We start from the raw sequence: 57,671 nt of genomic DNA, 5'->3' as shown, positions 1-57,671 counted from the left end.
TCACAGATCCCCATACCCTTTTAAAGTATTATATTTGGGAAACGACAACATTTGAAGATCCGGGTATTTACCCCATGTTTGCTCCGGCCGACTGGTATATAGCCTTAAAATAAATTTTTATGATACTGCAATCGTTTATTTTTCTTTTAGGTTCCATATTGGGATCAGTACTGTTATTGTTTGTTTCCTATAAATTCTTTAAAAAAATTTATCTGAACATACTAGGTATTAGCGATCAGTTGAATCTCGCAAGTTCTATCCTGATCTCAACCTTACTTATGAGTATTGGCTTACATGCAAGTTTTGCAATGGGATCTGTACGCAATCTTATTGCTTTACAAAAAAGTTCGGAAGAACCAGGATTCCTGGCAATTGCAGGATATTTTACCATTTTTATTATGATCACTATAGCTATTTCCTTCTTGATCAATTATCTGTGTTTTAAATTCTACCATATTCTTACACCTGAGATTAACGAAGCGGAAGAAATCAGATCCAACAATGTGCCGGTTGCCTTGTTGGTCTCCTCAATCATCATCGTCAGTGTTTGTATTTGCAGGGAAGCATTTGTAATGTTGCTTGAAACTTTAATTCCCTATCCAAAGTTGATTTACAAATAAACAATGAAAAAAGCAAGCCCGTGAAAATCAAAAGACAATATACCCAGTGAGAAGTTTAATCCAAGGCTCCTTAGAGGCAAGAAAGTTCTTTGAAAGTTAATTTTTTGAACCAATATGGAGTTCCATTATTGAAGAAAATGCAATGGTATAGTAAAATTTAGCAAAATATGTCCAAAATAATAAAAAGCTGGGTCGAAACCTGCAGCTGCTGTGGATACAAAGCTAAGTTTTTTAGATATGGTTGCGGATGTATTACCCGGTATAATCCGGATAAATGGAAAGAGCCCTGTTCAAACTGTAAAACATTTACAAAAACATTTCATTGCGATCAATCAGGAAACAGGGAATATCATAAAGACAAGTATTTGTAGTCAAATTTAATTTGAAAAATAACTACTTTTAAAAAAAAAATTAAACACACTTCCAAATACCCATGAATAAAATTAAAATTACCGGTATAGATCACATCAAAATGGGAGTGATCAATATTGAAGAAACTTATAAATTTTACAAAAATTTATTTGATTTTAATTTGCTTGAAGGAGATCTGGATAGTTTTTGTATTATTGGAAATGATCAGGTTAAAATATGCCTGCATCACGAAGATCCACCCACTATCTATCACTTTGGATTTCACGTGGAAAATTATGAAGAGATCCCGGCAATTTGCGAGGCTGAAAAAACTTTTTGCTCTTCAGAAAGCAAATGGGAACATTCGAATTCCTATTACTTAAATGAACCGAATGGTTATGAAGTAGAACTTTCAAAATTCTGGGGTGGCGGCATTATCAATAGTCAAGAGTCAAGAGTTAAGAGTTAAAAACGAATAAATAACTTAAAAAATTTGTATTTTACTGAACTAATAATTGTTGGTTCGGGGTTTTCCTACAAGAAGAAGTTTCCAGTCTAAAAGCAATCGTTACCAGTTCATGCTTTGACCATCAGACTAGCAGACTATCAGACTAACAGACTAACAGACTTCCAGACTAGCAGACTAGCAGACTATCAGACCATCGGACAAGCCAGTCGCATCAGACTAACAGACTTCCTCCTAAATGCCTAAACCCCTACAAGCCTACAAGCCTACATGCCTACATGCCTCCCAAACAAAAAACCCCCACCGCGATCAACGGCAGGGGCACTGTAATATGATAGTTAAACCTGAAGCCTTAATTTCCAATCATCACGAGTTTCATACTTTTAGTGTATTCTCCAGCTTCCAACTTTAAGAAATATACTCCAGGTCCGGACAATTGATCTTTATGGATCGTCAAAGCATTTTGTCCTTCGCGGTAGTTCTCTCTCTTTGTATAAATCACGCTGCCATTCATGTCCATAATACTGTATGACACTTCCATGTGCGAGCTGATGAAAAACTGCAATTTGGTCTCGCGCGAAAAGGGATTCGGTATTGGATCCCCGCAATCAAAACTGAGTGATTTGCGTCCCTCGCTTTGTTCCAAATTCCATGACACGATTTCAGAATTTGCATTGTATGCTTCTGCCGAAATGATATCAGAATTGATTTCAAGCGATTCCAGATCTGCTGATGTTGGTGCTTGGTCGTATTCAAGATAAAACAAGACATCGCCTTTTGCAATTTGAATATCTTTTTCACCATGCCATGACAATAATAAATATCCATTGTCTGCATACTTCCATCCAAGATGTTCCGGATTTATTGGAATCACCGCTTTTGAAATTCCATTAAGCAAAGATCCTTTGAGATCGTAACGCAAACTGAATTGCATTCCTCTTAAATTGATATCACTCTCTGCAACGATGGCAATTTTATTTTCACCCGGAATCAGAGATTTGCTGCAATCCAAAATCAGATGCGATCTCGTATCAATGCGCTTGAGTCCGTTCCATGTTGTCTGACTCACATCTCCAACTTTTACGCCGCGAAAATCCATATACATCATATCGCCGGAAAGGCCTGATACGGTATACTCTTCAGAAAATGTTTCATACCACGGATCATCCGTAACCGGAAATTTGTAATTGGCTTCCAAAAATTTCCAACTCATATTATTTTTGAAACGTGCATCAATTCCCAATACCAGTTTTCGGATGGCGGCTATATCTGCTGATGTCACTTTTTTATCTCCGGTAACATCCGCAGCCAGGTAATGCCATGGTGAATCGAAGGATTCCAAGCCTAAAATATGCCGCTGTATTTTAACAATATCCAAAGTAGTTACCCCATCGAGATATTCGAGATCCATGACGGTCGAAATTTTATACCAATCGCCAATCGGAAGATTTTCAAATAAAAATTTTCCCTGGTTAAAATCTCGAATAATAGCACCTGCCGGTGATTCCAGTTTCATGCGCACATTACCAACCGGTTGATCGTAAGGGGTAATGAGCAGACCACCTACATCTGCCGTAAAATTGCCGGTATTGCAAACATTATTATTGTCCTGAATCGTAATCGTTGTAAAACAATGATCCTGCAATCCGGTCAACTGATCAGTGACCCACAGAGATACGCGATGCATACCCAAACTATCACAATTATATCTGATCGATCTAAAAGGTATCACTACTGAATGATAAGGTCACTGGGTTTCCACAAAATTGATAACTTCCTTTATCCACATCATTAGCCCATATATCAATAAAATTTTCAAGCCGGCCATCGCCATTCGTATCTACAGCCATGATGTTGACATTAATACCACTTAAACAATAGGCCGTTGGTGCTTTGCAATTTAGAATATCCACAAATTGCGTGCAAACAATCGGATTACCGCATTGATCTTCCCAGATCCATAAAAATCGATGATGCCCGATGGGTAGTTCTCCATAAAAACGGATCTGATGACCTAATTGATTATAAACACTATCAAAATAACCATCATTGTGCAAATCTATTTTAAATGAACTCCGCAATAAATCATCCGGAGTACAGTCATCCTTTGCTTCATGTCTGAGATCAACAAGTTCTTTCAAACACTCCTGATCGCTGATACACAGTCTGACCGTATCGCAATCATCCTGAATTTTAGGCGGCAGTTTATTGTGGACCTTGATCACCTGTTCATGATGCCATGAAGGACAAACCGTTTGTCCGGTGCTGTTATCGTAATAACATTGGCACCAGTCAATCACTTTCCATTTGCGAAGGATTTTATAACACAAAGCCGTATCCTGCACATAATTAAACTGATGATCTTCATAACTCACACCTATCAACGAACAGTCGTTATCTGCAAACCGCGGATATCCATATTCTTCCGGTAAATTTTTAGGATCCACTTCAGCGCCACATGAGTTGATCTCATAATCAAGCGGCCAGGTAATGTCAAGAGAATCGAATGGTTCTTCATCGTACACATAAATTCGTTGACGACATGAATCATAGCGATTCATATTATCGCGAACCACAAAAACGCGTTCTATATAACCCAATCCACACTGATTGAGAAAAGAGTCAACATAATCATGCATGTGCACGACGCAATTGTCGTAATAATCAGCTACTCCGAAACGGTGATTTAAGTCAATCGTATCGTTGTGTTTGGAACAAGTAACTCTATAGTCATGCGGGCAATTGATAACAGGGGGAGTTTTATCCTGAACTTCCACATTGACCATACAATCGTTTACATTGCCATGTTTATCAATAGCTCTGAAGATCACCATAACTTCGTTTCCGGCATCTGCACAACAAAACTCTACATAAGGTCTGAAGATGGTATCTTTTACATTACAAGCCTCGCCATCGTCCATTCTGCGAACTTTGAAACTATCTATATGGCAATCGTCATAAGAGCCATCATCGAAAACACTGGCCGGTATCTGGACCAAATCATCACGGGTCAGCGTAACCACTGTATTTTGCTGACAAATAGCGACAGGAGGTGTTTTATCGAAAACTTCTATCGTAACATGACAAGTATCTGAATTGTAACAATTGTCTTTAGCAATATACACTACATCATTGATACCTGGTTTTAATTTGATGTAACCGCCATTAGAATTTTGGAGGATTCCACCCGGGTAATCAATATCCACAAAAACACTATCCTGACAATCATCTTTGACTTCGATTTCTGGCATGCGCACATTCGCTTCACATTGGTATCCACCGGAAGTGGTCACAGTAAAATCATAAGGGCAATGTAAATGCGGTGCCTGTGTATCCAATATTTCTATCGTTTGCGGGTGTGTCCTAACGACTGCAGTATTACACCACCATTCGACTACTTTCCATAAACGAATTATTTTTTTCTTACAGGGCAAATCCACAACGACCATGTCCTCATAATTCGTAGATAAATTACAATAGAATAAATAAGATGGCCATAAGGATAAACTATCAATATTTGGGACGCCAGTTACATATGGATGCGGATTTCCATTCGCATCTAATAAAAATCCTGAATTACATTCAAGATGACAGTTATTTGCTTTGACAAAATTTTTGGCATATACTACTGAATCAATTGGAATCCTCCTCATCCAAAACATGGTTGTACATATCTTTCCGAGGTTACCCAGATTATCCCGACCTTGCCAGTATCGGTAAACTTTCTTAATAAATCTTGGATGGCAATCAAAATGTTCTATATGCTCACCTAAGAATGAAATTGTAGGATTGGGATCACAATTATCGTAAAATACAGGTGTGCTGAGCGCAAGTGTATCATTGCAATAAACGGTGTCTTCTCTGCAAACGATAACCGGACCAAATTTGTCTTCGATGAAAAGTTTACTCCAGCATGCATTTTTGCTAACCGAATCATAAACCATTCCTATGACTTCCTTTTGAATGTAATCTCCTGTTACGTAAGGGCTGCTTGGCAGTTTTTGCATGTAATGATCCAAAACATCCACTCTGAATTTAGCGCCTGGACAGTCGTTCGGACTACCCGTAAGCAACATTTCATGAAAAATTTGTGCGCGACAGGAGTCTCCCAAAGAGACATTTACTTTTCCCCGACAAGCTAATTGACATTGTGCCTGGGCTGTGCCCAAACTAACAATTGTTAGGAGTGTAAAAAGGACGAGGTCCTTTCCAAATAGGAAGGAGAAAGAGCACCCCGAAGGGCGTAGTTTTCTTACTCCGAAACCAGTTACTGTTTTCGGTTGCATTGCTTTTAGGTTTAAGTGTGAGCCAAGCGGGATCGCGAAGAACCCGTTTGACAAAATCAATTACAGTTTAATTTTTCCGGTATGCGAAAGCTTCAGAAATCCACATGCCGGATAGCTTCTTGGAAGGACTATTAAAAGGATACTTAAACCCACTCCGGGTACGGAGTTTCTTCAGGTAGGTGGTTAATATATATATAAGGAATACTTATATATGATGCAAATATATGTATAACTATTATAAGTATGCAAATTATATATATAAATATTTAATATATTTTTTTATAATATATATAACTTGCTGATTAACACAAATTACTGTGTTGTTGTAGTGTCTTCTGCGGGCGCCTCAGGTTCGACTTGTTCGTTCGTTTCGTCGAGGTTTTCATTCAAAACGTAATCCATTCCACAGGCCGGGCACACCCCGGGCTGGTCAGATCCGCTTCCCTTACAAAACATCGGACATATGTATTTACTCGTGTATTCAGGTCCGCTGGTATCTACTTTTTCAATTTTTGCCTGTTCGGGTTCTTCCGCCTTTGGCTTGCAATGTATGAGTGATACAGCCAGGCTTAAAACAGCTAAAATGAGGATCGAATGGAATGATTGTTGATTCATATACTTTTTTTGAATGCGTAAAGTTAAGCATTGGGATTCAAATTTCACACCTCACCCCTGGCCCCTCTCCACTGTGCGGGGCCAGGGGTGAGGTGTATGATCTGTTCCACATGTTTCCCCGAAACAACCGGATAAATGATCCCGTATATTTTCAAATCTTTATCCAAAACAAATGTCGTTCTGTGGACACCCTCGTAAACGATACCCATAAATTTCTTTTTGCCGAATACACCCAGTTTTTTAGCTAGTTTGTTGTCCTCATCTACGACTAAAGAATAAGGCAACTGATGCTTTTGAATGAAGCGTTGATGTTTGCGTTCGTTATCAGGACTCACCCCTAAGAGGAGAATTTGCTTCGATTGTAATTCTGTATAACCGTTTCGTAAATTACATGCTTGCTTGGTGCAGGTGGGCGAATCATCTTGCGGATAAAAAAATAATACAATCCATTGGGAAGATTGATTTTTCAAATCCAGATAAGTTCCATTTTCGATTCGCAATTCCTGTTCAGGAAAGGGATCGCCTATCTTAACTTTAAATACAGGGAGATAATCTTTAGATTTTTGGTCCTGGCCCATGTTACAGTACAAATGAACCTGTATAACTTCTTTCATTGCCAAGTGGGTCTTTCACCACTATTTTATACTGATGCTTCCCTTTACTTAACCATGGTTCAAAATGGTGCGTAAGTAATGCATATTTTTTGTCATATTCCATGATGACCCATTGATCGTCGATGTACGCATCGTAAGCCAAATCAGGCAACTCCTTACTGGTTGTAAAATTATCAGAAATGCGAAATTTGAGTGCGTTCCACTTTTGCTTTTTGCGTTTAGGTGCTAAAACACTCAATTTAGGTGCTGTAGTATCAACCATGATGCTAAATGGACCTAACGAACGTGCGTTAGCTTTAAGGACTCCATCTTCCCAAACACCACCAACATTCATAAACCCTTTTCCCATTTTCAATGCAACAAAACATTTCGATTTTAAGGCTTCCGGAATATCTTTAGCCGGTTTTAATCTCACCTCAAGTGGAAAATGTAATAAGCTGTTATAAGGAGTTACACCGGCAAATCCACTGAATGCATTTTTATGTGTATTCGCGGTTTCCTTTACCTGACAATGTAAATCTTCGTACACAGATCCGTTTTTAAAATAAAAACTTGAATATTGCCCCAGCATTATTTTTTCCCGGTCGTAAAATAAAGTATCCTTATAAATAGATCTTTTCGGTCTTGCAACATAAGCTGCTTTGCGCAATTTAAATTCGAGCAAACTTGAATTTCCGCTTCCATCTGCTACAGACAGTTTTACAACATGATCTGCACTATCCATCATAGAAATAAAACCTCTGCATTCTTTGGCATCATAAAGTCCAAGACAGTTGCCTCTCAACAAATAACAACGATGAAACTTACCTCTGTTATGCTTTCCACCTGCATGGTCAATATGTGCATTGATATATTTTGTATCCGAACGTTTCCATTTATCCGCCGAAAATTGATAATGCATTTCGCCATCCACATCCATTTGTATGGATTTAATCCCCGTCTTAAAATGAGACTGATCCGTATAATCCAAGGCATCCACACTTACGCTAAAAGATTCTCCGGGAACTACCAATACTTGGCTTGATTTTTCGATGATAGCGCGCGGATAAATCCGATGGTACACTTCATGTCCTTCATGATCATAACCTGTAACTTTTATACGTCTGATGCTGGGTGCTTTTTTATCTTCAACAGGAAAGCCAAATAATAAAGGATCCCAAACTTCTTCGCCCCGGGAATCGCGCAACTCAAAATGTAGATGTTTGCCCCTGCTTGCTCCGGTATTGCCCATGTAAGCTACAAATTCACCTTGTTTAACCGGGATTTCATCCGGATTAAAATTAATTTCTACTTGATACTGCTTACTGTCGATTTGCTTTTGCCGAATAAGGTATTCCAAATCCGGTCGAAATCTGTTTAAATGTGCATATACAGAAACCAGTCCATTTAAATGACTTATATAAAGTGTCTTACCTAAATCTTCTGCATCAATAACGATTTTTGAAATATATCCGTCAGCAGTAGAGAGTATATCATCGCCGCCTATTCCTCTACTGGAACGCACATCGATACCTGCATGGAAATGGTTATTTCGCAATTCTCCGAAACTGCCTGAAATGGAAACGTAATTTCGAACAGGCGCTGCTAATCGAATGGAGCCTGGAACCACCGGAGGCGTATTGTCGTCTATCGTAAATGCAAAACTGACCCCGAGGATGATCCACAAGATTTTTTTCATACCTGCTACTTCTTAAGTGTCGCAAAAATATAATCCTGTGTGAGAATAACTGCTTCTTCAGGTGTTAAATTGAGAGAATAAATATTTTTTTCTGTTTCTCCAATATGCTTGGCGATATCCTTGGTTTGAATGATCGCGTTCCAGATTTGTTGCTGTAAGATTTGGCGAAAGGCTTTGATCATCTGCTCATTTCTACCTTTTAACATATATCCATTTTCTATAATATGTTTTTGATAAACCAAAATACATTGCCAAAGTTCTTTGATCCCTGTTTTTTTTAAGGAGCTTACCGTCAACAGTTTGCGCTCCCAACCACTGGTTTTGGTTTCTAAAAAATGCATCGCCAATTTAAGGTCCCCTATGGCTTGTAATACTTTGGGATCCTTTGGGTCATCGGCTTTATGGATCGCCAAAATATCAGCCCATTCCATCACGCCTCGTTTAATACCTTGCAAATCGTCGCCGGCTCCGGGCAAATGCAAGAGTATCGTAAGGTCAACCATCGTTGACACTAAATATTCTGTTTGTCCAATACCAGCCGTCTCTACGATCACATAATCATAGCCTGCAGCTTCACACAATCGTATGGCCTCTCGCGTATTTTTTGAAATTCCTCCTAATTGATCACCTGTAGGGCTAGGCCTTATATAGGCCTGATCAGATTGCGACAAGACAGACATTCGCGTCTTATCGCCTAAAATACTTCCCAATGTAAGTCCAGAACTGGGGTCTATACTGAGAACTGCCAACTTATGTCCTTGTTCAATAATATGGAGTCCCAGATGCTCTATCAAACTGCTTTTTCCTACCCCTGGAGGTCCAGTTATACCAATTCGCAAAGAATGATGGCTTGTACTTAGGCCCTTCATTAGCTGAGTAGCAGTTAACCTGTCTTCAGATTTGTGACTTTCGACTAATGTGATGGCTTTGGAAAGCGCTAAACGGTCACCTGATTGTATACTCTTTAGCCAGTTTTCAATTTGCAATGGTAATAACAATATAATATTATTTAATATATAAACTGCTATATTTCAATACAAAATTATGAAATAATTATTGATTATTGCAATAATATCCATAAAAATTTGCCTATGCCCAATCAACAAAGTTACCTGAATCTTCCCCCACTGAGTTATTGACCTAATCCCTTAAATTGCCCAATAGCTGTCGATAGGACTTAAGTCTATTATTGGAAAAATGTTTAGCTGTATTGATGAAATGATTAAACAAAGCTCCGTGATTCGTGTTATTTTTGTGTTCTCTTAAACCACTATAAATCAAATCTTTAATGTCATTGCATAAAGTCTATTTGGATAACAACGCAACTACACCTTGTGACCCAAGGGTCGTTGAAGCCATGTTGCCCTATTTTTTTGAACACCACGGCAATGCAGCCAGCAGAAGCCATCCCTTTGGTTGGGAAGCTGAAGCTGCCGTCGATTTAGGTCGCCAACGGGTGGCTGATCTCATTGGTGCTGATGAAAAAGAAATCATCTTTACCAGTGGTGCTACAGAAGCAGATAATTTGGCCATTAAAGGAGTTTATGAAATGTATGGCCGTAAAGGAAAACATATCATCACTACCAAAACAGAGCATAAGGCCGTTTTAGATACTTGTCACGTTCTTGAGAAAAAAGGAGCTGAGATCACTTATTTGGATGTCGAACAGGATGGTTTGATAGATCTTGCAAAATTAGAAGCCGCCATCAGACCCGATACCGTTCTCGTATCCATCATGTGGGCTAATAATGAAACCGGTGTTATTCAACCGATGAAAGAAATAGGTGCACTCTGCGAAAAAAAGGGTGTTTTATTGATGAGTGATGCCACCCAAGCTGTAGGTAAAATACCTATAAACCCAAGAGAAAATGGGGTGCATTTGATGACTTTCACAGCTCATAAAATGTATGGGCCCAAAGGTGTCGGAGCTCTTTACGTAAGCCGTAAAAATCCTCGTGTAAAAGTCACTGCCCAAATGGATGGTGGTGGTCATGAAAGAGGCATGCGCTCAGGAACCTTGAATGTGCCCGGAATTGTTGGTTTTGGCAAAGCGGCCGAAATTGCCAAAAATGAAATGATCACTGAAGCAGATAGACTTCGAAAATTAAGAGATAGATTAGAATCCGGTCTTCAAAAAATGGAAGAAGTTTATATCAATGGAAATATTGAACATCGAATGCCGCATGTTACGAATATGTCGTTTAAACATGTGGAAGGTGAAGGTCTGATGATGACTTTCAACCAAAATATTGCAGTTTCATCGGGTTCAGCTTGTACTTCCGCTTCCCTGGAACCTAGTTATGTATTAGTTGCTTTGGGCTTAGGTGATGACCTCGCTCATTCTTCATTGCGACTCTCATTGGGTCGGTTCAATACAGAGGCCGACGTGGATTTCGCCATTGAAGCTATTGCTCAAGGTGTAAACCACATGCGAGAATTATCGCCCATCTGGGAAATGTATAAAGAAGGCGTAGATTTAACTAAAATCGTATGGTCAGAGCATTAAATGGAACTTAGCTCCTAAAGCAAGAGTTATAATATAATCAGTCTAAACACAATAATATGGCCTATTCAGAAAAAGTTCTCGATCACTTCAAGCATCCAAAAATGTTGGAACCCTTGATAAAAATGACCCTACAGTAGGTACCGGTTTGGTCGGCGCTCCTGAATGTGGGGATGTCATGCGCTTACAAATCAAAGTCAATCCGGAGTCCGGACTTATAGAAGAAGCAAAATTTAAAACTTTTGGTTGCGGTTCTGCAATAGCATCATCTTCACTCGCAACGGAATGGTTAAAGGGAAAAAGCCTGGAAGAAGCGATGACCATAGACAATATGGCTATCGTAGAAGAATTGGCTTTGCCACCTGTTAAAATCCATTGTAGCGTATTGGCTGAAGATGCCATCAAAAGCGCCATCAAAGATTATAAACAAAAAAATCTGGTTAGCATTTCATGATTTACGTAGGCCCAACAGCAAAACAAAAAATTGAAGAGATCCGGAAATCTTCAGGCCTGGATCCTAACTTTTTCATCCGCGTTTCTGTCACCAGTGGAGGATGCAGTGGCTTAAGTTATAAAATGGATTTCGACAACGAGACCCAAGCCAATGATCAGGTGTTTGAAGATAATGGTGAAAAAATTGTAACAGATCTGAAATCCTTTCTTTACTTATTCAACTCCACACTTGAATTTTCTGATGGTTTGCAGGGTAAAGGATTTTACTTCAATAATCCAAATGCCTCCCGAACCTGTGGTTGCGGTGAGAGTTTCGCAGTCTAAGTCTTCTGCATTTTCAACAGCCGGTAAAAATGGATTCGTAAGGTAATAGCGGCAACAAATCATCCACAGGGTATGATCAAGGAGTCATTACCTTTAATGAAAATTCATTTTTAAAAATGTCTGTCCTAACTGCAGCACATCAAAAATTATCAAATTACTTTCCTGACTTTTGGAGTATTTACCTTTTGTCATGTGGCTTTCAGCATATCTTCTTTTTTCCGATCGTAAATGATAAAATTCAATTACCTGAATTTGTTTTTATATCAGGGCTCGTTTATTACGCGCTTAAGTATCCAATAAAGGAGGTCTTCAATCATTTCTCTCCTTTGTTAAAATCATCTGCTGCTTTACTTGCTTTGTTTTGGCTACTTATCCATTTCATTTCCTTTATTATAAATCCCGGGATCGGAGGATTTTTGGAATGCCTCGGCATCGGCTACTTGATTTTAGTTTATTTAATCTTCTATGTTGGATTTAAAAATTTAGATACAAAAATATTGAAAGAAAAAATTACTGTTGCTTTCGCAAATCTGGCCTGGGCAATGAGTAGCATTGCATTGATCACTTTTTTATCCTCTGTTTTTTGGAAACCTAACGCGACCGCCCAAATTTTTTATAACTATCCTTATTTTGGAGATGCCTTTCGCCTGCAAGGATTTACTACAACCCCTGCGATGTATGTCTCGATCATCAGTTTAGCCATTGGTTTCAGTTTATACGATTTCCTTTGGCGAACTCAAAAAAAACAAGATTTAATTGCCTCTATCTTTTTTTCGCTGGTATCTGTCTTGACCCTATCCAAATCCGTTTTATTTATTGGCTTTATCTGGATCGCCTTATTCGGTTTCAAATACAAAATTCATAAAAGTATGATCCTCCTGATGGGAATCGCTACCTTTTTACTTCACGCTATCATGACTCATTTTTTAATTGTGGACAAACACCAAATAGATGCTCAAGAATTTCGTACCACCCCGTATACTTCTAACGAATGTATTTATGAAGGATCTGATTTTGCGATTTACGGTTCAGGCTATTACACTTTTAAAAAAACAGCCTGGCAAATTTTTAAAGAACACAAATGGTTTGGAACAGGTCCTGATAATTATAATTCTTCTGTGGATGCACTCAAAGAAAAGGGACAATATCCCTCCAACCTACCTGCTTATGATCCGCATTCGACCTGGCTGGGTAGCCTCGCAACAAGTGGTATATTTGCTTTCCTAATACTGCTTGGTTTCGCGATATACATTATCCTCAATTTAATTTACTTGTGGCCCTTACAGGATCATTTTTCCTTTTTGTTGGTTTTGCTCACCTTTATCATCTTTGCTGAATCCATTTCCATGGATATCATGAATTTCAGACATTATTGGGTTTTCATGGCAGTTTTGCTTGTATATCGCAAGACAGGAGGAGAAGGGGCTAAAGCTTAAAGTTATAGAGCTTAAGGGGAAAAGTTTTTTATGCCAGGTATGGTTTTGTAGGCTTTGAGGCTTAGTCTGTTAGTCTGTTAGTCTGTTAGTCTGTTAGTCTGTTAGTCTGTTAGTCTGTTAGTCTGTTAGTAAACAACATGTACTAACGTATGTTAGTTCAATAAAAATCGACTATTTTCAATTTATTTTTCTCACTTTACTTGTTAATAATATATTGCTTTGAGCTTTGAGCTCTTGACTTTTGACCATTAACTCTTGACCCTTGTTCATGTCCCGTAGGGCCATCATATTGGTAAAACTCCTAGAAAACTCCACAGCGTGCCGTAGGTACGCAACAACATCTTAGGGTGCAAAATGTTTAAAAGATTAAATGCATCAAAAGGATGCAGAAAATCAAAACTAAACTAACGAACGTTTGTTAGTTGCCATCATCTCCCGACATCATCATGTTGTTGTTAAAAAGTAACATCTTCAAGTTGGGACATCCATCATCTATCCCCTCCCATCGTTTCCCCAAGCCTTGTGAAATATTTTAACTTGTTGTAATAAACCTGCAATGCTTTTCTAATTTCAGGACTGCGATGACCTTGATCGAATAAGGCAAGGAATGGCGATACTTCTTCATGAGCCAGAGTATCAAAAGCTCCTAACCTTTCTCTTCCTTTAGAGATCAGTACTTCATCTTCACAAAGTATGGCCTCTTGTAAAAACTCATGTAGATTCATCATCTCCAATAAAAATGCAGCATCATCTTTTAAAGTTTCCTGATCTGTGGCTGAAAATTCAGTTTCAAGTATGTATTTTAATCGCGATAAAGGATGTAATAAAGTATGGTAAGCCTGATTGTTTAAAGCAGATAAAAAATCTGCATCAAATTCTCCGGCTTTATCGGCAGGAATTGAGTCGGGATGCGACGCTCTGCTTTTTTCATAATAGCGCTTCCTTAATTCTGAAATATTGATGTGGAAGGCAGGAGCGATCTTATAAAATTCGAAATAATTCATTACTTCCCAAGGCCACGCAAAACATCTAAACCATTTGCATAGAGCATCAAAGCCATTAATAGGATAAATCCTATGAAGGTTGCTTTCTCAACGACTTTATCCGGTACTTTTTTTCCGGTGACCACTTCAATCAACAGAAATACAACATAACCACCATCGAGTGCTGGAATTGGCAATAAATTCATAAAGCCGAGGATGATACTTAAAACAGCTGTCATTCTCCAGAATGCGTCCCAATCCCAACTGGCTGGAAACATATTGGTAATAGAACCAAATCCGCCCAGAGAATCTTTTGCTTTAATCTCTCCACTGAACATTTTCGAAAATGCCTTGAGCTGACTGGTCAATAAATCACATCCAGTTTGTATTCCTTTAGGTATCGCAGCAAAAAATCCAAAGGTTTCAGTTTCAAATTTCATAAAGGAATCGATGGGCTGCCAAAAAACGCCAACAATACCATTTTCATCTGTTGTTACCGGGATTTGTATCGTATCAGAATTCCGCAATAATTTCAATTCGAAAGTTTTATTAGCTTGTTTATTGATGATGCGATGGATCTCATGTAAGTAAAGTGCGGATTGGTCATTTAAACTTAAAAATCGGTCACCCTCTAAAATTCCTGCTTTCTCTGCGTCCGAATTTTTCATGAGCTCTCTGACTTTGGCAGGTACTCTTGGGGTGATAAAATCTATATTTTTTAATTCTGGTTTTGTGAGTTGTGAAATAACTTCCTGGTTGATTTGAAGATTCATTTTTTCACCATCGCGGATCAATTCGACGGCATTGTTTTTTTCAAGAACCAATGTTTTGACAATTTTGGCTTTGTCAAATTTTTGCAATGGCAGATCTCCAACTTTTAAAAGTTGATCTCCATCGCGCAGGCCCATATTATATGCGAGACTGTCTACGGCAATTCCATATTTTAATTCACTATTTAGCAAATACGTTTGCCCGTTTTTCCATAAAAGCATGGAGAATATGAAAAATCCGAAAGCGAAATTCACAGTGACACCTCCTACCATAATGATCAATCTTTGCCAGGCTGGTTTAGATCTGAATTCCCAGGGCTGCGGATCCGACTGAAGTTGATTCATATCAAAACTTTCATCCACCATACCTGAAATTTTCACATAGCCTCCCAGGGGAAGCCAACCCAATCCCCATTCCGTATCTCCGATTTTTTTCTTAAAAATCGAAAACCATGGATTAAAAAACAGATAAAACTTTTCGACCCGGGTCTTAAACCATCTTGCAGGTAAAAAATGTCCAAATTCATGGATCACCACAAGAATGGTCAAACAGAGCAATAACTGACTTATTTTTATTAAAATTTCCATGTAAGAAATTTTGTTTTTGATTTAAAGAAGAAAACGCAATTTTGTTAGTTGTGGTATAACAGAGGTTCCGGAATAAACAAAGATATCAACCTTGAAGTTTATAAGAATTTTGAAAATCCCGGCCTAAACTTCATTATTTTCTGGAGGGCCTTTTGTCTTCTGCTTTCTTAAATGTGATGTCTCTCTTTTTCCATTGCAAACTCTTTAGCCGACACAATTTCTCAGCACTCTGAGCATCTGTCATGAAAAAAGAATAACTATTGAACAAATCAATATCGCGAATTGCCCGGCCACTCACACTAGTAAGTTTAAAAATGACCTCCCGCAATTCATCATAACGGAGTTGATCGAGTTTTCCTAAACTCACAAACATTCGTACATCTCCTCTGCCACCACTTGATTCGCGGCTGCGGCTCCTGGATTTTCCGCCGCGCGGTTCATCGTAAGATGGTCTTGTATCTCTGGTTTTTTCTTCCACATTTACATCAGGGCCGGCTAAATATGTATTCGTATATTTATTGAGTTCGGCTTCAAGTATGATCTCCACTAATTGTTCCTTTGTTAATTGCATCAAAGGCCAGATCCATTCATTCTTAACGGGTGTTTTACTTCCTTCCTGTTCGACAGAAGCTATTATTTTTTGAACAAAACCAGCGATTCTAGTCTCCGCTACTTCAGCAGCTGTTGGAATTTTATATCGATCGAATTTGAGATTGGCCATTTTTTCGATGCGATGCAGTTTGTAGGCTTCCTTGATATGCAACAATGCAATGGAAAAGCCTTTCTGACCGGCACGAGCGGTACGTCCGCTGCGGTGCGTATAATTTTCAATATCATCCGGTAGATGATAGTGAATGATGTGGGTCAAGTTTTTTACATCAATGCCTCTGGCAGCAACATCGGTTGCAAATAAAATCGAAACGTATTTGTTTCTGAATTTATTCATGACCTTTTCTCTTTGAGCTTGTTCCAGATCGCCGTGAATACAATCTACTTTTACGCCATCTTTTAAAAGGGCATCATTCAACTCCTGTGTTTCAATTTTGGTATTGCAAAAAACAATTCCGTAAAAGTCAGGATGAAAATCGATGATTCTTTTGAGCGCAATGAGTTTATCTTTTGCAGAAACGACTGCATATTGATGGGTAATATTAGGGTGGCCGAGGTTCTTTTTACCAATGGTAACTTCTACGGGATCTTTCAGGTAATTGGAAGCTATTTCCCTAATTTCTTTTGACATGGTAGCAGAAAACAAAGCAGTTGTTTTCTCAACCGGGGTTGCTCCAAGTATGAATTCCATATCATCCCTGAATCCCATATTGAGCATTTCATCTGCTTCGTCCAAAACAACCTGCCGGATCATGTCCAATTGAATCGCTTTGCGTTCAATGAGGTCTACCAATCTGCCGGGTGTAGCCACAACGATATGAGCACCTTGTTTTAAAGACTTGATTTGCAAACCTATACTCGAACCTCCGTAAACAGGTACGACATGTATTCCTTTAGTGCCTTTAGCATATTTTTTCAAGTCATTTGAAATCTGCATGCACAACTCCCTTGTAGGAGATATAATGAGTACCTGAGGTCTGTATTGATTGACTTGGATCGATTGGATCGCCGGTAAACCGAAAGCAGCTGTTTTTCCGGTACCCGTTTGTGCCATACCGATAAAATCTCTGGCTGCTTCAACTAAAACGGGAATTGCTTTTTGTTGAATTTCTGTTGGCTCAACAATACCAAGTTCAAGGAGTCCTGCCACAATTTCCGGCTGAATTCCTAAATCTTCGAAACTTATAACTTTTTGCATTGAATATCTAACTAATTTATAAAAGAATACCCGCCTAAATGGGCAGGTATTCTTGAGTCTTATCTAAAGGAATTTGAAAGCTTGATGATCTTTCAATTGCATTCCTTTGTTGATTTTAATCAATATCTTCTCTTAAAGCGATCGTTTGAGTCGCGATTGGAAGAAGGTCTGAAAGGTTTTCTTTCCCTCTGTTCTGGTGGTTTAGCTTCCGATACAGAAATTGCACGGTCCTTAATGGTTTTTTGATCGAGGTTTGCAATAGCTTCTTGTGCTTCGTCGTCATTAGGCATTTCAACGAAACCGAAACCTTTGCTTCTTCCGGTCATTTTGTCTGTGATAATTTTAACTGAAGATACCTCACCGAATTCGGCGAACATAGCTTCCAATTGTGGCTCCTTAACTGAGTAGTCAAGGTTTCCTACGTAAAGATTCATTGTGAAAAATATTTAATAAATGAAAAAAAAAATTTAGTGGTTGATATGGTAAAGGTGGGTATTAATGCGACAGATACATGATTTTCAAGGTACAAAGGTACTAAATTATTCTTGAATGCCAGTTTTTTTTGTAATTTATACAAAATCATGATGTTGCATTCATCTTTAGGGTCCGTTGTTGATCAGCAAAGTGATTCCAAACTGATTCCATTTATCTTTGGAATACAGCTTCGAATTATTAGTTAAAATACTGTTAGCCAAAGGATTAAGATCAAATTCACCATACGGCAAATGATACGAAAATTGCAGGCATATCTGAGCTGAATTACCCGCCGGAAAATTCAGATTCAGGTAAAAACGATGCCCCCAATTAGCTTCGCTGATAATGTTAATTTTACTGTCCAATCCCGTATAACGCTGCTTGATGCCAAAATCGTTCCAATCAAGTGTCGCTCCAAGACCTATAAATCGACCATTTGTTTCTAAAAATAAGGAATACGTATTGAGACTGTAAAACAATTCTTGCTTGTTAAGACTCCCAGTGACCGGATGCAATCCTTCAAAATTTAATTTTCCACCTCTGTTTTTCCAGACTATTCCCATCGCAATAGCTGACCAGGTATGTTTTAAGCCCAAGTCTATACCGTGAAGCATGTTTAATTGGATATCTTTCTTCACAAGCCAATCATTTTCAGTTAGATAGTCGTGAATGATGGCATCATTGACTTTCGGATTCAAAAATGATAATCCATATCCTACCTGAACATTTACTTGCGTCCGGCCCAGATTTAGCCCCAGCTGAAGAAAGCCAAACAGGAGGATGTAGTTTAAATATTTTTTCAAAACCAAGTCGAATTAGCCTGCAAACATATTAAATATTTTTATAATATGAAACTTTTAGGATACTTTAATATCTTGCACATCGAAATATTTTTTTGAACCCAAGCCTATGATGAAGAATTTTCGCCTGTTGAATATTTTATCGAGGTTTTCCTTTCTTGTGATGGTATTGATCCTTTGCACCATCGCCATATTACTATATGATCGGTCTCTAAGTTTTGGTTATGTACTGGATGATATTATCGTTTATACCGAAAACAGTTTTGTTCAAAAAGGCTTTGACGGAATTTGGGACATCTTAAGCACCGAAAGTTTTACCGGTTATTTTGGCGAACAAAAAGACCTGGTAACTGGTGCTCGGTATCGACCCTTATCCTTGGTTGGATTTGCTATAGAGTTTGAGATTTTTGGAAACAAACCACATTTAAGCCACCTCATCAATATATTACTTTATGCTTTAACAGCCGCTTTGGTTTTTAAATTATTGCAATTATTACTTCCCGATAAATCATCTCAATTTTTTCTGTTTGGAATTCCGGCAATTACTTCTATATTATTTCTCACTCACCCCATCCATTCTGAAGCCGTTGCTAATATTAAAGGCCGGGATGAAATCATGTGTTTGCTATTTTCTTTGTCCGCGGCTATCTCATGGGTTAAATACATTGATAGCCAAAAGAAAATCTTTTTAATTTCGAGTTGTGCCTTGTTTTTATTAGCCTTGTTTTCTAAAGAAAACGCTATTACTTTCACCGCCATCATTCCTTTGATGGTAAGTTTTTTCAGGACCATAGATCTAAAGAAATCTATAATAATGTCTTGGCCGCTTTTGATTTGTGCAGCCATTTTTATTGGAGTCCGTTGGCTGGTTATCGGATATCTGCTCAGCAGCGGAGCAGTGATTACAGACCTGATGAATAATCCATTTATTGGGATGAGTCTTGGCGAAAAAACGGCAACGCTTTTTTATACATTCATCTGGTACTATAAATTGCTGTTTTTTCCACACCCGCTAACTCACGATTATTACCCCTATCATGTACCTAAGTCAGACTGGACAGACCTTATATCTATATTTTCGCTGATCATCACGGCAATGCTTATTTACCTTGCCTTCCGACTCAGAAACCGGAACAAAATCATCAGCTTTAGTCTATTCTATTATTTTATTAGCTTCTCAATCGTCTCCAATTTGGTATTTCCCGTCGGCACATTTATGAATGAACGATTTTTGTTCATGCCGTCTGTGGGCTTTAGCCTCTTGTGCGGATATTTTATTTATTGGCTCGCAAACAAGCCTTCCCCTAAATTTATGAAATGGCTTGCAGCTTTACTCTTTATGTTCTTGTTTTCAGCATATAGTTTTAAAACCATTCAACGCGTTCCCGATTGGAAAGATGGTTTCACATTAAATTTATCTGCCGTCAAAGTATCTAAAAACAGTGCCCGCATTAATCTATTCACCGGTGTTTCATATTTTCAAAAATCACAATCGGAAATGGATCCCGCCAAAAAATCTACGTATTTGCAAATAGCCGAAAAATACATAGACCAGGCATTGGTCATATTTCCTCAATATGGGCAAGGACTCAATATGAAAGCAGGAATCTTGGCAGAATGGCTAAAAAGAGACAATGATATCATCACTTTTTTGAAAAAACTGGAAGGTGTTATTAAAGTAAAGCCAGACCTGGATTTTGTCACTAAATATATGGATTACCTCACCAAAGATCCTGAAAATCTTACCATCATGCACCCTTATCTAAAACGCGTGGGTTATGAAATTCTCTATAAAGAGGTTCAGAATTTTCAGTTTTCATTACACTTTCTGGGCATGGCTTATCATTTAAAAAATGACGATGCAGAATTATGTTATTTTATATCCAAGGTATATACAGATTTTGCTAAATTTGGGAAAGTAAGCTCAACAAAAATATTGGAATATGAGAACAAAGCAAAAGATTTTTTAAATCAGGCAGCAGCCTTAGACCCTAAATATGTACGATGAAAATACCCTTTACCAAATTGCACTAACAAAAATTGAGCACGTAGGTGCTACCACAGCTAAAAACCTTATCCGGATTTGCGGTAGCCCTGCACAGATTTTTAAAGAAAAAAAATGGAAGCTGAAAAAAATTCCTCAGCTTCGGGCCAGTGCATTTCAAAATTTAAGCGATCCTGCAGCTTTGAAAAAAGCGGAAGCCGAATTGGAGTATGTACTTAAAAATGGAATTCGCATTTTATATTATGAAAATGAAGAGTTTCCATGGCGGCTAAAACAACAAGTGGATGCTCCGATATTGTTATACGCAAAAGGCGAGTTAATCAGTAATGCTGAACGAGTTATCTCAGTGGTTGGAACCCGGAATATAACCGACTATGGAAAACAATTAGTCGAAGAATTCGTTTCCGCATTTCAACAAGAAGCCTTTCAAATTGTAAGCGGTCTGGCTTATGGAGTTGATACCGCAACACATCAACAATGTGTTAAACTTCAAATCCAAACCGTGGGCATATTAGGCCATGGTCTTGACAGAATTTATCCGCATGCCAACACTGCCCTTGCAGAAAAAATGCTAACTAACGGCGGATTGATGACCGAATATGGAATGAATACGAAACCGGATCGCGAAAATTTTCCAATGCGAAACAGGATCATTGCAGGACTGTGTGATGCATTAGTCGTTGTCGAAACAGGAGAAAGCGGCGGAAGTATGATCACGGCTGAAATCGCAAATTCATACAATAAAGATGTTTTTGCTTATCCCGGAAGAGTCCATGATCCGTATTCAAAAGGTTGTATCAAATTGATCAAAGAACACAAGGCCCAACTCATGGCTGCACCTACAGATCTCATTTCAGCAATGAATTGGGATGTCAAAAATGACAAAAAACAAGAATACCAATTGCACTTATTTTCTGACTTACAAACAGATGAAAAAAATCTATGTGAAATTTTACAAAAATTAAATGTTGCACATATAGACAAGCTTCACCAATTGTCGGAAATAACTCCGGGCAAATTAGCCAGCGCACTTTTAAGCCTTGAATTCAAAGGGCTCATTCGCTCACATCCGGGAAAAAGATATACTTTGGTTGTTTAATTTTAAATCTTATTAAAATGTATTGGAAATTTTTCATGCTCTTTTTCTGTTTCATATTCTCAGGATGCGGTGGAACAAAAAGTACCCTAACGAAACAAATACCCACAGCGCATTCTTTAGAAAGAGTACCAAAGAATTTTAGACCTAAAAATATTATTTTAATGATTGGGGATGGGATGGGTGTTGCTCAAATAACGGCAGGGCTATATGAAAATAACAACCGACTTGAAATTGAACGTTGCACGATGACGGGCCTTCACAAAAGCCATGCGGCAGACAATTTAATCACAGATTCCGCAGCTGGAGCTACTGCGTTTTCTGCAGGTATAAAAACCAATAATGGGTATTTGGGACTTGACCCTCAAGGGCGAAAATATGAAAGTATACTCCGGTACGCTGAAATGAGAGGGATGTCTACCGGCATCATAGTTACTTCCACAATCGTACATGCAACTCCGGCAGCTTTTTATGCATACAACACCAATAGAAATAATTATGAAGAAATAGCTTCAGATATTTTGGACTCAGGTTTTGATTTTGTTATAGGTGGAGGTAAGAAATATTTTGAAAGACGCACAACAGATTCTATAAACCTCATTGACGATTTAAGAAAAAAAGGATATTTCGTAACGGATTATTTTGAACAGGAATACCAAAGCTGGATCATTCCTGATTCTAAAAAAATCTTCTATTTTACAGCTGATGGCGACCCGCTGCCAGTTATGAGTGGCCGGAATTATTTACCCAAAGCTTCTAAAGACGGTGTTGAATTTTTACAAAAATTGGACAACAAAGGATTTTTCCTGATGATTGAAGGTTCTCAAATAGATTGGGGTGGCCATGCCAACGATTCAAAATACATTATCTCCGAAATGTTGGATTTTGATAAAGCAATTAAAGAAATTATTGACTTTGCAGAAAAGGATCAACAAACCTTGGTGGTCATAACTGCAGATCATGAAACCGGGGGGTATGCGATCAATGGTGGCCACCTTTTTGGAAATCTAAAAACTAGTTTTACAACAACCCACCATACTGCTGAACTCATTCCTGTATTTGCTTACGGCCCGGGTGCAGAATTATTTTCTGGCATTTATGAAAATACAGAAATCTACCACAAGCTTAAAAAATTATTGCAGGAAGAGAAAAAATAATTTTAAAGTTTTATCTCAATAAGGTCACATCACCAGCCTTCCACTTTTCAATATTGTCTTCTCCTACGAAGAGAATTGCAAAAGTATAAACTCCGGGATTCATTTTGTCCTGTTGATATGTACCATCCCATTCGAAAATCTGACCCGCTGCACCATTCAACTGTTCGAAAACCAAAGTACCCCAACGATCAAAAATTCTGAATACGCGGATGCTTGTTTTGGATTCGAATTTAAAAACAGGCTTGAAAGTATCGTTGATGTTGTCTCCATTGGGCGAAAATACATTGGGCACATAAATCTCTGCTTCATCAATCAACACCGTGATGGTAAATTGATCTGAAATGCTACAACCATTCTGATCGGTCACTGTCAAAGTATAACTAATCGTTTGATTAGGTATGGACTGCGTCACCAAACAAGTATCACAAACTAAAAAATCTTTGGGATCCCAGAGTAAGTTCGAATAATTGAAATTTAAACTAGGAATGATATTAACAACGCCGCCTGTTTTGATCGTCGTATCATTTGGAAGACTCAACTGCAATATTTGTGAAGCCCCTACTGCAAAATTAAACAAAGAATCACAACCTAACTGGTCGATCACCCGAAGGCTATGATTGCCTTGAGATAATCCAGTGACGATCATCCCAGGATTTCCGGATACAGGAGCACCACCATCAATCGAAAGTTGGTATGTCCCACTTCCGCCTGTGATACTATTAATCACTAATTCACCGCTGTTGGCTCTGTTACATTTTAGATCCACAGGACTTAAATTTACCTGCAATGGTGAATTAAAAAGTACGTTGACCAAAATCGTGCTATCGCAACCGGTTGCAGCACCACCAAACAAAGTAACGGAGCCGCTTGGATTATTTACAGAAAAAGTAGTATTCCCAACGCGGACACTGTCATTTCTGCAGATCGTAGTTGAAAAAATTCCTGAAACATTTTGATTAAAAAGGATATTGACATTTACAAAACTGTCGCATAAACGAAAAGAACCCATGGGTATTCTGAAACTTCCACGAGGTCTAGAAATTGAAAAAGTTTGACCATAATAAGTCACTGATTCGTCTTCACACATCGTGGTATCAAAACTACCTATAGCATCAATAATCGTCGTTATATTTACATTAATCAAACTATCACATCCATTGGTTGCAGTATTAACCAAGCGGACCATACCTGAAGGACGACCTGAAAAGAAAGCTTCTCCGTGAATGAAAAAGGTATCCCCTCTACATATTTCAGAAGTCACAAATCCTTGTGCATTTGGCAAGATTGACAGTGAAACATCGAGAATGGAATCACAGCCAAAACTTGAAGCACCAGGCAATAAAATGGTAGCTGTAGGATTCTGATCAGAAAAAAATCTATTTACTACAAAAACACTATCGCCCATACATATCGTTGTCGAAAAAGAACCACGATTGTTTGGATAACTAAGATCGACATGAATAATGCTATCACATCCAGTGCTGGATCCATTGGTCAATAATACATCTCCTCTTGGGTTGGATTCATTAAAAACCCTTCCGTTAATGACGACAGAATCTCCGGGGCATTTGATTTGAGTTAAAAATGATTCTGAAAAATTATTGATATTCAATTGCACAAAAACCACACTGTCACATCCTGATTGAGCGCCACCGGGAATTATTGCTGTTCCGCTGGTATTGTTCTTATCAAATCTTATTCCTCCTATCACCACAGAAGCATTATCGCAAATCGTGCGGCTGTAATTACTTACGCCAACTTCGCGACCAATGAAAATAATATTGCTGTCGCAACCAGTAGATGTTTGTAAATTGAGAGAATCGATTAAATTATTTTTATGGATAATAACGGTCCCAAAAGTCAGCGTATCATCATAACATACTGCCAGGTTTAAAACTTGTCTGTAAGCATTGGCTACCTGCACATCCACAATAATGTTAGAATCACAGATACTTACGCCATCGCCTCTTACAAAAATAGAATCCTTGGGATTTGCATCAGAGTATACTTTACCTCTGTAGGTGACTATTTGTCCTGAGCACAATGCCGGAGCAAAAAGTATACGTACAGGAGCCACACAGCTGTAACAATTTCCAAACTCAGAATGGATGCGCGGTCTGAAAACTGGATTCGATTCAAATTCATAAGCAGACAGCTGGTGCCTGTTAGGATACGCTGCATTTAAAATCCATCCGCCGGTTGCATCTGCCTGAGTACGACCCAATTCAAATCCACCATGACAATCATCTGCCGGACATAATAAAGTACTTCTTGCATAAACTACGACACTATCATTTGGTACCGCTGTACCAAAAACTGCATCCCGGTTAACATTGGTAATTGTAGGGACAGGCCTTGCTGGCATAAATACTGGCTTTCCGGATATGCAGGTAAACCTGTTATCCATATAACGCGATACATTGAAAGCAGCAGGTGTATTGGCATTGATAAATACATCATAATTATTGAGACTGTTTCGCTCTACATAAAATTCAAAAAGATTTGTTGCATTCACAAAATCACTCCCATTACGGGCGAAATTATCAGTGATTTCTATGATACCTTGAGTTGAATTGTTGACATTGATATCCAGGTTATTGTTGTAAAACCTATTTTTTGAAATCACTGCTGTTTGTTGTACATTGTTGATATCCAATCCTGAATTCAGAAATCCGAAAAAGAAGTTGTCTTTGATCGTCAAACGTTCTGCGGAAGGGGCAAGAATTCCAATAGTTGGATCCAAAAAATTAACTCCTTTATTTGTATCGAGTGCGCCGAATAAATTGTGATTTATAAAAACATCACCTGCATGTATTTCGACAAGCGGAACTTTGGCGGTAAAAATATTTGAATCGATGCTTACTGTTTTTAATGCCTGGGTAGATTCCACTTTTACTTTGCCTTCCGTCTGAACGATAGAAGATTTGGCAAGGTCTGTTCCAAAATGGCTGGATACCAATTTGAATTGGTTTGCATCGCGGATTCGTATAAATACTTTTTCCGGCACCGGAATCAGATTGTTGTCTGCAAAAAAAGCGGAAGCTCTGATCACACAATCCGGAGCAGTGTTATAATCCAAAATGCAATCACCCGGATTTTCAAAACGAAAATCTGTGAAACTCAATCCACTGATCGAAACAGAACCAGCTTGAACCCTGATAAAAGGAATGCCTACAAAATCTCGAAAATTAAAATCTATGATAACAGACCCAGGACCCCCCGGCTGAGATTCTCCAATAATGCTTAAACCTGAATTGTTTATAGCCGGAAACACGCTTGTGGGCGAAATAGAATGAGGCCCGGCACCAGGTATATTAAATAGGATGGTACTTGTGACCCCATCTGCCTCAGCAGCATTAATAGCCTCTCTTAAACTGCAATGCACTGCATCACAAGTGCCGTCGTCAGTATCAGAATTGTTATTTACGGTGTATACCTGGGCTTTCAAGATTGAACAAAAAGCTAATAAACAGACACTTAGCTTAAAAATTTTCGACATAATGTATTTATTTCAACTGCAAAGGGAGTATAATTTTATCAAAAAAACATCAGGGTAAATACTGATTCTTCAGAAAAAGCATAAAAGTATCAAAAAACATGCCTTTCTGCATGATAGCTAGATCTTACCATAGGGCCACTTTCTATATATTTAAATCCTTTTTTCATTCCAGCCGCTTTAAACTCTGCAAATACATCCGGATGGACATATTCATGAACGGGAATATGCATTTTCGTAGGTTGTAGATATTGCCCGAGCGTTAATATTTCACAGCCATAGTCTATTAGATCATCCATTGCTTTATAAACTTCATCTAAGGTTTCACCCAATCCCAACATAATGCCAGTTTTGGTTCGTTTCCCATATTCTCTGATCCTTTGCAGCTGTTCAAGACTTCGGCTGTATTTGGCCTGAGGTCTGACATACCTGTATAGTCGTTCCACCGTTTCCATGTTATGAGAGACCACTTCCTGGCCCGCACTGATCATCCTTTCCAAAGCAGGCCAATGGGCTTTTACATCGGGAATCAAGGTCTCTATGGTAGTATCCGGACAAACTTCTTTGACAGCTTTGACCGTTTGAAACCAAATTTCGGCGCCTCTGTCTGGAAGTTCATCTCTATTGACCGAAGTGATAACTGCGTGTTTGACCTTCATCAGAAAAATAGCCTCAGCTACTCTTCGGGGTTCGTCTAGATCGTATTCAGGAGGTTTACCTGTTTTCACAGCACAAAAACTGCAAGATCGAGTACACACATTTCCCAAAATCATGAAAGTAGCAGTTCCGGCACCCCAACACTCACCCATGTTCGGACAATTGCCACTTTGACATATGGTATGTAGCTTGTATTGATCGACCAATTGTCTGACGTGTCTGTAATTTTCACCAATTGGCAATTTAACTCTAAGCCAGTCAGGTCTTCTGGCTCTAGATTCGGAATTGGGTACGACGTCGAGTTCTATCATTGTAGGTATGCGAAACGGATTTAATTATTTGGATTTACCGGCTTGACTTTGTCTGGAACCTAACTGGAGATTCAGGTAAAAGTTTAAATAATGATATGGGTTATTATCGTGAACCATCATTTCAGGTCTTTTTGAATAGAGATCAAGTTGAATGCCCAATTCGAGACACCGCACTAGTTTCTCAAAAGCTCCGGGGTCAAAGCGAAAGGCAGCCCTTCCGTACAAACCAGGTACAAAGTTGATTTGGCTGAATCCTTTATAAAAACTACTTCTTCCTAAAATTAATTCAGAGTTGAGAAAGTCTTCCTTTGCATCTTCGTACCGGATATCTTTCACAAAAAAACTTCCATCTTTTTCGTCCCTGACTTTAAGATAATAAGGCTTTAAAAGTCCCAGGACTAATCCGCCTTGCAAATGAAGACCCACCGCGATACCCTTTTTTCGGGCTTTTTCACTCAAGGTCTTTATAATGCCACGCCCGATGCGCATGTTAATCAGGTGGTTCTTTTTGCCATATTTATATGAATCGTAAGTTCTGAAAGATACATTGGATGGCCTGGAAGTTCGGGTTTCCAGCGGATGGTACAGCATTCCTAAATCAAAATGAAAGGTCTTTGTGGTATGATAAGATTTGATTTGCCCCTTGTTATAACCTATATAAAATCCATTGGTGTGAATTGCTGCATCTATCGACCATTCCGATTTGTAGATAATGCCTTTTCGCACCGACTGAATGCGGTCTGATGATACATCCTGTGCAGAAAGTGAAATGGTTAAAAAGCAAGTCAAATAAAATGAAAAAAGACGCATACCGATAAGCCTTGCGTTATCGTTTGGAAGAGTGTAATCCCGTATCCACGGCAACTGTGTTATTTTCACATCCTAAAAGTACTATTTTTTATAAATATTACCGATAAAATAACGAAATGAACAAGGTTCTTGTATATACCAAAGATCCATCGCCCAGATTCGAGTATGTGATCAGGCATATAGAAGGCTATTTTAACAATTTGAGCTTAGAGTCCTGTGGGGAATTAGAAGTCTACCTTCAATGGACCGGACTCTCCATACAACATGGTCAGGAAGATCTAAAGTTAAAAGAATTCAAAATGAACCGTTCTGTTCATTTCGATAAAACGCTTGATAAACTCATTGAAGATGGAGAAGATTTCTTGCAAACCATTCATTGTTCAGCCGAGATTAGCCAGGATTTTGATTTGATAAGTGCAATTTTCTGGCATTTAAGCCGGATTGAGGAATATTTTCCGATCGCTCTGGATCATCATGGGCGATTCCCCGCTAGCAAAAGTATCTTATTTAAAAAAAATATCTTACATCTGCCCTTGGTGGATCTATGGATTTTTGAATGGGCCAAAAAACTAGAAGACTTTTTTGGAATGAGCATCCATCTCAAACCTCAACTTACAGATTGGTCTGTTGGTATAGATGTAGATCAATTTTACAAACACCAACATAAACCTCTGTTTAAAAAATTGGGCGGCTGTCTAAAGGATTTGTCTTCCGGCAAGCTAACAGATGTTTGGGAAAGGATTCAAATTTATTCGGGTTTGATAAAAGATCCTTATGATACATATGAAGAAGTACGCAAACTGAATATTCCTAAATCATCGCTATGTTATTTTATATTATCTGGCGGACAAAGTCCGTATGATAAAAATCATTCACTCCGTCAAAAAGTCATTCTGCTAAAAATTAAAGATTTGGAGCGCTTTTCAGAAATTGGCTTACATCCTTCATACGAAAGTAACCGGCAATCCGATCTCATCAAACGAGAATTACATACGCTTCAACAATGCTGTTCTGAGCCTATTGTCAAAAGCAGGCAACATTACCTGAGAATAGGATTACCTGACACTTATCGCCTATTGATAGAAGCAGGTATTCAGGAAGACTACAGCATGGGCTATGCAGAACAAACCGGCTTCAGAGCGGCTTGCTGCAGACCTTTTCATTGGTATGATCTCCAACGAGAACAATCAACAGAATTGATAATTGTCCCATTTTCATTAATGGATAGAACATATTTGACTTATCTCAAATACCAGCCATCACAGGCCATTCTGGATATGCAAAGCTTATGGGATACCTGCAAGAAATATCAAGGCCACTTCCACATCATATGGCATAACAGCAGTTTTGATTTTTTAGGTGAATGGAAAAACTGGGATGGTGTTTTTGAGAAAATGGTGACCCAATTAATTGATCTCCCTAAAAATGAAGACCCAACTATAAAATCAAGGGAGACTTCAATTAGAAATCTGTGATTTCAAAATTAATTTTACTAACGGTTTAGCTTGGAATTGGGCCAATGGCTATGCAAGCAAAGTCTATGAACTGTGAAGTCCATTCAGACAATTCATAAAGAGCCTTAGACTAACAATAACCAAGATCTTCATCCGTTTCCAGAAATTCGCCATGCGTTTGAAGTTCGAGGACTTCTTGTTCGGCATGTACGCTTTCCATCGGACTAAGTTGTTTTTGATGGTCAATTTCAGGCTTTGTGTGTTCCTTTTTTTCGCGCCTTTTAAATAAATTCTTCATAATCGTATATCAAATATGTTCATTTGGATTCTGCCAACAAATATAAATGCATATTTATATATATTAAGTAAATTAAATCAAAACTTTATACATATTAATAATAAATCTATATTACCACTCCGTTCAAATTTTTATAAATTAAGCCAGTAACTTCAAAAGCTATAAACTTAGGAAGTGCCCAATGAGAAATTCAGTAAAGTAAGTGTTTGTTTGTTTGAAGTACGTATCCGGTAGCAATGCGATTAAGATGAAAATTCCAAAAGATCACATGGCTTGTAATACCCTACAAAATTATTACGAAAAGACCTGATTCCCAAATAATAAGCAAAACTTTAACATTTGATAATACGTACTACTTTTGAAGTTTTGTTATTTATAAAAAATATCAATAGGATCACAAACAGATCATGAGCTTGATATTCAAAATTAACGGAATGGGAAATTTGAAATTATCGAAAACGCGTTCTATTAAATCATAATATTTAAAATAATATTAAATTACACATTAAACTATTTTTATATATGTAAAGATGTTAATAATTAAGTATTTAAACTAAATGATTTAAATTTCAAAAAAAATCACATCCTAAAAAAATATATATCTAATTTTGCCCAAATTTCCAAGAATGAATAAGACCAGGTATTCAGATGAAGAGTTGATGGAATTCAAGAAAATCATCGACGAGAAGCTCGAGTTGACAAAAAGCGAACTCGCGGGTATTGAGCAACAGATGATGGAACTCCGCGATAACATGGCTGATGAGCAAGGTGGCGATTGGTTCGATGATAGTTCTATACATACAGAAATTGAATTCCTGACAAAAATGGCTGAGCGTCAGAGGCAGTTTATTCAAAATCTTGAAATGGCACTGGTTCGAATCAAAAATAAATCCTACGGTATTTGTACGGTCTCCGGCGACCTCATTGAAAAACAACGATTACTTCTGGTCCCACATGCCACTAAAAGCGTAAAAGCCAAGGAAAGTGAAAAACCGGGCAACCCTACTCCCGAATTGCGTTCTGAAGCGCCATTGTTTGGTGAAGAAGAAGACAATCCGCCTTTAGATTAAATCTGTCTGTAGGAAGAAGTCTGCTTGACTATTTGACTGCTTGGGGGAATAGTCTGATAGTCTGATAGTCTGTTAGTCTGTTAGTCTGTTTGATTTATAAAACTGAAAACTGGAAACTTCATTTCGTAGGCTTGTAGGAAGAAGTCTGCTTGACTATTTGACTGCTTGGGGGAATAGTCTGTTAGTCTGTTAGTCTGTTAGTCTGTTTGATTTATTAAACTGAAAACTGGAAATTGGAAACTTCCTATTTTAGGTTCGTAGGTATCAACATCTACTAACGTATGTTAGTCTAATAAACAACAATTATTTTAAATTATTCTTCCGATCTTTACTAGTTAAAAGCTTTTCGCTTACCATCCTAATATCCATGCAAATATCAAAGGCGCTACTATGGTGGCATCGCTTTCAATAACGTACTTAGGAGTATGGATATCCAATTTACCCCAGGTTATTTTTTCATTGGGCACGGCTCCGGAATAGGAGCCAAAAGAAGTTGTGCTATCTGAAATCTGGCAGAAATAGGACCAAAATGGAACATCGTGCCATTCGAGATCCTGATACATCATTGGCACTACACAAATGGGAAAATCGCCTGCAATCCCGCCACCAATTTGAAAAAAGCCAACGCCTTTGCCTGCAGAATTTTTGCGATACCAGTCGGCTAGATAAACCATGTATTCAATTCCACTCTTCATGGTAGAAGCTTGTAACTCAGCTTTGATGACATACGAAGCAAAAATATTTCCCATAGTGGAGTCTTCCCAACCGGGAACGATAATGGGTAAATTGCGTTCTGCCGCAGCCAGCATCCAGGAATTTTTGGGATCGATCTCATAATATTGTTCCAATACGCCACTTAAAAGCATTTGGTACATATACTCATGCGGAAAATATCTTTCGCCTTTTTGTTGCGCGCCATTCCATAGTGCATGAATGTGTTTTTGTAATCTTCGAAAAGCCTCCTCTTCAGGAATACAGGTATCTGTAACTCTGTTTAATCCTTTTTCCAGTAAAGCCCACTCCTCTTCAGGCGTGAGATCCCTGTAGTTGGGGATACGTCTGTAATGATTATGAGCTACCAGATTCATCAGGTCTTCTTCGAGATTGGCTCCCGTACAAGAAATGATATCTACTTTTCCCTGGCGGATCATTTCTGCCAATGAAACTCCAAGTTCTGCAGTACTCATGGCTCCTGCAAGCGTAACCATCATTTTACCACCTTCAGTAAGATGCAATTCATATCCTTTTGCTGCATCCATTAATGCTGCAGCGTTGAAATGGCGGTAATGATGCTGGATAAATTGAGAAACCGGACCCTTATTTGTCATGATATTTTTTTTAAAGCTTTAGAAAATGTAAATCACTTCGCAATTATTTTTTAGATTTTTTATTTGCCCTTTCGAAATAATAAGCCAGCATTTTATAATACAATTTAGCAGCTAAAAACTCAGGCGCTTTATTTCCTTTAGCAGGCGCCAATTCTACAATATCAAAACCTACGATATTTTTCCGCAGAAAGAGCATTCTTAAAAATTGTAACATTTGATACCAATGCATACCACCCGGCTCGGGAGTTCCTGTACTGGGCATAATAGATGAATCAAAGACATCGAGATCCAACGTAATGTAAACATCATTTGTCATTTTCTTAATAGCTTCCTCCATCCAATAATCATTATCCATGATCTGGTGTGCAAAATAAACTTTGGCCTTTTGAAGAAACGTTTTCTCAGATACATCCGTGTGCGCATCGAGTTGCAAAACAGTTAGTTTTTTATATTTTTTTGCAAATGCTCGCAATACTCCAATACTTACACTGTGTTCTCCACCAAAATAGGTCAACAACTTCCCGGTTTTTAATTGTGCAGTTACCGTTTTGTAAATTTTGAGTACCATCTCTTCTGGAGTACAGTTTTTAAGTTTAAGTGGTTTTTCTAAAAAAACACCGTTTTTGTAAGGCTCACTGTTCGTTTCTATGTCATACAATTCCATATTAGAAGATGCGTCCATGAATGCTTCATAACCCTTATCCGCACCCTTTCCCCAAGTGCTCGTCCCATCATAAGGCAATGAAGTAAGCAGGACTTGTGCATTTTCGTATTTCCCAAACTTCTCAGCAACACCTGCATAAGTTTCTGTATTCTTTTTCATATTGTTACTATTTATTCCCGATTTCAATTGTATCCTAATATGCGCAACATATCTCTTGAATTTTGCTCGTCGTTATAAACCCAATCTACGAGATTTCCATTTTCATCGCGGTCTACCAATATATGTTTTGGTGAAGGCAATAAACAATGTTTAATTCCACCATAACCCGAAAGTGCATCCTGATAAGCTCCGGTATGAAAAAAACCAAGATATAAAGGCTCTTTATCCGTTCTCAAATATTTCGGCATAAATAATTGCTGATTCTGGGCTTCAGTATTATAAAAATCCGAATTATCGCAACTCAATCCACCGATGTTTACCCGACAATAATCGTTATACCATTTATTGATAGGCAATAATATAAATCGCTCTGCAATGCCCCAACTATCGGGCAATGTATTCATGAGTGAATTGTCGATCATATACCAAATCTCCGAATCGTTTTGTTGTTTTTGCTCAAGGACTGAAAATATCGTTGCCCCACTTTCGCCTACTGTGTATTTTCCAAATTCCGTAAAAATATCAGGGTGTTTAACTCCGGCTTCATCACAAGCATCGCGAATCATTTTTACAATCTGGTGGATCATATATTTATAATCGAATTCAAACCCAAGCGCATTGCGTATCGGTAATCCACCGCCAATATTTATGGCCTTGAGTGTAGGAAAATGTTTTTTTAACTCGATATAAGTATTGATGCCCTTTTTCAATTCACCCCAGTAATAAACCGTATCTTTTATTCCTGTATCTACGAAGAAGTGTACCATGTGCAGATCAAACTTCTTGTTTTTTTTCAGTTTTGTTTTTGCAAATTCAATGACTTGTGAAGCGCGGATGCCAAGTCTACTAGTATAAAATTCGAATTTTGGTTCCTCCTCAGTTGCAACGCGGATGCCCACTTTACACTTCTTCTGCAACATGGGTTCGAGTTGGTCAAGTTCATAAATATTGTCACATACGGGAATAATATTTTTAAATCCGGCATTGACCATGGATGCAATATTTTGCAAATATTGTTTTGGTTTGTAGCCATTGTTGACAATAATATGATCTTTGGTAATAAGTCCGTTTTTATACAAATTTTGAATGAGATCTATGTCAAATGCAGATGAAGTCTCCAATTGTACATCGTGTTGTAATACTTCCTTGAGGACATAAGAAAAATGGCAACATTTAGTACAATAGCTATAGTAATATTTTCCGTCGTACTCCAATGTTCGGATCGACTTGTTGAACAAGTTCTTTGCCTTCTTAATCTGATCGGCGATTTTAGGTAAAAAAGTCAATTTAAAGGGCGTTCCATACTTTTCGATGAGCACCATTAAAGGGACGCCATTAAAGATTAAATTGTCCTTTTCGAGATCAAAACCTTCCTGAGGGAAATAGTAGGTCTGATCGATCATATCAAAATATCTGTTTACCATTTACTTTTCAGTTTTAAAAGAGGCACAAATATATCTCTAAACAGCTATTTCACAGGGATATTCGGAGGATTTGCCCTTCTGAATCTATTAGATCTAAATGTTAAGATAAAATTTCGGCAACTGGACTATCCAGTAATTTTAAAGTTTCAAATGAAAAATCTAATTGGATCTCAACAGTTTCCCTTAAATCAAGTTTTAGTTCGTTCATGTCTGGCTCTTCGAATACCGTAAAATTTCACTAAGTTTACCCTTATAGAGCATTTAATATTAAAGAATTATATAATATGTTTAAAGAGATCCGCCGAAGAAAGCCCCTCCAACAATTACAAGAATCCGGAGCCCAAAGTCATTTACACAAAGTCCTTAGTTCCAGAGATTTAACAGCACTAGGAATCGCTGCGATCATTGGTGCCGGAAGCTTCAGCAGTTTGGGTGAGGCTTGTTTTAAAGCAGGACCGGGCGTGGTTATTTTATTTATCATTACCGGCATTGCCTGCGGTTTTACAGCACTTTGTTATGCTGAATTTGCCAGCAGGATCCCAGTTGCAGGTTCTGCATACACTTATGCTTATGTTTCTTTTGGAGAACTGGCTGCCTGGATCATCGGCTGGGCCTTGCTCATGGAGTATTCTATAGGCAATATCTACGTTGCATTTTCATGGAGTGATTATTTTACTTCACTGATGGAGCGCTTCAATATCCATATTCCCGATTGGCTTACCTGCTCACATATGGAAGCCCGTAAAGCAGTCGAAAATGCAAGTATCAATCAGGAATTGATTAATGCCTGGAACAATGCACCCCTCATCGGAAATCTGAGGATCATATTTGATTTACCTGCAGTGGTCATCAATATTTTAATCACTGCCCTGATTTATATCGGAATCCGCGAATCAAGAAACATGAGCAATATCATGGTTGCGCTAAAACTTTCCGTAATATTATTGGTCATCATTGTAGGTGCTTTTCTCATTCAAGCCGAAAATTGGTTTCCGATCAATGAAATGGGACAAGCCAACTTTATGCCCAATGGCTTCTCAGGTGTAATGACTGCGGTTAGTGGCGTGTTTTTTGCCTACATAGGATTTGATGCGATCAGCGTCTTTGCAGAAGAAAGTAAAAATCCGCAAAAGGATCTCCCTAAGGGAATGATCTATTCGTTGATCATTTGCACGGTCGTCTATATTGTATTAGCCTTTGTTCTCACCGGAGTTTTAGACTACAAACAATTTGATGGCATCGGTGACCCTTTAGCTTATATTTTTGAAGTTCGCGGACTTTACTGGATGCAAATGATCGTAGCTTTTATCGCTGTTGTAGCGATGACCAGTGTGTTACTTGTATTTCAAATGGGACAACCTCGCATATGGATGAGTATGAGTCGAGATGGTCTGCTACCTGAAGTTTTTCAAAAAATTCATCCAAAATATAAAACGCCTTCCTTTGCTACCATTGTTACGGGTATCGTTGTTGGTTTGCCCATCTTTTTTACAGACAAAACTTTTGTTTTAGATTTTACCAGTATTGCCACTTTATTTGCATTTGTGCTGGTATGTGCAGGCATCTTATTCATTCCGCGGAATACGGAATCAACTGGTCATTTTAAATTATGGCATATCAATGGTAAATACTTATTTCCCATCCTGGTTATTGGTACGTTCTTTCTGGTATCCTTAATCTTTCCTGAGTATTTTAAACATTTAATTGATTTGGATGGAACAGATCACACTTATAAAATCTCAACTTTGATTTTTTGGTGTCTGCTGATGATATTAGCCTTGCTTTCTTATTTAAAAGAGCTTTCATTGATCCCTTTACTTGGCGTTACGAGCTGCAGCTATTTGCTCACGGGTATGACGGCTTCCAATTGGCTCTGGTTTGTGAGCTGGTTAGGAATTGGACTGATTATTTATTTTAGTTATAGCATGCATAAAAGTAAGTTGAGTAACGGAAAGCAGTAGCGTTGATCGTTAACAGTTGTTAGTATAGAACTATCTAAGATACCTTAGGTTTAGTAAATTCATTAAATGTTTACTAATATTTCAATGCTCGTAAATATCATGTCAAGTTTCTTGCTCTTTGCTTTTGGCTTTAAGCTTAAAGCTATTAAAAAAAAAACCGGAGAATACATTTATCACCGGTCTTTTTAAGTAGTAGGTAAAATTCTAACGTGCTATTACAAGAATTTTTATTTGCTCAACACCATAAGTTCGATGCGATTATTGATCAATCTTCCTTCGTGTATTTTATTATCTCCAACGGGGAATTTCTGCCCAAAAGCTTTTGTTTCTACGCGATCATCGGCAATTCCATGAGAGGCTAATTCTGATTTAATAATTTCTACTCTTTTCGCAGATAATATTTCATTCGCTTTTTCGCCACCGACATTATCCGTATGGGACATGATCTTTACTTTCAAGTTTGGAAAAGCATTCATCAATGCTGCCAAATCCGAGATTTCATGACTGAATTTTGGATTCAACTCTGCTGTGCGATCTACAAAACGGAGATCAATAAATTTAAATTCCTCTCCAAAATCATTAACTCCACTTTTTAGATAGTCCAGTAATTGATGCGCCAGTGTCCCTTTTTCAAAATTTTTCGATTCAAGCGCTTTCAGTTGATTTTTAGCTTCAGCGCTGTGGTGCCCGGCTATATGAACATAGTCTGTATCTACGAGATGAACTTGCTGGCCTGAATCCAATGCAGAAGCTGTTGACTCTGTTTGAACTCCTGGCTCACTTTTATTTCCCTCACCGGATTGACAATTACTAAATAATACAAGTATGGACAATGCCAATAGAAACTGAATGATAGCCATTCTAATAATCCATTGACGTTGGCCGGACGATACATTTTGAATTTCCATGATATTTCTCATAACGCAAAGAACAGAATAATGTTCCAGTTAAAGTGTTTTATTAACAATTCTTTAAAATAAATAATAAGCATTTGCCATTTTTACAATAATATATTCTTTAAATAACAATTAGGTGATCCATGTTTAAGGGCAAGAATTTAGGGTCTGGCAAGCCTTATTATTTATGCAACGAATGAAAGAATCATTTTGCAACTGCGTTTAATAAGAAAAACACCTGTTTGACTCAATTTTAACAATAGCAGATTCCGCGAATCAGCTGTCTGGTTACCTTTGATTGGAGCTTTATCCCATGATGTCTAAATTAGTAGATCCTTTCTTATCGGTTGATGTGTTTTTAAACGCCAGGTATCCAAGTATTCAGGACACGTTCAACGAACTTGATGAAAGGATTAATGATGAAATAAGACTATTAGCTCAGGATGAAAATCACTTATTTAGTTCCGTCAGAAGCCGTTTACAATATTTATTGTCCAAAAATATAATTCCCAAATACCTCTATGATCATCTGCTTCGCTACAAAGAAACATTAGGTTTTCCCATTGAAAATCAGGATGAACTCTATTTTAAAGGCATTCAACTATGGCTAAAACTCCTGGAAATTCAGACAGGTCATAGTCTCCCGGATCGATTTTTAAAGTTTCAGTTCATCATAGAGGTCGCCGAAGCTCCAACTTCTTTTTCAAAAGAATATCCATCCATCAGAATTAGTTTTCTTGAATATTCCGAAGACCGCAATGCTTTGAAATTTGTAATTTCAAATCAAACCGAACACATTCACCTTTTGGAATTAAAAAGCTTGAGAACCAAGCAAATTAAACATCTTCAACAATGTATACAATATCTGCAGTTTCCATTTGATGCTTGGGCACATCGGCTTATTTATTTGCAAGGATATTGGTCTGTTGATTCTTTAGTTCTTATGCCGGATTTTTTAGTCGATGTCACCACAGTTGCCAGTTGTTTTCACGCCACGGAATCGAATCCATTAAAACATTTCATCCAACTTTACTTATATCGGCCAACCGGATTACCAGCACTTATTGGAAATGCTGTAAATTATTTTTTAGATGAGCTGATCATTCACAATGACAGCAATGCAGAAAGTATGTTACAAACTGTTTTTCATCAAAATCCGCTGGCATTTAGTTTGTTAAATGATGATCAAATTAAATTATTTTCAGAAACTGTTCGAACGCATTTTAAAAATATAAAAGAAGTGATCTCTTCGCAATTTGATCAAAAATTGCTTCAACTCCAAGAATGTTTGTTAGAACCAAGTTTTTTACGCCCTAAATTATGGTATTCAGGGAAGGCTGGATGTTTTTTACCAGGATGATGTTGATACCCTTATTGTCGAATTAAAAAGTGGCAAACCTTATATGCCCAATAAGTTTGGTGTAAATACCGAACATTTTGCGCAGACCTTACTTTATCACTTAATGATCGAATCCGTTTACCAAAACACGCATTCGATTCAGGCTTATGTGTTATATTCTTCTCAGTCTACCCAATCGCTCCGCAAAACAGCTATGGAGCCCGGAATGAAAGAAAAATTAATTGATCTTCGAAATGCACTCATCGCGATGCATTTGCATATGGCATTTCATCCAAAATCTGAAAATTTTATACTGGATCAATTAGGGATCCAACATTTTGCACATGCGGAATCATATACCAAGCGGGATGCAATATTGCTATTATCCATATATCAAACTTTGCTGCCTCATGAAAAGGATTACTTTAAAGAGTTTACAGGATTTATTGCCAGAGAACAATTAATATCTAAAACCGGAAGAGCACAGTCTCAATACATTGAAGGATTAGCATCCCTTTGGTTGTTATCAGTTACTGAAAAAAGAAAGCAACACATGCTGCTATCGGGTTTGCGCATGATCGAAATTGTTAGCGATCCGCAAGACTATCCTATCCTCATTTTAGAGGAAACTGAAACAGAAGTTCATTTGGCAAATTTCAGAATCGGAGACACATTGGTGCTTTATAGACAAGCGTCGGCGTTACAAGAACAGATTTTTAAAGCGACGCTGATTGACATTCAATCTGGAAAATACTGGATACGATTAAGGACGCGCCAATTTCCGGAAAAACTTAGGTCTGCAGATGCCAATTGGAACATTGAGCATGATTTTTTGGATAGATCTTTTTTATACCAATATCAGAATTTATGCGATTGGGCAAAATCAAGTCCACATAAAAGAAATTTATTACTTGGTATTCAAAAACCAGAATCATTAAAGAATGATATTTACGATTTACATCCGGAAACGCCACAGGCCATCAGGCCGATTCTCCAAAAAATTCTCAATGCAAAAGAATATTATCTCGTTTGGGGCCCTCCCGGCTCAGGAAAAACCAGTATGGTCATTCGATTTTTGGCAGATGCACTGATTCATAAGTGCAATGAGAATATTTTATTGTTAGCATATACGAATCGGGCAGTTGATGAAATATGCGAAGTATTGGATTGGATTAAAAAAGATTCAGGTACAGATTACATCAGAATTGGTTCAAGATATGGCGTTCAGGAAAAATTCAAAACTCAATTATTAGATGAAAAAATAAAATCCTTGAAAGGACGTGCCGACACCCTGGAACTCATTCGTTCGACACCCATATTTGTGGCCACAATTGCCAGCATGCAAGGTAAAAAAGAACTGTTTGAATTAAAAAGTTTTGATACCGTGATCGTTGATGAAGCAAGTCAAATATTGGAAGTCCAAATGGTGGGCTTACTCACAAAATTCAAAAGGTTCATTCTCATAGGAGATCATATGCAATTACCGGCGGTAAGCGCACAAACTGAACTCGAATCTAAAATTAAAGCCGATAGCTTACGCAAACTAATGATCACTCAATTGAATATGTCTTTTTTCGAACGCTTATACCTTCAATGCAAATCCCAACATTGGGTAGATGCATTTACAATGTTGGAACTCCAGGGAAGAATGCACCAGGAAATCATGGAGTATCCGGCAAAAATGTTTTATGAAGGACAATTGAGCATTCTGCCGGATGGCTTAAATGCACGACAAAAAAGAAATTATGAGGATTTGTTCAAATTGAAGTCCACTGAATTTCAAAAATTGCTAAGCAAACATAGAACGCTGTTTGTACCGAGTAATTTTTCTGAAAATATCATTGGATCCAAAACAAATTTCCTGGAAGCAGAATTGGTTGCAAAGCTCGTTCAGGCAATTTACAATCTTTATAGAGATAATGGATTGAACTGGAACGAAATGAGCCTGGGTGTAATCACTCCGTTCAGAGCCCAGATAGCCCTGATCAAACAGCAGTTACATGCCCACGTGCTGCCGGTGGCAAATCAAATAACTGTAGACACCGCCGAAAGATACCAGGGAGGTGCAAGAGATATTATCATCCTTTCAACAGTGATTACGGATGCTAGTCAATTAACTCAAATTAGTTCAATTACTGAACAGGGTGCTGATCGAAAACTGAATGTTGCACTCACAAGAGCCAAAGAACAAATCATTTTAGTGGGTAACCCGGATGCATTGACTGAATCACAGCATTACAGGAATCTGATCAATGACTACACTTTTTTAGACCCTAATTTGGTGCAAATACCTTGAAAATCAATTGAACATTTTTAAGATTCGGAAATATGCAAATTCTTTAATCGGACAAGACTTCTGAAAATCCTCACAAATTATTAACGAATAATCAAGCAGCATTCAAGATAATAAAGGAATCTTACGATAGCTTTGTCCCATTAACATTGAGTTCATGCGCATAAAACATAGCCTCTTTTTTTGCTTACTTTCGAGCTTAGCAACTGCGAAAAGCTTTTACGTCTCCACTAATGGAAATGACCTGAATAAAGGAAACCATTGGTTTGTCCCTTTTAAAACGCTTGAAAAGGCACAGGATGCAGTGAGACCTGGTGATACGGTTCATATCATGAGAGGTGATTATTACGCCAAATCTGCCTTTAATTTTGAAGTCACCCGTAATGGAACCGAAGGAAAGTGGATCGTTTATAAAAATTACCTCAACCACAAACCAGTACTTTATTCAGGTTCCAAAGGTGTTATTCATGTCAAGTCATCACATTACATCAGTTTTGAAGGATTGATTCTTGATGTAAAAAATGATTGGATCGATGATGCAGAAACAAACTTACAAACAGGTATAGCGATTCAAGGCGTTTATGAAGAACCCGCAAGCCATATCAAAATTTACAATTGTTTTATTAAGAATTTTAAAGGACCTGCGATAGCTTTAGAAAATTATGACTTTATAACTTTGAGTTATAATCGATTTTATAACAATGCTTGGGATTCGAAAGCAGCTGCGGTAGTTTTATTTACAAAAGCTGTAGAAACGCAATCCACGCAACCATATCGAAATTATATACAATCAAATGTTTTTGAAAAAAACAGCATTTCAAAGACAACAAGTCAGCCTGTTTGTAATCCGGTCATCAAATTTGAATACAGCAAGTCAAGTCTGCTGCCAGATCAAAAACATGCGCTGATCTACAACAACATTTTATACACCAATGGAGGCGGTGGTATTTCCATTGAGAATGGAGTGGCGTTTTTAATCATGAACAATACACATTATAAAAATGCACAACAAGATTCCTGCGAAATGCCCGAAATAGTAATATCGCAATCAACGAATGTATTGGCAGCCAATAATATTTTTTTTACATCTAGTGCAAAACCTGCCGGTAAAATATTCAATTCCGTAAATACCCAATTTAAAAATAATCTGTACTATAATTTTTCATCAAAAGAATCAGGTGAGAACGATATTATTGCAGATCCAGAATTCGAGCTGATAGATATGGAAAAAAACGAATATAATTTCAGGCTCAAAGGTAATAGTCCAGCCATAAATGCAGGCATTGATGAAAAAATTGCGGATATAGATTTTGAAGGAAATCCAAGAAAATTTGACCTACATACAGATCTTGGCGCTATAGAGTTTATGCAGCGAACACTTCCTTCCTTAAAAAATCTGAAAGCAGGACCTCAATCCAATAAATTAAAAACATATTGGTCAAGTCTATACCTGCAAGCTCAAAAAGTATATACCCTCTGGAATCAGGAAGAGCTGCCATTTACGATCCGGATCTATGATCCTATGGGTGTCCTTATTCATCAGGATTTGTTTATGGGAGAATCTTCAAGTTCTTATGAATTTGATTTTAGCAGATATCCAAACGGGATTTATACGGTTGTAGCCTTAAGCAATGCAGGGAATTATTTTGATAGGGTTAAAATATTCCCAATGAAGCAGCAGTAGGCCTCATCTACTGCCAAAATCTAGACATTTTTAGTTACTTTTGCATAAAGTTATCTTTCAATCACATGCAGTTTGTTTTTCCCGGATTTTTATGGGCTCTCCTCTTACTGACTGTACCTATCGCTATCCACCTATTTTACTTCAGACGATATAAAAAAGTATACTTTACCAATGTACATTTGTTGCAAGAGTTGGTGGATGAAACTGCTACCCGCAATAAACTTAGAAATTTTCTGATCTTATTATCCAGATTGTTAGCCCTGGCAGCGATCATCATTGCATTTGCCCAGCCGGTACTCAAAAGCATATCTTCTCAAAAATCTATCAAGAGTCTGAGCATTTATATAGACAATAGCTGGTCAATGGATTCGGAAACCAAAGAAGGGAAATTAATCCAACAAGCAGTTAAAAATGCTAAAGAAATTGTCGATGCGCATTCTGAAAACGACAGATTCCAGATTTTAACAAATGATTTTGAAGGCAAACATCAAAGAATTGTTTCAAAGTCTGAAGCCATAACACTGGCTGAAGAAATTAAAACAGGTCCCAGTTTTCAAACTTTAAGTAAAATTATAAGCCGTCAGCTTCAATGTTTTAAAAACGCTGGAATTCAGGAAGGAGAATTATACATCATTTCTGATTTTCAAAAAATTAATTGTGAACTTGATACGAATATATTAGATAAAAATTTTAAATTAAAATTAATTGCACTTCAAAGCATCTACGAAAATAACCTTAGTATTGACTCCGCTTATTTTTTGTCTCCAGTCCTGATTCCGGGTATTCAGAATAAAATTATTTTCCAGCTTACCAATCATGGTGAAAATCTCATTGAAGGTTTACGCACAACCCTAAATTTAAATGGACAGGATTATCCGGGACCTAGTCTCCGGATTGAACCTGGTCAAAAAGCAGTGGACTCGATCGCTGTAAATCTACTGAAACCAGGTTGGCAAAAAATAAATATTAAGATTAAAGATTATCCAATTCAATTTGATGATCAATATTTCATGACTTGTCTGACAGATACGAGTTATAAAATTTTAGTACTCCAAAAAGAAAAGCAAGCTATTAGTTTACAAAATGCCATTTCTTCTATACCCTATTTTGATTTAAAAATCTTATCCGTTGATCAAATTGATTACAAACTCTTTGCAGATCACAAACTCATTATACTATCCGACCTTCCAAGTATCAGTACTGGATTGGCAATGGAAATAAAAAAAGCGGTCAAAGCAGGCACGCAATTATTGATCTTTCCTGCCGAACAGTTGCCAACTGAGGCTTATGCTGCATTAAACACAAGCTTACAACTACCCAAATTAAGTCCTTATCAAACTCAAACCAGACAGGTAGGAAAAATCAATATTGAGTCTGATGTTTATAATGACGTTTTTACAAGAATTTCAGATAATATTAAGCTTCCGACCACCCAGGGAAATTATCGATTTGAAGGAGGATTACCTCCTGACGCTGTCATGTTATATCGCGATGGAAGCGCTTATTTGAATCGCTATAAACTTGAAAACGCTTATATATATTATTCTGCCAGCCCCCTGGCTCCCGAAATAAATGACCTAAGTACAAATGCAGAGTTGTTTATTCCTTTGCTTTTTAAGGTCGCATTTAATCAGGAACTTCGAAATGCTTATGCATATGATTTAGGTAATGATCCATATGTCGAATGGCCTTTTCAAGCAAATGCCGAAAAAGCAGATCAAGCCTTAGTGGTGAGCGGACCCGAAGAATTGATACCTACCAGTAGAATGATTGGAACTAAAATGATACTTGAATTCTATGACCAGGTTAAGAAGTCGGGTATTTACGATCTAAAAAATGGAGACCAGGTTTTAGGACGTCTGGCATTTAATGATCCGCGCAGAGAATCCGATTTGACTTGCCTTTCCTTTCAGGAATTGGAAAGTAGATATAGTACGGTCGCTACAATTATTACACCAGAATCAACGGACCATTTATACAATCAGGTTAAAGCCGAACAAGCAGGACTGTCAATCTGGTGGTGGTTAATTTGTTTATCATTAGTTTTTATATTTATTGAATCATTATTGCTTCGTTTTTGGAAGTCTCGTTAACATATGGAGTATTTGTTTAAAAAAGTTAGGATTATCGATCCCGGAGGAAAACATCATCACAAAACAAGAGATGTTCTTGTTAAAGACGGAATGATCCAGGACATCAAAAGCGAAATTGCAAAAACTAAAAATACATTAGAATTATTCAAACCGGATTCTTATTTATCAAAAGCATGGATTGATTTCGGTTGCTTGTCGGGTGAACCAGGAAATGAACACCGTGAAACCCTAGATAGTCTGGCCAATTCTGCTGCTATTGGGGGATATGCCACACTTTTCATTTTTCCAAATACCTCACCTTGCATCCAATCTAAATCTGAAGTAAATTTTATTCTAAACAGATCAAAAGATTTGCCGGTTCGTTTGATACCAATTGGAGCGATCAGTAAAAATTGCAAAGGTGAAGAAATGGCAGAAATATTGCAGATGCATGAAGCCGGTGCTTTAGCTTTTTCAGATGGCTCGAACTCTATACAAAACAGTGGCTTATTTATTCGCGCATTAGATTATCTCAAACTCATACCTCAATGTTTACTCATCAATCAAAGTTTAGATAAAGCCATTGCCGGGCATGGACAAATACATGAAGGAAACATAAGCACTGTTTTAGGGCTTTTGGGCATCCCATCTCTTGCAGAAAATTCTTACATTCATCGGGATATTTCTTTGTTGGATTATACACAATCCAGATTGTTGATTCATAAAGTGTCAAGTTCAGAATCTGTACAAATTATTAAAAACGCAAAAAAACAAAATTCAGACCTTTTTAGTTCCGTATCAATATACAATCTAATATTTGACGCTGAAGCATTGTTAGATTTTAATGTTCAATTAAAATTAAGTCCACCATTGCGCAACAAGGAAGATCGAAAAGCTTTAATAAAAGGATTAAAAGAAGGTGCTATTGATTGTATCATAAGCGATCATTATCCTTGGGATCCTGAAAGTAAAGATCTGGAATTTCAATCTTCTGCATTTGGGGCCATCAGTATCCAGACTTGTTTCAGCGCCTACTGCACCTATTTATTGGATGAATTAGGAATTGACTTGTGGGTTGATAAAACGGTAAATGCAACAGCGTCCATTTTTAATCTGCCTAATCCTAGTATTGAAGTTGGAAATTACTGTGATCTAAGTTGGTTTGATCCGAAAGCTGAATTTATTATGGAAGAAAAATCGATTAAATCTATATCTAAAAACAGTCCCTTTATTGGACATCATCTAAAAGGAAAGGTACATGGTGTTTATACCAAAGGAAAATTTTATAATGAATTTGCGCATTCATTATAATTTTAGGTTCGTGTAGCTGTTTTAAAATACAGATACATAGTTTCATTTAACGGATTTATAAAATTTTTAATTATGTTTAATCTTGAAAATCACAAAACAGCCATCAAGAATGGATTGATCTGGGGAGGCATTAGTATTGCCACTATTTTAGTGTTATACTTGTTTGGCATGATTGAAAATGTAGCTGGAAATATTCTGCTATTTTTATTCGGACTATACATGATGTACCAATCTGGTGTGTCAAAACGCAATGATTTAGGTGGTTATATCAGCTGGAAACAATCCCTGACCCCAATTTGGTTGACTTCTATTATTTCCAGCTTATTGAGTATTCCATTTACATGGATCATGTATAAATTTATTGATCCAGGATTGCAGGAAAGACAAAAGGAAGAAGCTGTAAAAATGATTGAACGCATGCGAGGATGGCTCGGTGATGCTGCTACTGAAGCTGAGCTTGAAAAATTGGAAACACAGGATTTTGCCAGCCCGGGTCAATATGTATTGGTATTTTTCGGTGCCATTTTTTTCTACTTCCTTATTTCCTGTATTATTGGTCTCATCGTGAAAAGAAAAGATCAATCTGAAATTTTCACAAAATACTGATCTGCAATCTGACGTTTTAAGGAATTGAATCTTCCCATATGAAAGAATTAGATTTATCGATTATCATTCCTGCCTTTAATGAGGAAGAATCCATCCCTGAACTATCAGATTGGATCGTCAAAGTGATCAGCGAAACAACGTTGACTTATGAGATTTGGTTTATAGATGACGGGAGTACAGATCGCACGTGGGAGGCCATTGAAAAATTAAATAAAATAAATCCAAATATTAAGGGCGTACAATTCCAAAGAAACTATGGTAAATCAGCTGCACTTCACACTGGATTTCAAAACAGCAATGGAAATGTCGTAATTACGATGGATGCAGATCTTCAGGATAGTCCGGAAGAAATACCTGGTTTATACGAGATGATTGCAAAAGAAGGATACGATCTGGTTTCCGGTTGGAAAAAAGTAAGGTATGATAATGCAATTTCAAAAAACCTTCCCTCTAAATTCTACAATACCGTTTCTGGTTGGATGAGCGGAGTCAAATTACATGATATGAATTGTGGTTTGAAAGCTTACCGGTCAAATGTCATTAAATCTATAGAAATTTATGGAGAAATGCATCGCTATATTCCGGTCATTGCAAAATCAGCAGGTTTTAGAAATATTGGTGAACGCGTAGTTCAACACAGAGCCCGAAAGTACGGATACAGCAAATTTGGAATGAGTCGTTTTGTCAATGGTTTTCTCGATTTAGCAACGATTTTATTTATTGGTAAATTTGGCAAAAGACCTATGCATTTCTTTGGTTCTTTTGGATTGGTTTGTTTCTTCATTGGATTTTGTTTTGTATTTTATTTATCAATTACAAAATTGGCATTTGGACAAGTCGGAATGACACAACGGCCTGCTTTTTTTATTGCACTTGTAAGCATGATCATTGGTTCACAGATGTTTTTCACGGGATTTCTAGCTGAACTCGTAACGCGCAATGCCAGTGAGCGAAATCATTATCTGATCAGTCGTCATTTACAATAAAATGCCCAGGATCATAATCATTGGGCCAGCACATCCACTCAGGGGTGGCTTGGCCACTTTTGATGAACGACTTGCCAGAGAATTTCAAAACCTGTCCTGGGATGTAGAAATATACACCTTTTCATTGCAGTACCCCAATTTACTGTTTCCCGGTAAAACCCAATATAGCAATACTCCAAAGCCGGTCGATCTCAAAATTCAAGTGTGTATTAATGCTATTAACCCATTGAATTGGTTTCGCATTGGTCAAGAAATCAAAAATAAAAACGCAGATATCGTTCTTACGCGCTATTGGATTCCATTTATGGCGCCTTGCCTGGGAACTATGCTTCGAATCATCCGCGGAAATAACAAATCAAAATTGGTGTGCCTTGTTGATAATATCATCCCGCATGAAAAAAGGATTGGAGACAAATTATTAACCCGATTTTTTGTAAATGTTCCGGAATGGTTTATTTGTATGAGTGAAAGTGTAGAAACCGAATTAAAGACCTTTCGCCCCAAAAGTCCAAAGTATATTGATCGATCATCCTTTATATGATGTATTTGGTCCCATCATTTCAAAAGAAGTAGCCAGAAAAAAATTGAATATTCCCGATGGTGAAAAAGTGATCCTATTTTTTGGTTTCATCCGAAAATACAAAGGCCTCGATATATTGCTAGAGGCTATGAGAACTCAGATATTTGATCTACAAAATACAAGTTTATTAATTGCTGGTGAATTTTATGAATCTAAAACCGGTTATGATGAACTCATTGATCAATTTCAACTATCGGATCACATCCGTCTGCATTCAGATTTTATACCAGACGATGAAGTAAAATATTACTTCTGTGCCAGTGATCTGGTTATCCAACCTTACCGATCTGCATCTCAAAGTGGGGTAACTCCTCTGGCCTATTATTTTGAGAAACCCATGATTGTTACAAATGTTGGAGCATTACCTCGTCTGGTACCTGAAGGAAAAGCTGGTTTTGTTTGCGAACCAAATCCGATTTCCATCGCAGAATCTATCCAAAAATTCTTTACTTTGGATCCCTCCATTTTTCAAGCGTTTCTCAAAATTGAAAAACAAAAGCTCAGTTGGTCTAATTTTGCTGAACAAATTGCAGGTTTATTAAAAGACAATGTAAAACATGATCCAAAAAATTAAAGATATCATACAGGCATCTGCGGATGTAAAAAAAGATATTTTAGCCAACGAGCTATTGTTGACGAGCCTTATGCAATCTGCTATTTGTATTCAAACTGCATTGCAAAACGGAAACCGTATTTATTTATGTGGAAATGGAGGCAGTGCTGCAGATGCCCAACATATTGCAGCTGAGCTCACAGGTCGCTTTTATAAAGAAAGACCTGCGCTTGCAGCAGAAGCACTTCATTGTAATACATCTTATTTAACAGCAGTTGCCAATGATTATGGTTATGATCATGTATATGAGCGCTATATACTTGGAATCGGACAAGCTGGAGATATTTTAATTGGACTTAGCACCTCCGGAAATTCTAAAAATGTGATGCTCGCTATGGCAGCGGCACATTCCCGGAAAATGACTTGTATTGGTTTGACAGGCAAAAATGGAGGTCAAATGAAATCAGCTAGTGATTATTGGATTGGGGTGCCATCAGATATTACGCCCCGCATTCAAGAATCACATATACTAATTGGTCATATTTTATGCGAACTCATTGAAGATGCCCTTTATGAATAGTCAGCCCATGATTTTAAAATCATCTGACAAGTCGCCATTCTGTTTATTTATGGACAGAGATGGTGTGATCAACGAATTATTGCCGGGAGATTATGTAAAAAATATAAGCGAATTCCATTTTAGAGAAAATGTGCTCACAGGTTTAGCTAAATTGACACAATTAACTCCATATCTCTTTATTATTACGAACCAGCAAGGCATTGGAAAAGGAATCATGAGTGAAACCGATCTGTTTTTGGTACATCAATACATGTCTGAACAAATCATCAAATATGGCGGACAACTTGCCGGAATCTACCATTGCCCGCATTTAGAAAGTGATGACTGTCCATGTCGAAAACCCAAAACCGGCATGATCGAAAAAATTTATTTTGATTTTCCGGAAATTCTCGATTACCCTAAATTGCTCATAGGTGATAGTGCGACAGACCTTGAGCTTGGAATTAAAATAGGAGCAAGCTGCTTTGGAATGAGGCATGGGCATAATACACTAGCCAATTGGTCTGGATACGAGTCCATCGAAGTTCATCAATTCGATGAATTTGTTGAACACTGCATTCGTTTAGAAAATGGATCGACCATTTGAGCTTAGTATTTAAATAAAGAACTCGGCTTTACTTATGGACAATCTATGAAATTGCAGAAACTTTACTATTTTCGCAACCCCTTATAAAATCCGACCGAATATTCAATGATGTATTCTGTTAAAGAGATTTTTTATACCCTACAAGGTGAAGGTAAACGATCGGGAAGACCTGCTGTCTTTCTGCGCTTTTCAGGCTGCAATCTATGGAACGGTAAAGAATCAGATCGCGAATTTGCAATTTGCAATTTTTGTGATACGGATTTCATCGGTACTAATGGAATCAATGGTGGTAAATATACTTTAGCTACAGAACTGGCTGAAAAGGCTATGTTTTTGTGGCCAAAGCATCACTTAGGTTCGAAACCCTATATTGTATGCACGGGAGGCGAACCACTACTTCAATTAGATAGCCCTCTTATTAATGCATTACATGAACTGGGATTTGAAGTAGCCATAGAGACCAACGGTACTCTTTTGGCTCCTGAAGGCATAGATTGGATTTGTATGAGTCCAAAACCAAATACACAAATAGTTCAAAATAAAGGAGATGAGTTAAAATTTATATATCCACAAGAAAGATTGCAACCGGAATTATTTTTAGAAATGGATTTCAAACACTTTTATCTTCAAGCTATGGATGGCCCTTTTTTAAATGTAAATATTCAACAATGTATAAGCTATTGTTTGGCGCATCCGCAATGGTCACTCAGTCTTCAAACACATAAGATATTAGGTATACCTTAATTGTAGGTTTTCAACACATTTATGATATGTTAAAAAATAATCAAAAAAACTTGATTCATAACTCAAAGCAAACTTATCTTTATCCGCAATTACCACAGAACTAAATTGAACTTACTAAATGGCTTCTATCAATAACCAAATCTATCCATCCCAATTTGCTAAAATTAAATTCGATACCACTCATCAACAGAATGGACTGATTTCCTTAAAAAATTTTAAGAAAGACAGTGTTATCTGCCATTTCTCTGCGGCAGAGATTCTGCCCTACCCTTCCCGATACACTGTTCAGGTAGCAGATGATAAACACATTATACTTGCACCATTGTTTTTGGAGTATATCAATCATAGTTGCGATCCGAATTGTTTTTTTGATACGAAAGAATTCGTTTTAAGAGCTTTGAAAAACATTGACTCCGGTGAGGAGTTTTCATTTTTTTATCCATCTACAGAATGGGATATGGATGAACCCTTTGATTGTCATTGTGGTACTTCCAATTGTCATGGACAAATTCAAGGAGCCAAATACCTGCAAGAACAAGCATTTGAAAATTACCGTTTTACGGAATTCATAACTCAAAAATTGCAGAAGACAATCCCTCATGTCTTCCAGTACTGAAATCACCATAAATAGCTCCCGGGAGCATTGGCTGGTTTGGGTTTTGTATCCTGTTGTTATAACAGATGATCCGGATCTTCAGTACTATTATGATTTTGAACAAAGCTACCAGGAATATAAATCTGTATTTGAAAATCTCAATATTGATTGGATTTGGCAAGGTGTGTCTATGGATACGATATGTTCAACTATAGAAAAAATAAGTCAATCAGAAAAATCTCCCATCGTCTTTAACTTATGCGATGGTGATGAAAGAATCGGAATTCCCGGTATTTCAGTCATACATCAACTGGAATCCCATCAATTGATTTATACCGGAGCAGATTCCTTTTTTTATGACATCACGACTTCTAAAATTCCGATGAAGTCCATTTTCGATGAAAAAAATATTCCTACTTCTCCATGGGTCCAACTTGCACTCAATGAGCCTGAGCTAAACTATGTCTTTACTAAACTAAAGCCTCCATTGATCGTCAAACCAGCTGTATCCGCAGGAAGTTTAGGCATCGGCATTAAATCAGTCGTGCAGACACCTAAGGAATTAGAAGACTACTTGCAGTCCGGAAATCGCCATTACAAGACCTGGGATCTTTACGAAGCCGGAGTGTTTGTAGAAGAGTTTATTGATGGACCCGAATATACGAGTTTTATTATAGGCAGTCATGACAGACCTGATTTATGCAAAGTCTACCCTGCAGTAGAAAGAATGTTTGAAGCTTCCCTGCCTTCAACAGAAAAATTACTATCATTTGATCGCTTGTGGGAATTTTATGAAGATGAAAGCCCTTTAGAACAGGATCGCGTGTTGTGGAATTATGATAGCGTTTCAGAAGACATTCAAAAACGCATTCATCAATTAAGCATTGATGCTTATTGTGCAGTAAAAGGTGAAGGATATGCTCGTATTGATTTTCGGCAAGATTCAAAATCTGGTAAAATCATGGTCCTCGAAGTAAATGCCCAATGTGGTTTATCAGAAGATGAAAACTATACCTCTATTGGCGCCATCCTGCGTTTACACCAAATGGAATATAAAAACTTAATTTTAGACATCATTCAACATGCTATTCAGAAAAGATTTTCTAATTTCACATGATTATTTTTTTTCATTTGATAAAGTTCAATAAAAGCCATTTACCGGTTTAATTTAATAACAAAATCCACGACTGAAACATATGAAAATATGCGTATTACAAGCTGATTACAGTCCATCACATGTTGATTATAAGAATTATGATCCGGCCCGAGATCTGTGTGCCCTATTACCGGGACATGAAGTTGATCACGTGCTGTTAAATAAATTGACTACATATAAGCAATTGAAAGAATTGTCGTTAAAGTCCTACGACATCTATGTCAATTTATGTGAGGCCTATTTAGAATGGGATGTGCCATCCATTGATGTTATATATTCACTTGAACTGTTAAACCTTCCCTATACAGGCCCAACATTAGAGTTATACGATCCTTCGAAGGAAATCATGAAATATGTAGCAAATATTTCAGGTATTGCTTCCCCGAATTATAAATTGGTGGACAATCTGGAAGATTTAAATGATCTGAGTCAGAATGTATCTTTTCCATTATTTGTGAAACCAGCAAAAGCCGGCGATAGTTTAGGTATTGACGAGAATTCATTGGTAGTTGATGAAAAATCACTGCTTACAAAAGTCAAACAAGTATTGGATGAATATGGACAAGTCATTGTCGAAGAATATATACCGGGTAGAGAATTTACAATACTGGTATGTGCTGATCCCAAAGATGAAAAAAAATGCATCGCCTTCAAACCCGTTGAATACAAGTTTTCAGATAAACTAGGTTTTAAAACTTATGCCACAAAAACCTCAGACTTGCATCCCGAAAGAAACATTCCCGTTACGGATGAAAGTTTAGAACGCAAGCTCAAAAGAGCAGCCAGTACTTTTTTCAAAGAATTTGGTGGAAAAGGGTATGCCCGATTGGATTTCAGAATGAATCCGAAAGGAAAGTTATTCTTTTTGGAGGCCAATTTTGCCTGTTCTGTCTTTTATACAGATGGGTATGAAGGTTCCGCTGATTTTATATTACAGAATGATCCTGTTGGACAAGCCGGCTTTTTGCAAATGATCATGGAAGAAGGCATCAACAGGCACCGCAAAAAACAAAAAAAATATTATTTAAAGAAATCGAGCAGCTCAGGTTATGGCATATATGCATCTCAAAGAATCCGGAAAAGCGAAGTTCTTTTTAAAGGTGAAGAAAAAAGTCAGCGAATTGTTACGCAATCCTATGTACAGAAAAATTGGAATGCACTTGAAAAAGAATTATTCCGAAAGTATTCATATCCTATAGGTAATGGCGTTTATATTTTATGGGACAATAACCCCACAGAATGGGCACCGCAAAATCATTCGTGTGCACCCAATACTAAATTCGAAGGATTGAATGTCATTGCGCTGCGTGAAATTCAAAAAGATGAAGAACTCACTTTAGACTATGCACTCTTCATGCATCCTGATTTAGAACCCTTTGCCTGTCAGTGCGGCCATGTAGAATGCAGAAAGTGGATTGCATCGAAAGAGGTAAGGGTTGAAGAATTCAAATTAAGTATTTAGTTAATACATATTATTGTTTTATTTAATATGTTTGACCTGTTTAAAAAGTCAGCAAATTCTTTCCTATATCCCCAAAGCTGTTTAGTTTTGTGACCCATTTGAAAATTGCCGAAATGGCGGAACTGGTAGACGCGCTGGACTCAAAATCCAGTGACCTCAAAGTCGTGTGGGTTCGAGTCCCACTTTCGGTACTTTCTTTAAATTTAGATTTTCCCATTTCTTTCAGCATCGATGTTCGAGTGCTGACGAAGCAAAGCTTATCAGCATGCTGACCGACAGCGTCAGCATCCAGCATGTGAGTGGGTGGGTGGGTGTGATTTATTTTTTTAGTACCTACATTAGAATTTGATGTTCGAGTCCTGAAATCCCGACAAAATTTAATACCAATAAACAACTAACACTATTGTCGGGATTTCTGCATGCCGACAACACAGCCCGTATCCTTTTTAAAAGAAGAAAAATAGATTTGCTAGGTTCGGAGGTGAGCTGATGATCCCGACAAATGAAATATCAATAAACCACTAACTATTAATATTGGGTTAGTGCTAACTTCCTAAAAAATCAATTTTCAGAAGATTGAAAAGATAAAGCTTATATCTTTGTAACTCTTGATGCACTCAACATGGATTTTTAAAAGAAACATGCTTACGCTTTAAAATAAAACATATGCTGACACTTCATCCTCAATATATTAAGGACACTGCAGGAAAAAACCTTGTAATACTCCCTCAAAATGAATTTGATGTTCTTTTGGAAGAATTAGAAGAGCTGGAAGATATAAAACTTTATGATGAAGCAAAAAAAGAAGATACTGGCGAGCGCATTTTACTATCTGATTACATAAAAAGCAGAAAAGCTAAAAATGCCTAACTATACAGCTGTCTTATCCTAAAAAGCACAAAAGCAATTAGATAAACTTCCTGACGACATTGCCGAACCAATCATCACCGCCATAGCTGAACTAGAACAAAACCCAAGACCTCCTGGCTGCAAAAAACTAAAAGGAAGAAACGGCTATAGAATTAAATCAGGTGATTACAGAATCATCTATGATATCTTTGATTCGCAACTTATTGTTGATGTTATTGCCCTTGGGAATCGAAAAGATATTTATAGGTAGTTTCTTCTTCAAACAGTGGGGCAGCAAAAATAAAAGCCAAACTTGCTTTTCTAACTCACTATATAATACATTATAGCTAGGTTCGCCGCTGTAACATATTTGTACAATTGAAACCTCCTTGTTTAAAATATTCAAATTAACCCAATGTATGAGAACTTGCATCCTGTGCTACATTCCTATGAAACTCTGAGCTTCTAATACTACATGGAATTAAAAGTACACATCTACACAAAAAAGGCCCTGATCAAAAATCAGGGCCTTGGATGTTCTAATAAACGATTCCTTATAAGTTTGCAAGAAAATCTTTGATTTCCTGTAAGGTCTTAAGATCGATTCTGATGACCACTTTATCATCGGTCTCAATATTTTTTTCGACATAGCCCAAATAATATCCTTTATTCCCTTTTCCAATGACGATGTAATAAACAGGTTCTCCTATAGGCAAAGGACCAAAGCAAATTTCATCTACCTGTTGATTGCAACACGGTTGGATTATGATCATTTCTTTTTTAAATACAGCTATAGCATGCAAAAACACACTGTCTCCATTGGCGGGTCCGTTAACAATGAGGCAAGGTTGTGTCAGGGGAACGTTATTGAATTTGCTGAAGTAATCACAATTGACCCAACCAAACTTTTTTGGAAAACATTCCATTCCAATAACAAATCTACCTGTAGAATCAAGGGTCCATTCAGACTGAAAAACATTATTTTGCACTGATGGGTCTCCATCAGCTTCCACCCAATTGATTCCATTTACAGTTTCTTCACCATAAAACAACTCCATCTCAACAGGAATATTTCCATTTGGAACAGCAATTTTCAAATTATATCCTATTTGTGGATCTACAGTGAGTTCTTTCCCATCGCAGAATGCGCGAACGTTGACCATACCACCCGATTCGATAATTTTATTCCCAGAACTCGTAGCTAAAAGTTGTTCAACCATATCTGATTTTCTTCTTACAAGGTCTATTTCAATTTCAATAATTTTATTGGTCACCGGAACACCATTCAACAAAAAACTTTGTGGATAGAAAGTGATCATGGAACTGTCGGGGAATATAAAAGTTCCACCGAAATTTGAATACACTTGAAAAGAAAGAGATTTGTCTTTCAAATCCTGTAGCGCAAGCTTGGACTCCGGTCTTGAAAAATTGAATGTAGCCGGTTTATCGTAGGGTTCAAATGTATCTACGTCTTCACAAGAAGTTAAACCAAAAAGACTCGTCAAAACAAACAGTCCAAAGTAAAAATTAAATTTTGATGTTTTCATAATGATAAAATTTTGATGTTATATCTGTATGACTGTAAATTGAATTGATTTGTTTCTTTGATGATTAAAAATTCATTCGAATACCTAATCTGACTTGATAACTCAGGTAAGATTGTTCTAAAGGATAAGCGTCAGTACTAAATGGCTTTAAGTAATATTGAAAACCCGGTTCAACAAACCAAAATAGATGACTCGATATTGGAGCGCTTATGGGTATATGGAATGATAAATAAGGTATGATCTTTTTATCAAATACACGTACTCCATTTGTTGATTCAAAGCTTGACGGTTCATTTTGCAAATCGAGAATTCTGCCTTGATGCGAACTCCAAATATTCACGCCAACTCCCGGCTGTATCCCAATTTCCACCGACTTCCATTTTTTAGAAAAATGAAACATAAGAGGCACATTCAATAAATGATGATAATTATGATGTTTGACAACCCGGTCTCCGTTGAGTGTATCTATATATAGCAATTTTCCATTGCGGTAATATGAAATGATTTTGGTTTCATTAGGATTGCGGTAATTGAGTTGTTCATAAAATAACTGATACTCCAATCCCAATTTAAGTGCCCACGATGGTCGCTGATAAACTAAACGAATTCCCGCCATCAAACCAGGACGAATGGATTCAGTAGATTTCCTCTTATCGATGTAAGTTCTCAATCCATCTTGTTTATCTTTTAACTGATAAGGACTATAGGATGGGCCTGTATAAACCTCCAGGCCCCATTCCGTTTGCTGCTTTCCAAATTGGTAACAATCCGTTTTTCCTCCAGCACTTAATTTGACTTCCGGTAATTCCGAATTAGAATGTGGCATGGAAACTAAGCCCGGATGAACTGGTAAGTAAGGCGTTATAGGAAAAACCGTACGATCTGAACTTTCTTCTATAACTTCTTTTGACCGCAATGTAGTGAACTCTCCATCCTTTTGTCCAAAGATTTGTTCAATATTATTTTCATCTTCATTGAAATTGAATGCCTGGTTATTCGTCCGATTTACATTTTTTTGCAACAACTTCCTCTTTGAAATTGCTTCGGTTGGATGATTATTTATAATTTTTGTTGGAGAAGATGTTGATTCCATTTCATGGTCTGAAATTACAATGGCTTGGATTTGATCATTCTTATCTAATTGATGATCCACTCGGGTCGCTTTGTGATTTGC

Annotated in this window: 50 protein-coding genes, 1 tRNA gene and 2 pseudogenes (2 of these 53 only partly in view); 32 read left to right on the top strand and 21 right to left on the bottom strand. The window is 37.5% G+C overall.

Annotated elements, in window-relative coordinates; translation table 11 throughout:
- The 4 genes from IPM92_02595 to IPM92_02580 form a co-directional block, all read left to right on the top strand.
- A protein-coding gene (locus tag IPM92_02595; GenBank protein MBK9107283.1) for a hypothetical protein crosses the window boundary here: on the top strand, nt 1–113 show its 3' portion. 781 nt of this gene lie to the left of the window's left edge; 113 of the gene's 894 nt are visible here — the last part of the coding sequence; its start codon lies beyond the left edge, outside the window; its stop codon occupies nt 111–113.
- A gap of 6 nt (nt 114–119) precedes the next feature.
- Nucleotides 120–620 (top strand): DUF350 domain-containing protein, encoded by a 501-nt coding sequence (locus IPM92_02590; GenBank protein ID MBK9107282.1) that lies wholly within the window; start codon nt 120–122, stop codon nt 618–620.
- A gap of 167 nt (nt 621–787) precedes the next feature.
- Nucleotides 788–991 carry a hypothetical protein gene (locus IPM92_02585; protein ID MBK9107281.1) on the top strand — a complete coding sequence of 68 codons (204 nt, stop codon included), beginning with the start codon at nt 788–790 and terminating at the stop codon, nt 989–991.
- A 62-nt stretch (nt 992–1,053) separates the two neighbouring features.
- Nucleotides 1,054–1,440 (top strand): VOC family protein, encoded by a 387-nt coding sequence (locus tag IPM92_02580; protein ID MBK9107280.1) that lies wholly within the window; start codon nt 1,054–1,056, stop codon nt 1,438–1,440.
- 349 nt (nt 1,441–1,789) lie between these two features.
- Here the strand turns inward: IPM92_02580 and IPM92_02575 are convergent, their stop codons facing one another.
- From IPM92_02575 to meaB, 6 genes are all read right to left on the bottom strand, one after another.
- Nucleotides 1,790–3,169 (bottom strand): T9SS type A sorting domain-containing protein, encoded by a 1,380-nt coding sequence (locus IPM92_02575; GenBank protein ID MBK9107279.1) that lies wholly within the window; start codon nt 3,167–3,169, stop codon nt 1,790–1,792.
- A complete protein-coding gene (locus IPM92_02570) occupies nt 3,156–5,723 on the bottom strand; it encodes a hypothetical protein (protein ID MBK9107278.1) in 2,568 nt (855 codons plus the stop codon). The genes IPM92_02575 and IPM92_02570 overlap by 14 nt, the downstream gene beginning before the upstream one ends.
- A gap of 312 nt (nt 5,724–6,035) precedes the next feature.
- Entirely contained in the window at nt 6,036–6,338 is a 303-nt protein-coding gene (locus tag IPM92_02565) for a hypothetical protein (GenBank protein ID MBK9107277.1), read from the bottom strand.
- 44 nt (nt 6,339–6,382) lie between these two features.
- Nucleotides 6,383–6,952 (bottom strand): peroxiredoxin, encoded by a 570-nt coding sequence (locus IPM92_02560; protein ID MBK9107276.1) that lies wholly within the window; start codon nt 6,950–6,952, stop codon nt 6,383–6,385.
- Nucleotides 6,918–8,630: a M23 family metallopeptidase gene (locus tag IPM92_02555; protein ID MBK9107275.1), complete on the bottom strand. Its 1,713-nt coding sequence runs from the start codon at nt 8,628–8,630 to the stop codon at nt 6,918–6,920. Before IPM92_02555 ends, IPM92_02560 begins: the two co-directional genes overlap by 35 nt.
- Before the next feature lie 5 nt (nt 8,631–8,635).
- Nucleotides 8,636–9,628, bottom strand: a complete 993-nt coding sequence (gene meaB / locus IPM92_02550) for a methylmalonyl Co-A mutase-associated GTPase MeaB (GenBank protein MBK9107274.1) — start codon at nt 9,626–9,628, stop codon at nt 8,636–8,638.
- Nucleotides 9,629–9,918: 290 nt separating this feature from the next.
- On the opposite strand from meaB, the gene IPM92_02545 reads away from it, so the two are divergent.
- The 4 genes and pseudogenes from IPM92_02545 to IPM92_02530 all read left to right on the top strand — a co-directional run bounded on the left by IPM92_02545 (nt 9,919) and on the right by IPM92_02530 (nt 13,346).
- Nucleotides 9,919–11,136, top strand: coding sequence for an IscS subfamily cysteine desulfurase (locus tag IPM92_02545; GenBank protein ID MBK9107273.1), 1,218 nt, complete (start codon nt 9,919–9,921; stop codon nt 11,134–11,136).
- A gap of 56 nt (nt 11,137–11,192) precedes the next feature.
- Nucleotides 11,193–11,587: pseudogene (iscU, locus tag IPM92_02540) on the top strand (Fe-S cluster assembly scaffold IscU).
- Nucleotides 11,584–11,910, top strand: coding sequence for an iron-sulfur cluster assembly accessory protein (locus IPM92_02535; protein MBK9107272.1), 327 nt, complete (start codon nt 11,584–11,586; stop codon nt 11,908–11,910). Before iscU ends, IPM92_02535 begins: the two are co-directional and overlap by 4 nt.
- A 116-nt stretch (nt 11,911–12,026) precedes the next feature.
- Complete coding sequence (locus IPM92_02530; GenBank protein MBK9107271.1) at nt 12,027–13,346, top strand: hypothetical protein; 1,320 nt, start codon at nt 12,027–12,029, stop codon at nt 13,344–13,346.
- 488 nt (nt 13,347–13,834) lie between these two features.
- Here IPM92_02530 and IPM92_02525 read toward each other — a convergent pair whose 3' ends face one another.
- The 5 genes from IPM92_02525 to IPM92_02505 form a co-directional block, all read right to left on the bottom strand.
- Nucleotides 13,835–14,350 (bottom strand): hypothetical protein, encoded by a 516-nt coding sequence (locus IPM92_02525; protein ID MBK9107270.1) that lies wholly within the window; start codon nt 14,348–14,350, stop codon nt 13,835–13,837.
- Entirely contained in the window at nt 14,350–15,687 is a 1,338-nt protein-coding gene (gene rseP, locus IPM92_02520) for an RIP metalloprotease RseP (GenBank protein ID MBK9107269.1), read from the bottom strand. Before rseP ends, IPM92_02525 begins: the two co-directional genes overlap by 1 nt.
- Nucleotides 15,688–15,820: 133 nt before the next feature.
- Nucleotides 15,821–17,494, bottom strand: a complete 1,674-nt coding sequence (locus IPM92_02515; protein ID MBK9107268.1) for a DEAD/DEAH box helicase — start codon at nt 17,492–17,494, stop codon at nt 15,821–15,823.
- 119 nt (nt 17,495–17,613) lie between these two features.
- Nucleotides 17,614–17,928: an RNA-binding protein gene (locus IPM92_02510; protein ID MBK9107267.1), complete on the bottom strand. Its 315-nt coding sequence runs from the start codon at nt 17,926–17,928 to the stop codon at nt 17,614–17,616.
- Between the two features lie 165 nt (nt 17,929–18,093).
- The gene (locus tag IPM92_02505; protein ID MBK9107266.1) at nt 18,094–18,771 is read right to left on the bottom strand and encodes a hypothetical protein; all 678 of its coding nucleotides are present in this window, start codon (nt 18,769–18,771) and stop codon (nt 18,094–18,096) included.
- 106 nt (nt 18,772–18,877) lie between these two features.
- Between IPM92_02505 and IPM92_02500 the strand changes: the two genes are divergently transcribed.
- The 3 genes from IPM92_02500 to IPM92_02490 all read left to right on the top strand — a co-directional run bounded on the left by IPM92_02500 (nt 18,878) and on the right by IPM92_02490 (nt 23,026).
- Entirely contained in the window at nt 18,878–20,776 is a 1,899-nt protein-coding gene (locus IPM92_02500; GenBank protein ID MBK9107265.1) for a hypothetical protein, read from the top strand.
- Entirely contained in the window at nt 20,766–21,872 is a 1,107-nt protein-coding gene (gene dprA / locus IPM92_02495) for a DNA-protecting protein DprA (protein MBK9107264.1), read from the top strand. Before IPM92_02500 ends, dprA begins: the two co-directional genes overlap by 11 nt.
- A 161-nt stretch (nt 21,873–22,033) precedes the next feature.
- Nucleotides 22,034–23,026 carry an alkaline phosphatase gene (locus IPM92_02490; protein ID MBK9107263.1) on the top strand — a complete coding sequence of 331 codons (993 nt, stop codon included), beginning with the start codon at nt 22,034–22,036 and terminating at the stop codon, nt 23,024–23,026.
- A gap of 10 nt (nt 23,027–23,036) precedes the next feature.
- On the opposite strand, the gene IPM92_02485 is transcribed toward IPM92_02490, so the two are convergent.
- The 3 genes from IPM92_02485 to IPM92_02475 all read right to left on the bottom strand — a co-directional run bounded on the left by IPM92_02485 (nt 23,037) and on the right by IPM92_02475 (nt 28,369).
- Nucleotides 23,037–26,474 carry a gliding motility-associated C-terminal domain-containing protein gene (locus IPM92_02485; protein ID MBK9107262.1) on the bottom strand — a complete coding sequence of 1,146 codons (3,438 nt, stop codon included), beginning with the start codon at nt 26,472–26,474 and terminating at the stop codon, nt 23,037–23,039.
- Between the two features lie 140 nt (nt 26,475–26,614).
- The gene (lipA, locus tag IPM92_02480) at nt 26,615–27,490 is read right to left on the bottom strand and encodes a lipoyl synthase (GenBank protein MBK9107261.1); all 876 of its coding nucleotides are present in this window, start codon (nt 27,488–27,490) and stop codon (nt 26,615–26,617) included.
- 24 nt (nt 27,491–27,514) lie between these two features.
- On the bottom strand, nt 27,515–28,369 hold the full coding sequence (locus tag IPM92_02475) for a hypothetical protein (GenBank protein ID MBK9107260.1): 855 nt from the start codon (nt 28,367–28,369) through the stop codon (nt 27,515–27,517).
- A gap of 47 nt (nt 28,370–28,416) precedes the next feature.
- On the opposite strand from IPM92_02475, the gene IPM92_02470 reads away from it, so the two are divergent.
- The gene (locus IPM92_02470) at nt 28,417–29,775 is read left to right on the top strand and encodes a polysaccharide deacetylase family protein (protein ID MBK9107259.1); all 1,359 of its coding nucleotides are present in this window, start codon (nt 28,417–28,419) and stop codon (nt 29,773–29,775) included.
- 109 nt (nt 29,776–29,884) lie between these two features.
- Here IPM92_02470 and IPM92_02465 read toward each other — a convergent pair whose 3' ends face one another.
- On the bottom strand, nt 29,885–30,052 hold the full coding sequence (locus IPM92_02465) for a hypothetical protein (GenBank protein ID MBK9107258.1): 168 nt from the start codon (nt 30,050–30,052) through the stop codon (nt 29,885–29,887).
- 626 nt (nt 30,053–30,678) lie between these two features.
- Here IPM92_02465 and IPM92_02460 point away from each other — a divergent pair.
- Nucleotides 30,679–31,122, top strand: coding sequence for a TraR/DksA family transcriptional regulator (locus tag IPM92_02460; GenBank protein MBK9107257.1), 444 nt, complete (start codon nt 30,679–30,681; stop codon nt 31,120–31,122).
- A gap of 350 nt (nt 31,123–31,472) precedes the next feature.
- Here IPM92_02460 and IPM92_02455 read toward each other — a convergent pair whose 3' ends face one another.
- The 3 genes from IPM92_02455 to IPM92_02445 are packed head-to-tail and all read right to left on the bottom strand — an operon-like array spanning nt 31,473 to nt 34,697.
- Nucleotides 31,473–32,450 (bottom strand): deoxyhypusine synthase family protein, encoded by a 978-nt coding sequence (locus IPM92_02455; GenBank protein ID MBK9107256.1) that lies wholly within the window; start codon nt 32,448–32,450, stop codon nt 31,473–31,475.
- Between the two features lie 43 nt (nt 32,451–32,493).
- Complete coding sequence (locus IPM92_02450) at nt 32,494–33,273, bottom strand: arginase family protein (protein ID MBK9107255.1); 780 nt, start codon at nt 33,271–33,273, stop codon at nt 32,494–32,496.
- A 23-nt stretch (nt 33,274–33,296) separates the two neighbouring features.
- Nucleotides 33,297–34,697, bottom strand: coding sequence for an arginine decarboxylase (locus IPM92_02445; GenBank protein MBK9107254.1), 1,401 nt, complete (start codon nt 34,695–34,697; stop codon nt 33,297–33,299).
- A 284-nt stretch (nt 34,698–34,981) separates the two neighbouring features.
- On the opposite strand from IPM92_02445, the gene IPM92_02440 reads away from it, so the two are divergent.
- On the top strand, nt 34,982–36,658 hold the full coding sequence (locus IPM92_02440) for an amino acid permease (GenBank protein MBK9107253.1): 1,677 nt from the start codon (nt 34,982–34,984) through the stop codon (nt 36,656–36,658).
- A gap of 227 nt (nt 36,659–36,885) precedes the next feature.
- On the opposite strand, the gene IPM92_02435 is transcribed toward IPM92_02440, so the two are convergent.
- Nucleotides 36,886–37,578 (bottom strand): OmpA family protein, encoded by a 693-nt coding sequence (locus tag IPM92_02435; protein ID MBK9107252.1) that lies wholly within the window; start codon nt 37,576–37,578, stop codon nt 36,886–36,888.
- A gap of 289 nt (nt 37,579–37,867) precedes the next feature.
- Here IPM92_02435 and IPM92_02430 point away from each other — a divergent pair, with 289 nt between their 5' ends.
- From IPM92_02430 to IPM92_02345, 18 genes and pseudogenes are all read left to right on the top strand, one after another.
- Entirely contained in the window at nt 37,868–38,914 is a 1,047-nt protein-coding gene (locus tag IPM92_02430; GenBank protein MBK9107251.1) for a hypothetical protein, read from the top strand.
- A 43-nt stretch (nt 38,915–38,957) separates the two neighbouring features.
- Entirely contained in the window at nt 38,958–41,189 is a 2,232-nt protein-coding gene (locus IPM92_02425; GenBank protein ID MBK9107250.1) for an AAA family ATPase, read from the top strand.
- Nucleotides 41,190–41,343: 154 nt separating this feature from the next.
- Nucleotides 41,344–42,870, top strand: a complete 1,527-nt coding sequence (locus IPM92_02420; protein MBK9107249.1) for a DUF1565 domain-containing protein — start codon at nt 41,344–41,346, stop codon at nt 42,868–42,870.
- Between the two features lie 65 nt (nt 42,871–42,935).
- A complete protein-coding gene (locus IPM92_02415) occupies nt 42,936–44,963 on the top strand; it encodes a BatA domain-containing protein (protein MBK9107248.1) in 2,028 nt (675 codons plus the stop codon).
- Nucleotides 44,964–44,966: 3 nt separating this feature from the next.
- Nucleotides 44,967–46,253, top strand: a complete 1,287-nt coding sequence (locus IPM92_02410; GenBank protein MBK9107247.1) for a hypothetical protein — start codon at nt 44,967–44,969, stop codon at nt 46,251–46,253.
- A 72-nt stretch (nt 46,254–46,325) separates the two neighbouring features.
- The gene (locus IPM92_02405) at nt 46,326–46,859 is read left to right on the top strand and encodes a DUF4199 domain-containing protein (protein MBK9107246.1); all 534 of its coding nucleotides are present in this window, start codon (nt 46,326–46,328) and stop codon (nt 46,857–46,859) included.
- Nucleotides 46,860–46,897: 38 nt separating this feature from the next.
- The gene (locus IPM92_02400) at nt 46,898–47,845 is read left to right on the top strand and encodes a glycosyltransferase (GenBank protein ID MBK9107245.1); all 948 of its coding nucleotides are present in this window, start codon (nt 46,898–46,900) and stop codon (nt 47,843–47,845) included.
- Between the two features lies 1 nt (nt 47,846).
- Entirely contained in the window at nt 47,847–48,386 is a 540-nt protein-coding gene (locus IPM92_02395) for a hypothetical protein (protein MBK9107244.1), read from the top strand.
- A complete protein-coding gene (locus IPM92_02390; protein MBK9107243.1) occupies nt 48,364–48,999 on the top strand; it encodes a glycosyltransferase in 636 nt (211 codons plus the stop codon). The genes IPM92_02395 and IPM92_02390 overlap by 23 nt, the downstream gene beginning before the upstream one ends.
- A complete protein-coding gene (locus tag IPM92_02385; protein MBK9107242.1) occupies nt 48,983–49,558 on the top strand; it encodes a D-sedoheptulose 7-phosphate isomerase in 576 nt (191 codons plus the stop codon). The genes IPM92_02390 and IPM92_02385 overlap by 17 nt, the downstream gene beginning before the upstream one ends.
- Nucleotides 49,559–49,565: 7 nt before the next feature.
- Nucleotides 49,566–50,144, top strand: a complete 579-nt coding sequence (locus tag IPM92_02380; GenBank protein ID MBK9107241.1) for an HAD-IIIA family hydrolase — start codon at nt 49,566–49,568, stop codon at nt 50,142–50,144.
- A gap of 105 nt (nt 50,145–50,249) precedes the next feature.
- The gene (gene queE / locus IPM92_02375) at nt 50,250–50,888 is read left to right on the top strand and encodes a 7-carboxy-7-deazaguanine synthase (GenBank protein MBK9107240.1); all 639 of its coding nucleotides are present in this window, start codon (nt 50,250–50,252) and stop codon (nt 50,886–50,888) included.
- Between the two features lie 118 nt (nt 50,889–51,006).
- A complete protein-coding gene (locus IPM92_02370) occupies nt 51,007–51,504 on the top strand; it encodes an SET domain-containing protein (GenBank protein MBK9107239.1) in 498 nt (165 codons plus the stop codon).
- Entirely contained in the window at nt 51,488–52,600 is a 1,113-nt protein-coding gene (locus tag IPM92_02365) for a hypothetical protein (protein ID MBK9107238.1), read from the top strand. The genes IPM92_02370 and IPM92_02365 overlap by 17 nt, the downstream gene beginning before the upstream one ends.
- A gap of 79 nt (nt 52,601–52,679) precedes the next feature.
- Nucleotides 52,680–54,101, top strand: a complete 1,422-nt coding sequence (locus IPM92_02360; protein MBK9107237.1) for an SET domain-containing protein-lysine N-methyltransferase — start codon at nt 52,680–52,682, stop codon at nt 54,099–54,101.
- A 107-nt stretch (nt 54,102–54,208) separates the two neighbouring features.
- Nucleotides 54,209–54,292: transfer RNA gene (locus IPM92_02355), tRNA-Leu, on the top strand.
- Nucleotides 54,293–54,767: 475 nt separating this feature from the next.
- Nucleotides 54,768–54,971, top strand: coding sequence for a hypothetical protein (locus IPM92_02350; protein MBK9107236.1), 204 nt, complete (start codon nt 54,768–54,770; stop codon nt 54,969–54,971).
- Nucleotides 54,964–55,221 (top strand): annotated as a pseudogene (locus tag IPM92_02345) (type II toxin-antitoxin system RelE/ParE family toxin). The gene IPM92_02350 and the pseudogene IPM92_02345 overlap by 8 nt, the downstream one beginning before the upstream one ends.
- 283 nt (nt 55,222–55,504) lie before the next feature.
- Here IPM92_02345 and IPM92_02340 read toward each other — a convergent pair.
- Nucleotides 55,505–56,497: a hypothetical protein gene (locus IPM92_02340; protein MBK9107235.1), complete on the bottom strand. Its 993-nt coding sequence runs from the start codon at nt 56,495–56,497 to the stop codon at nt 55,505–55,507.
- Between the two features lie 64 nt (nt 56,498–56,561).
- Nucleotides 56,562–57,671, bottom strand: partial view of a hypothetical protein gene (locus IPM92_02335; protein MBK9107234.1) — the 3' portion only. The gene runs 222 nt beyond the window's last position; 1,110 of the gene's 1,332 nt are visible here — the last part of the coding sequence; its start codon lies off the right edge, out of view; its stop codon occupies nt 56,562–56,564.

It is taken from the genome of Saprospiraceae bacterium (genome assembly GCA_016719615.1).
GTDB lineage: Bacteria > Bacteroidota > Bacteroidia > Chitinophagales > Saprospiraceae > Vicinibacter.
Note: the sequence above shows the minus strand (reverse complement) of the source record. Positions and strands in the feature narration are given on the sequence as shown.

Bases quoted from the DNA above. Each gene is read 5' to 3' on its own strand.
- IPM92_02590 (MBK9107282.1), top strand. From the start codon at position 120: ATGATACTGCAATCGTTTATTTTTCTTTTAGGTTCCATATTGGGATCA.
- IPM92_02585 (MBK9107281.1), top strand. From the start codon at position 788: ATGTCCAAAATAATAAAAAGCTGGGTCGAAACCTGCAGCTGCTGTGGA.
- IPM92_02580 (MBK9107280.1), top strand. From the start codon at position 1,054: ATGAATAAAATTAAAATTACCGGTATAGATCACATCAAAATGGGAGTG.
- IPM92_02570 (MBK9107278.1), bottom strand. From the start codon at position 5,723: ATGCAACCGAAAACAGTAACTGGTTTCGGAGTAAGAAAACTACGCCCT.
- IPM92_02565 (MBK9107277.1), bottom strand. From the start codon at position 6,338: ATGAATCAACAATCATTCCATTCGATCCTCATTTTAGCTGTTTTAAGC.
- IPM92_02560 (MBK9107276.1), bottom strand. From the start codon at position 6,952: ATGAAAGAAGTTATACAGGTTCATTTGTACTGTAACATGGGCCAGGAC.
- IPM92_02555 (MBK9107275.1), bottom strand. From the start codon at position 8,630: ATGAAAAAAATCTTGTGGATCATCCTCGGGGTCAGTTTTGCATTTACG.
- IPM92_02545 (MBK9107273.1), top strand. From the start codon at position 9,919: ATGTCATTGCATAAAGTCTATTTGGATAACAACGCAACTACACCTTGT.
- IPM92_02535 (MBK9107272.1), top strand. From the start codon at position 11,584: ATGATTTACGTAGGCCCAACAGCAAAACAAAAAATTGAAGAGATCCGG.
- IPM92_02530 (MBK9107271.1), top strand. From the start codon at position 12,027: ATGTCTGTCCTAACTGCAGCACATCAAAAATTATCAAATTACTTTCCT.
- IPM92_02525 (MBK9107270.1), bottom strand. From the start codon at position 14,350: ATGAATTATTTCGAATTTTATAAGATCGCTCCTGCCTTCCACATCAAT.
- rseP (MBK9107269.1), bottom strand. From the start codon at position 15,687: ATGGAAATTTTAATAAAAATAAGTCAGTTATTGCTCTGTTTGACCATT.
- IPM92_02515 (MBK9107268.1), bottom strand. From the start codon at position 17,494: ATGCAAAAAGTTATAAGTTTCGAAGATTTAGGAATTCAGCCGGAAATT.
- IPM92_02510 (MBK9107267.1), bottom strand. From the start codon at position 17,928: ATGAATCTTTACGTAGGAAACCTTGACTACTCAGTTAAGGAGCCACAA.
- IPM92_02500 (MBK9107265.1), top strand. From the start codon at position 18,878: ATGATGAAGAATTTTCGCCTGTTGAATATTTTATCGAGGTTTTCCTTT.
- dprA (MBK9107264.1), top strand. From the start codon at position 20,766: ATGTACGATGAAAATACCCTTTACCAAATTGCACTAACAAAAATTGAG.
- IPM92_02490 (MBK9107263.1), top strand. From the start codon at position 22,034: ATGATTGGGGATGGGATGGGTGTTGCTCAAATAACGGCAGGGCTATAT.
- lipA (MBK9107261.1), bottom strand. From the start codon at position 27,490: ATGATAGAACTCGACGTCGTACCCAATTCCGAATCTAGAGCCAGAAGA.
- IPM92_02470 (MBK9107259.1), top strand. From the start codon at position 28,417: ATGAACAAGGTTCTTGTATATACCAAAGATCCATCGCCCAGATTCGAG.
- IPM92_02465 (MBK9107258.1), bottom strand. From the start codon at position 30,052: ATGAAGAATTTATTTAAAAGGCGCGAAAAAAAGGAACACACAAAGCCT.
- IPM92_02460 (MBK9107257.1), top strand. From the start codon at position 30,679: ATGAATAAGACCAGGTATTCAGATGAAGAGTTGATGGAATTCAAGAAA.
- IPM92_02455 (MBK9107256.1), bottom strand. From the start codon at position 32,450: ATGACAAATAAGGGTCCGGTTTCTCAATTTATCCAGCATCATTACCGC.
- IPM92_02450 (MBK9107255.1), bottom strand. From the start codon at position 33,273: ATGAAAAAGAATACAGAAACTTATGCAGGTGTTGCTGAGAAGTTTGGG.
- IPM92_02445 (MBK9107254.1), bottom strand. From the start codon at position 34,697: ATGGTAAACAGATATTTTGATATGATCGATCAGACCTACTATTTCCCT.
- IPM92_02440 (MBK9107253.1), top strand. From the start codon at position 34,982: ATGTTTAAAGAGATCCGCCGAAGAAAGCCCCTCCAACAATTACAAGAA.
- IPM92_02435 (MBK9107252.1), bottom strand. From the start codon at position 37,578: ATGAGAAATATCATGGAAATTCAAAATGTATCGTCCGGCCAACGTCAA.
- IPM92_02430 (MBK9107251.1), top strand. From the start codon at position 37,868: ATGATGTCTAAATTAGTAGATCCTTTCTTATCGGTTGATGTGTTTTTA.
- IPM92_02425 (MBK9107250.1), top strand. From the start codon at position 38,958: ATGCCCAATAAGTTTGGTGTAAATACCGAACATTTTGCGCAGACCTTA.
- IPM92_02420 (MBK9107249.1), top strand. From the start codon at position 41,344: ATGCGCATAAAACATAGCCTCTTTTTTTGCTTACTTTCGAGCTTAGCA.
- IPM92_02415 (MBK9107248.1), top strand. From the start codon at position 42,936: ATGCAGTTTGTTTTTCCCGGATTTTTATGGGCTCTCCTCTTACTGACT.
- IPM92_02410 (MBK9107247.1), top strand. From the start codon at position 44,967: ATGGAGTATTTGTTTAAAAAAGTTAGGATTATCGATCCCGGAGGAAAA.
- IPM92_02405 (MBK9107246.1), top strand. From the start codon at position 46,326: ATGTTTAATCTTGAAAATCACAAAACAGCCATCAAGAATGGATTGATC.
- IPM92_02400 (MBK9107245.1), top strand. From the start codon at position 46,898: ATGAAAGAATTAGATTTATCGATTATCATTCCTGCCTTTAATGAGGAA.
- IPM92_02395 (MBK9107244.1), top strand. From the start codon at position 47,847: ATGCCCAGGATCATAATCATTGGGCCAGCACATCCACTCAGGGGTGGC.
- IPM92_02385 (MBK9107242.1), top strand. From the start codon at position 48,983: ATGATCCAAAAAATTAAAGATATCATACAGGCATCTGCGGATGTAAAA.
- IPM92_02380 (MBK9107241.1), top strand. From the start codon at position 49,566: ATGATTTTAAAATCATCTGACAAGTCGCCATTCTGTTTATTTATGGAC.
- queE (MBK9107240.1), top strand. From the start codon at position 50,250: ATGATGTATTCTGTTAAAGAGATTTTTTATACCCTACAAGGTGAAGGT.
- IPM92_02370 (MBK9107239.1), top strand. From the start codon at position 51,007: ATGGCTTCTATCAATAACCAAATCTATCCATCCCAATTTGCTAAAATT.
- IPM92_02365 (MBK9107238.1), top strand. From the start codon at position 51,488: ATGTCTTCCAGTACTGAAATCACCATAAATAGCTCCCGGGAGCATTGG.
- IPM92_02360 (MBK9107237.1), top strand. From the start codon at position 52,680: ATGAAAATATGCGTATTACAAGCTGATTACAGTCCATCACATGTTGAT.
- IPM92_02350 (MBK9107236.1), top strand. From the start codon at position 54,768: ATGCTGACACTTCATCCTCAATATATTAAGGACACTGCAGGAAAAAAC.
- IPM92_02340 (MBK9107235.1), bottom strand. From the start codon at position 56,497: ATGAAAACATCAAAATTTAATTTTTACTTTGGACTGTTTGTTTTGACG.